The organism is Providencia sp. PROV130 (assembly GCF_028482225.1).
GTDB lineage: Bacteria > Pseudomonadota > Gammaproteobacteria > Enterobacterales > Enterobacteriaceae > Providencia > Providencia rettgeri.
Genome location: NZ_JAMPQC010000020.1, coordinates 115343 through 173013, shown reverse-complemented (window position 1 = coordinate 173013; position 57671 = coordinate 115343). Strand labels below are relative to the sequence as shown.

Below are 57671 nucleotides of genomic sequence, written 5' to 3'. Positions count from 1 at the left end.
CCGATGTCTATCCAGCGTGATGCCCCGTTAACTGAACTCCCTGCTACCAACACCACGACTAGCATGCCAAGAGAAGCCATCAACAATATGAAGTTGTACTTCTCCCAAACCGCCATCGGAATACGCATAACACCTAGCGCTAAAATAAATGCGATAACGATATACACCACATCACGCTTAGCAAAATAAAACGGGTCTTCGGTTAAGCGCTGGCCAACTGGCATGGACGCAGAGGTGACCATAATAAAACCAACCGCGGCTAAACCGAATGCCAACCACACCAATGTACGGTCGTAAAGCGTTGAGCCTGAAATCACGCCATTTTTTTCACCAATGACCCAATTTTTTAAACGCATCGCACCCGGTATCGTCATTAACCTAGCTCCTGGGCTAATTGAGCAAAGACAGTTCCACGCTGCTCAAAACTTTTAAACTGATCCAAACTAGCGCACGCAGGGGATAACAGCACCATGTCCCCTGCTTTTAGTTGAGGCGCAATTTGGCGTAAGCTTTGTTCCATAGTCTCAGTCAAAACTGATTTTTCAGGTGCCATATCCGCTAATTCTTTGCCATCACGGCCAAAGCAATATAAACGGTAGTTATCCGCAGCAATATATTGTTTTAATGGTGAAAAGTCAGCTGACTTGCCATCACCACCTAATAATAAGTAGATGTTGCCGTCCACATGTAACCCATTTAACGCCGCTTCAGTACTTCCAACATTGGTAGCTTTGGAGTCATTAATCCAGCGTACACCGTTGTTGAATAACACTAACTCGAAACGATGCGCTAACCCCGCATAGCCTTTCAATACTTGAAGGCAAGCTGGGCGAGGAATACTCACGGCATCCGCCAGTGCTAACGCGGCTAACGCATTGAGGTAATTGTGTTGGCCAGTTAAGTGCATCTCATTGACATCAAGCAGCTCTTTTCCTTTAGCCACTAACACCCGTTTTTGAGTATCAAAGAAATAATCACCACTATTTAAGCCAAAGCTAATGCATTCTTCCAAAGTATGATTCGCGGGTAAGGTCAGTGCATCTTGTAAGTTAACAATGCAGTTTTTGGCATTGTGATAAATTTTTAATTTCGCTTCACGATACTGCGCTAGACCTAATGGATATCGGTCCATATGATCTTCACTAATATTTAAGACTGTCGCGGCGGTCGCTTCTAAACTTGAAGTGGTTTCTAATTGGAAGCTGGAAAGTTCTAAAACGTATAGACGATGCCCTGCATTGAGTAATGAAAGTGCTGGCGTACCAATATTGCCACCAACACCAACTGAAATACCCGCAGCTTTAGCCATTTCACCAACCAATGACGTGACGGTACTTTTACCATTTGAACCTGTAATGGCGACAATCGGTGCATCGGCTTCACGACAAAACAATTCGATATCACCCACAATTTCGATGCCATTTTCTGCCGCTTCCTGCAACTGAGGTGTTGCCAACGCAATCCCTGGGCTCGCGACAATTAAATCGGCTGCCTGTAACCAGCTATTATTCAAGCTGCCACTATGGCATTCCACACTCGCAGGGAGTTTATCTACTCCCGGAGGCACTGCACGGGTATCCATAACGCGAGGCACAACGCCGCGCGCAAGGAAAAAATGAACGCAAGATAGGCCAGTGATCCCCAGCCCAATAATAACGACGTTCTTACCCTGATAATCGACCATCTTAACGCACCTTCAAGGTTGCCAGCCCAATGAGGACTAACATTAATGAGATAATCCAGAAGCGCACGATAACGCGAGGTTCTGGCCAACCCTTCAATTCATAATGGTGGTGAATTGGTGCCATGCGGAAAATACGTTGCCCGCGCAATTTAAATGAACCGACTTGTAAAATAACGGACAATGTCTCAACCACGAACACACCACCCATAATCACTAATAAAAACTCTTGGCGCAGTAATACAGCGATAGTTCCGAGTGCACCACCAAGTGCCAATGAGCCAACATCCCCCATAAACACTTGAGCCGGATATGTGTTAAACCACAGAAAACCTAACCCTGCCCCCACAATGGCAGTACAGACAATCACTAATTCACCTGCATGTGGTAAAAATGGAATATGTAAGTAACTGGCAAAATTAACATTACCTGTTGCCCATGCCACTAATGCAAAACCTGCAGCGACAAATACCGTTGGCATGATAGCCAAGCCATCCAAACCATCTGTTAGGTTTACTGCGTTACTGGTTCCAACAATCACAAAATAAGTCAGCAAAATATACAGCATGCCCAGTTGTGGCATCACATCTTTGAAAAATGGCACCACTAGCTGCGTTGCTGGGGTGTCTTTACCAATCGCGTACATGGAAAAGGCAACAATTAACGCAATGACGGATTGCCAGAAATATTTCCAACGCGCGATTAAACCACGAGTGTCTTTACGTACCACTTTACGGTAGTCATCAACAAAACCGACAATGCCATACCCTACTAACACGAGCAGTACACACCAAACATAAGGGTTGTCTAAGCGAGCCCATAACAGAGTTGAAACGGTGATTGAGAATAAAATCAATAACCCGCCCATGGTTGGGGTTCCACGCTTACTAAAATGAGACTCAGGCCCTTCGTTACGAACGACTTGGCCTATTTGCATTTTTTGTAAATAGGCAATTAAATGAGGCCCCATCCACAGAGCAATGGCGAGTGCCGTCAGCAAACCGACAATGGCCCTGAACGTCAAATAAGAGAAGACGTTCAGAACAGAAAACTTGTGGACCAACATTTCGGCAAGCCAGACTAACATTCGAAGCACTCCTTCAATGCATTCACAACATCTTCCATCGCGGAACTGCGTGAACCTTTAACTAAAATAGAAACAACGTCCTTCTGCTGCGCTAGCGGAATTAGTCGGGTTAATAAATCTGCTTTCACGGTGAAATGCTCACCACATTCACTAAATTGGCTAATCAACTCACTTAATTGACCAACACTGAATACTTTGTCTAACCCAGCCTGTTTAGCGGCAACACCAACACGCTGATGGCAATCTTCTGCATAATCGCCCAGTTCACCCATATCCCCCACCACTAAGATGCGGTAACCTGGCATTTTTTCGAGAACGTGAATTGCTGCGATCATCGAGCCATCATTTGCGTTATAAGTGTCATCTAAAACCACTTTGTGCTCCGCTAAGCGCACAGGGTATAACCGCCCCGGTACCGACTTCGTTTTCGCTAAGCCATTTTTAATATTATCGAGGCTAGCACCGACTGAAATGGCTAATGCACTCGCCGCTAACACATTAGCGATGTTGTGCATGCCCGGCAGTGGTAACGTGACATCGACACGACCGACTGGCGTGTGCAGCACAAAATCCGTTGTCAGCTGGTTCACTTGAATATCAGAAGGATAGAAATCTGCTTTTGCTTGTGATGTTAGTGAGTAATACCAAACAGTTTGGCGTGGCTGAAACTGCCACTTTTCACTGTAGCTATCAAGGTTAACAATTGCAGTTCCTTCTTCTGGAATACCTTGATAAATTTCACCTTTCGCTTTAGCAACCCCTTCCGGTGAACCAAAACCCGCTAAGTGGGCAGCAAATAAATTGTTAACTAATGCGGCTTCTGGTTTGACGATATTGGTTGTGTAGGCAATTTCATTTGGATGATTAGCGCCCATTTCTATCACCGCGAAATCATCATCATGGGTTAAACGAAATAGCGTCAAAGGCACACCAATATCGTTGTTTAAATTACCTGCAGTATATAAGGTTTTACCGCGCTCAGATAAAATGGATGCAGTCATCTCTTTGACGGATGTTTTGCCTGAAGACCCCGTCAAACCAACCACTCGTGCTCTGCTCTGATGACGAACCCATGCAGCCAGTTGGCCCATTGCAATACGCGTGTCTTTCACGATAATTTGTGGGCAATCCACTTCCAGTTTGCGCTCAACGAGTAACGCCTTAGCGCCCGCCATAACGACTTGCTGCGCAAAATCATGGGCGTCGAAGCGTTCACCTTTTAACGCAATAAATAGGCAATTTTCAGTAATTTTGCGGCTATCCGTACTCACCGCGCTAACCATTGCATTGGTGTCTGGAGCAGATTCAATCTGCCCTTGGGTAATTTGTGCCAGTTGAGCGAGTGTTAAAGGGATCATGCGACTACTCCCAACAAACGAGCCACCGTTAGACGGTCTGAGTAATCTAACTTGCGCTGACCAATAATTTGATAATCTTCGTGACCCTTACCTGCAATCACAATCACATCATCAGGAGATGCCTGCAAAATGGTGTTTGTCACGGCTTCTGGACGACCCGGTATGGCCAAAGCACGGCTGGAATCTAATAAGCCCGCCATAATATCATTAATAATATCGATAGGGTCTTCACTGCGCGGGTTGTCGTCTGTGATCACGATTTTATCTGCATATTCTTCTGCAGCGGCCCCCATTAGTGGACGCTTGCCTTTGTCACGGTCACCACCGCAACCAAATACACACCATAATTGACCTTTGCAATGTAAGCGTGCTGCCGCTAAGGCTTTTTCTAAGGCATCCGGAGTATGTGCATAATCAACGACGACTGTCGGTTTATTCGGTGCACTGAACACTTCCATACGCCCACATACTGGTGATAATGAAGAGGTAGCAGCCAACAGTTTATCCAACGGATAATCCATCATCAGTAAAGTTGCCATTGCCACTAATAAGTTGCTGACATTAAACGCGCCCATCAACGGGCTTTCAAAGCGCCCATTTCCCCATGAGGAATCAAAATGGACAGTTGCGCCTTTATCGTGATATTCAACTTCAGTGGCTTTTAACCATGGGCCTTGCCAATCATTTGGAATGCGGTTTTCCATGGTCACTGCGCACGCCTGAGGCAAACGTTGTAGCCATTTCAAGCCAATAGCATCATCCGCATTGATGATTTGCGATTTTGTATTATGCGTGGAAAACAACAGCCATTTTGCGGCTTCATAGCTTTCCATATCGCCATGATAATCAAGGTGATCACGGCTTAAATTAGTAAATACAGCGGCATCAAACTGTAAGGCAGCAACTCGGCCTTGCACTAAGCCATGGGAAGATACTTCCATCGCTGTTAATGTCGCTTTTTGGTTCAATAATTGAGTCAATTCAAGTTGGATATCTACCGCAGAGCCGGTAGTATTTTCGCTTGGCGACACATGGCCTAATAGACCATTACCCACGGTTCCCATTACAGCGCTAGTCTCCCCTAGCCCTTGAGCCCACTGAGCAATTAATTGTGTCGTCGTTGTTTTACCGTTTGTACCCGTCACACCAACGAGTTTCATATTTGCTGATGGCTGCTGATAAAACTCCCCCGCAAGGGCTGATAAACGATTATTCAGGTCATTTAAATAAATAACAGGGACGCCATGAACGAAACGAATTTCACCTTCAACAGCTTCACCTTCCGCTTCCGCTATCACAGCAGAAACCCCTTGAGCAATTGCTTGAGGAATATAGTGTCGCCCATCTGATTGATGGCCTTTTATTGCAATAAACAGATCGCCCGCGGCAGCCTTTCGACTGTCTAGCGTCATCTCACGCAGTGAGATTGGAGTTGTGCTCACACCAAAGGGTGAGAGTAGATCACAAAGATTACGATCTGCCACTTTTAACCTCTTTTTGACTATTTACAATTTCATTTTGTTCATTTGGTTGCAATGCATCGGGTTCAACGTTCATCAACCGTAGAACCCCTCCCATGATTGAACCAAATATCGGTGCAGATACCGCACCACCGTAGTATTTACCTGCACTGGGCTCATTGATGAGCACCACTAACGCATAGCGTGGGTTACTCGCAGGAGCCACACCCGCGGCGTAAGCTAAATATTTCTCAACGTAACGCCCTTCAGGACCCACTTTTTTCGCAGTCCCTGTTTTAATAGCAATGCGATAGCCTTTAATTGCTGCTCGTGCTCCCCCGCCTCCGGGTAAAGCCACACTTTCCATCATATGAACCACTGTTCGCATGATCGGCTCAGGAAAAACACGAGTTCCTGACACAGGAGGGTCAACCTTCGTGATAGATAATGGCCGATAAATACCAAAACTACCGATAGTTGCATAGGCTCGCGCTAACTGTAACGGTGTTACCATTTGCCCGTAGCCAAAAGAAAAGGTGGCCCTTTCTAAATCAGACCACCGTGTTTTTTTACTTGGAAAGATGCCACTACTTTCCCCGACTAACCCCAGATTAGTCGGCTTGCCAAACCCAAAGCGGCTATACACATCCACCAGCTCAGTGGCAGGCATCGCTAACGCAAGCTTTGAAACACCTACGTTACTCGACTTCTGTAAAATCCCAGTAATTGTTAGTTCAGCATACCGTGCTACGTCTTTGATCTCATGACCGCTAATACGATATGGATAAGTATTAATTACTGAGTTTTCTTTAATAATTTTGTTATGTAGCGCACTCATGACCACCATGGGTTTCACTGTTGAGCCGGGCTCGAAAATATCGGTGATAGCACGGTTACGCATCGCATCCATTGATGTACCCGTTAAATTATTTGGGTTATAGGATGGACTATTTGCCATTGCTAAAATTTCACCGGTATGAACATCCACTAAAATTGCCACGCCCGATTCAGCTTTATTTTCCTGTACACCACGTGTTAATTCGCGGTAAACAATGGATTGAATGCGTTCATCAATACTTAATGTCAGATTATGCGCAGCTTGGCTGTCAATGGAGGAAATCGTTTCAATCACTCGCCCATTACGGTCTTTGCGAACTGTACGTTCACCCGGTGCACCTTTTAACCAACGGTCAAAGCTTTTCTCAACGCCTTCAATGCCTTCGCCATCAATATTTGTTACCCCCAATAAGTGAGCGGTAACTGGGCCTGATGGATAATAACGACGAGACTCTTTACGTAAGTAAATACCGGGTATTTTTAATTTTTTAACGTAATCGCCAATAGATGGGTTAACTTGACGCGCTAAATACACAAAACGGCCTCTTGGATTGGCCGATATTTTGCTGGTAATTTGTTCTAGTGGGATCTCAAGGGCATCCGCTAATGCTTTCCAGTGCTCGTCATTGCTGATCCCCCCTTTTTCAAACACTTCTTTGGGGTCAGCCCAAATCGCATTAACTGGCACACTCACCGCCAGTTGCCGTCCTTCTCGGTCGCTGATCATGCCTCGGGAAGTTGCGACTTCTTGCACTCGTAAAGAGCGCATATCGCCTTCTTTCACCAGTTTCTCTGGTGCGATAATTTGCAGATAAGCCACCCGCGTCAGCAACCCTGCTAACGCCAAGACAATGCATCCGCACAGCAAAATAAAGCGCCAGCGGACAAAGCTGGTACTTTCTTCTTGTTTCTTATTTTTCGCTGTTTTTGGTGCTTTCATTAGGAACCTTTTTATTGCTTAGAAACAATAATTTTTTCTTGTGATGGTTCAACTTGTACCATCTGTAATTTTTCAACCGACAAACGTTCTATCCGGCTATGGCTCGCAAGGGCGTTTTCTTCAAGGATCAAATTGCGCCATTCGATATCCAATAAGTCTTTTTCTTCATACAATTTATCTTTAGCTGCCGTTAACAAACGCGTTTCATGTGCCGTAGTCACGACAAAAACGGCACTGATTATAATTGCAGCCAATAAAATCAAAGGAACGATGCCATAACGAAATAAATCACGCCCAATGACGCGAGCTAGGCTGTGCCTTTCTGGAACCATTATTCCGCCGCCTTTTCAGCAAACCGCAACACGGAACTCCGTGCGCGAGGATTTTCGTCAATTTCGTTTTCCGAAGGTTTCATCTTACCTAGGTCACGTAACTGCGCTGTGCCTAACTCTTTAATCTGCGCTTCAGTCAGTGGAATACCAGCTGGCACTGATGGTCCTTTACTATTTTTGCGAATAAACCGTTTTACTAATCTATCTTCCAAAGAATGGAAGCTGATAACCGATAAGCGCCCTTGTGGTGCTAAAACGCTCATTGCGCCTTCTAACGCTTTTTCAATCTCTTCCAATTCACTATTGATATAAATACGAATCGCTTGGAAGCTACGTGTTGCAGGGTGTTTATGCCGGTCTTTCATCGGACTGACTTTGGCAATCAACTCTGCAAGATGCCGTGTACGTGTTAATGGCTCTTCTTCTGGATTATGGTTACGTTCAACAATCGCTCTCGCAATTCGTTTCGCAAAACGCTCTTCTCCAAAAGTTTTCAATACCCAAGCAATGTCATCCGCTTCTGCGTCCATCAACCATTGCTGTGCGGATTGCCCTTTGGTTGGGTCCATTCGCATATCTAACGGCCCGTCACGCATAAAGGAAAAACCACGCTCTGGGTCATCTAACTGCGGTGAAGAAACCCCTAAGTCCAGTAATACGCCATCAATTTTCCCTGCTAACCCTTCTTCTTCCACATACTCTGCAATCGCAGAAAATGGGCCATGTTTAATCATAAAACGCGGGTCATCGATAGCCTGTGCCGCTTTTATTGCTTCTGGATCACGGTCAATAGCAATTAACCTTCCTTGTGCGCCAAGCTGGCTTAATATCAACCTTGAATGGCCACCACGACCAAAGGTGCCATCGATATAGATACCGTTAGGTTTAATGTTTAAGCCGTTCACGGCTTCATCCAGTAATACTGTTACGTGTTTAAATTGCTGTTGCGTCATTATTAAAGTGACAAATCCTGTAAGCGGGCTGAAAGTGGTTCATTGGTAAGGCGCTCAGCGGCAATATCATCTTCCACTTGCTGATACCAAGTCTGTTCATCCCAAAGTTCAAATTTATTAATCTGGCCAACCAACATGACCTCTTTGGTTAGCCCTGCGTGTTGACGCAATGTACTGGCTAACAAAAGACGCCCCGCGTTGTCCATTTGGCATTCACTTGCATGACCTAATAACAGCCGCTGCACGCGTCGTTCTGCTGGGTTCATCGTCGATAACCGAGAAAGTTTTTCCTCGATAATCTCCCACTCGGGTAAGGTATAAAGCAACAGGCATGGCTGGTGAAGGTCAATGGTACAAACCATTTGCCCTTTCGATTCCTCGTTCAGCATTCCTCGATAACGAGTTGGCACGGTTAGACGCCCTTTGCTGTCGAGATTAACCAGTGTTGCCCCACGAAACATACCCGATTAAACCCCTTTTATTTTCAACCCACCCACTTTACCCCACAATTCACCACATATAAAGTTTACGAATGGTATGAAAACGTTGTCAAGCCAGTAGCATCCGGCTTTAGCTTTATTTACAGAACAATTCAGAAAAAATAAGGAGAGGTAAAATCTAACTTGGAAATAAAATGGGAAATAACAAGTTGATATGATTAACATATTTTATTAAGTATCACCTAAATAAGCGCGAACATAATAGTTTGCTGCAAAATCATACAAATTAATGGAAATTCAACTTATGTCTCATTTTTAATCAGTGTATCTTGTACCGGTTATTTACTTCTGTTGAGTCCTCAAATAATCATTAATTTTTAAATAGGCCCAAAACGTGCCGCTAATAAAATAAAATCATTATATATCAATAGAGTAAATCACTGTTTTAATAAACAGTAATTTACTTCAAAATATTTATCGCACAAATCAGTAATACAACGATAATAAATTTATATTAATTTATTCATCCGATTTAGCTTTCATTTTAAAATCCGCAACAAGCCGATTAAGATAAATCCTAAAGTTAAATATTTACCTAATTTTAGCCTATAAAAAAAAAGCCCCTACAAGATAGGGGCCGTTATATTACTCATTATTGTGACCAACATCACTCATTATCGTGTAAATATTCACTGTTCGATTAAAGTTAAGTCTATTTTATTACTGCTTACGACCTAAACTTCCACGGCGACATAAATCACGACGAATACGTGTAATACCCGGTTCTGGTTTTTGCTTTTCATCAAGGCTGGCAAGTACCAATTCTAAGATGCGTTCAGCGATGTCTCTATGGCGTTGTGCCAGAGAAAGCACTGGGCATTCAAGGAAGTCTAATAATTCATTATCACCAAATGTGGCAATAACCATATGCTCAGGTAAACGACCACTGCGCTTCAATGCGACATCTAGCACGCCTTGTAGTAAGGAGAATGATGTTGTAAATAGTGCGTCTGGCATCTTGTTACCACTATCAAGCCAATGAGCAAAAACCTCTGCGGCTGAATCGCGTTCATAGCTATTTGCATATAGGTAATCAATCTTGCGCGGGTCTTCATGCCAGGCTTTACGGAAACCTTGCTCGCGTAGATAACTGACTGATAACTCAGGTAACGCCCCTAAATACAATACCGATTCAGCTTTAAATTTGCGTAATTCTGCTGAAATCATGAAAGCATCTTCTTGGTCATCACCAACAACACTAATAAAGTGTTCTTTTTCAAGGGCTCTATCCAGTGCGATAATCGGTAAAGAACGATTCGCCCAACGCTGATAGAACGGGTGTTCTGGCGGTAATGCTGTCGAAACAATTATGGCATCAACTTGTCGTTGTAAAAGGTGTTCAACACAACGAATTTCATTGTCGGGTTGGTCTTCGGAGCATGCTATCAACAATTGATAACCACGCTGACGCGCCTGCCTTTCAAGGTAATTTGCTATACGGGTATAGCTCGTATTTTCCAAGTCAGGGATCACTAACCCAATAGAACGGGTACGCCCTGCTCGTAACCCCGCAGCAACTGCATTTGGATGGTAATTGTGCTCTCTGACGACTGCCATCACTTTTTCTACAGTTTTATCGCTGACTCGATACTGCTTGGCCTTGCCGTTGATCACATAACTAGCCGTTGTGCGGGAAACACCCGCTAGACGGGCTATCTCATCCAGTTTCACGTTAACCTCTTTACAATTTTGGGAATAGCCCCGAGTCATTCGGGGCCTTAAACGCGATTATTCTACCTTCGGAAGATAAATTTTTCATCGCATAATTTTATCACCGCGCGAAACACCGACGATCCCTGAGCGTACAACTTCAACAATTTCAGCAACACCACGCACTGATTCGATGAAAGCGTCCAGTTTTTCGCTTGTTCCCGCTAGCTGAACGGTATAAAGCGTTGGGGTGACATCAACAATTTGCCCACGGAAAATATCTGCGCAGCGCTTCACTTCATCACGCCCATATCCAGAGGCTTGTAGCTTCACTAACATGATTTCACGTTCGATATGTGCTGACGCCGTCAGCTCACTGACGCGCAACACATCAACCAGTTTATGCAATTGTTTCTCAATTTGCTCAAGAACCTTTGCATCCCCTTTAGTTTGGATAGTCATACGTGACAAGGTTGGGTCGTCTGTTGGTGCAACGGTCAAACTTTCAATATTATAACCACGCTGAGAGAACAGACCTATGACACGGGACAAAGCACCTGATTCATTTTCTAATAAAACGGATAAAATACGACGCATGATCAGGTCCTCTCTGTTTTGCTCAACCACATTTCATCCATTGCACCACCACGGATCTGCATTGGATAAACGTGCTCAGTTTCATCAATATTGACATCAACGAAGACTAATCGCTGATTTTCATTCACTTCAACAAGGGCTTGTTTTAGTTTTTCTTCTAGCTCATCAGGTGTTGCTATCGAAATACCAACGTGGCCATACGCTTGTGCTAACTTGATGAAATCAGGCAATGATTGCATGTAAGATTGTGAGTGACGGCCTTGATAAATCATATCCTGCCACTGTTTTACCATGCCTAAGAAACCATTATTTAAGTTGAGCACTAAAACCGGTAAGCCATATTGCAGAGCGGTTGAAAGCTCTTGAATGTTCATCTGGATGCTGCCATCCCCTGTCACACAAACAACGGTCGATTTTGGATGCGCTAATTTCACCCCTAGTGCAGCAGGTAAACCAAAGCCCATCGTGCCAAGCCCTCCTGAGTTTATCCAATGGCGAGGTTTATCAAAGGGATAATACAATGCGGCGAACATTTGGTGTTGCCCGACGTCAGACGTGACATACGCTTCACCTTTCGTTAAACGGTAAATCATTTCAATGGCTTGCTGTGGTTTAACTTTTGTTTGATTTGTTTCGTAACGTAAACACTGTTTACTGCGCCATTGCTCAATTTCTTTCCACCACGCAGTGAGTGCTTGGTTGTCTTGTTTGGTTGAAGCTTGGTCTAACTGACCTAACATTTGTTTTAATGTGAGTTTTGCATCACCAACAATTGGGATATCGGCATTGACCGTTTTTGAGATAGACGTTGGGTCAACATCAATTTGAATGACGGTCGCATTTGGGCAATATTTTTCTAAATTGTTCGTTGTCCTATCATCAAAACGAACACCAACGGCAAAAATTACATCCGAGTTATGCATCACCTTGTTGGCTTCATAGGTTCCATGCATCCCAAGCATTCCGACTGATTGCTTGTGCGTTTCAGGGAAAGCCCCTAATCCCATTAAGGTTGATACCACTGGTAATTGCAGTTTTTCGGCCAACTCTATAAGTTCAGCAGAGCAATTCGCGTTAATCGCCCCTCCACCAATATAGAAAACCGGTTTTTTGGCCGAAACCAATTTAGTTAATGCTTTTTTAATTTGGCCTTTGTGTCCTTGCAATGTCGGGTTATAAGACCGCAGGGAAACGTTTTCTGGATAACGGTAAGCAAACTTCAAAGCCGGGTTAACGGTGTCCTTAGGAAAATCAATCACCACAGGCCCTGGACGGCCACTTGCTGCAATATAAAACGCTTTCTTGATGGTTTCAGGAATTTCTTCTGCGCTTTTAATTAAAAAGCTGTGCTTAACTATTGGCCTTGATATTCCTACCATATCGCACTCTTGAAACGCATCGTTACCAATTAGCGAGCTTGCAACCTGCCCTGATAACACCACCATTGGTACGGAGTCCATATAAGCCGTCGCAATACCCGTAATAGCATTTGTTGCACCAGGACCAGATGTCACTAAAACAACCCCAACATCCCCTGTTGAGCGTGCATAACCATCTGCCATATGAACGGCGGCTTGTTCATGGCGAACTAAAATATGTTCTACCCCACCAACCGTATGAAGTGCATCATAAATATCTAATACCGCACCGCCTGGATAACCAAACACGTGCTTTACTCCTTGGTCAATCAACGATTTGACGACCATTTCTGCTCCCGACAACATCTCCATGAGTTTGCCCCCAGACATTATTTGCAAGTGAAGAGGTATGAACTACCTCTTTATTTTTATCATTAAAATTGTGAAATTCGTGCTATTAACATATCGCTCTGGCTGAAACGAAGCAAACACCATTTCAGTGCAAGGATCACGAAACTTTCACATCATCTTGAACATGGGTATTTGATAGATAAATTGACTGCGTATAAAAATAATGGAAGAAAGAATGACTGCTATGAATGAAAAAACAGTGCAACTTTAATTAGTTGGAAACATTCTGATTTTAATATTAAGTGATAATCTGAATAAATAAATATGAATAGAACAAAAACAAGACCTGACCTACCCATAATACAGGTAAGTCAGATAATTAGATGGTAAATTATTCTTTGTACATCGATTCAATTTCTAATTGATAGCGCTCAGAAATAATTTTACGACGCAATTTCAAAGTCGGCGTTAATTCACCTTTTTCCATTGAAAATGTGGTAGGTAACAATATAAAACGCTTAACTTGGTGGAAATTATCGATATTTTTTTGCAGTTCTTTTAAACGACTTTCAAATAAGGCCACAATATTTGAGTCTTTTAAGAGTTCTAAACGATCTCGATATTTCAGATTTATAGAATGGGCATATTCTTCTAAGCTGTCATAACAAGGCACGATCAGCGCTGAAACAAACTTGCGCGCATCCGCAATGACTGCAATGTGTTCAATAAACTTGTCTTGCCCTAATACGCCTTCAATCATCTGTGGTGCAATATATTTTCCGTTAGACGTTTTCATTAAATCTTTTAGCCTATCCGTAATATATAAATTGCCTTGTTCGTCAATTTTTCCTGCATCACCCGTTTTTAGCCAGCCATCTGATGTAAATGTATCCAAGGTTTCAATGGGTCGATTGAAATAGCCTTTCATGACCACTGGCCCTTTTACTTGTATTTCATCGTCTTTACCAATACGCACTGAAACAGAAGATAGTGGTGTACCTATCGAACCTAATGGGTATTTACCCTCTTCCCAGCAAGATACCGTGGCGCAGGTTTCTGACATGCCATAGCCATATTTAATATTTACCCCTGCTGAAAGGAAAAATGCAATCACATCGTCATCAAGACGGGCGCCAGCGGCTGGCATGAAACGAATTCGCCCCCCTAGCCCTTCGCGAATTTTACTGAGAACCAGTTTATCAACCATCGGAAAAATTGCGCGGTTAACTAAAGAGGGTTTATGGCCTTTTGCTAAGGCTTTCACACGGCGCTTGCCAAGGGATATTGCACAGCGAAATAGCGCCCTACGAATAAGAGGCGCTTTTGCCACTTTACTGTGTATTGCTGAATAAACTTTTTCATAAAAACGGGGAACCGCACACATCACGGTCGGTTTTACCTCAGCTAATGCTTCCCGAACTTGATTGGTGTCTGTTAAATAAACGTTTAACGCCCCAACGTGCATAACGTAAAAGCTCCACGCACGTTCAAAAACATGTGAAAGAGGTAAAAAACTTAAAGAAACATCATCAGCGGTTAGTTGTAATCGTTCGTCATGGAGATACAGTTGGGCAGCCATGTTGTAATAATCCAACATAACGCCTTTGGGCTCTCCAGTAGTGCCTGATGTATAAATGATGGTAAATAAATCACCGAGATTATGTGCAGCGATGCGCTCATCAAGTTCTGTTTGGTATGCGGTTTGTGCTTGCGCCATAAATGTGGATAAATGCAGCGTGTCGATTGAAAGATCAGCCAACTCAACATTGTCATTCATCACGATAATCGTCGTTAATTGAGGGCAAAGAGCTGGTAATTGGCATGCAACTTGATATTGCATATCTTCCCCAACAAACAACACTTTAATATTAGCATCATTAATAATATATGCCGCTTGCTCAACACTGCTAGTTGCATAAAGTGGCACTGTGACAGCCCTAATTTGTAACGCGGCAAAGTCAACCAATGACCAATTCATACTGTTATGGGCAAATAACCCAATATTTTCTTGTGTGATAACGTTTAATGCTAAGAGACGACGAGAAATCGCTGATGTGTGATCGCCTACCTCCCCCCAAGTTAATGAGCTTTGTTGCCCGTTATCCCATTGACTGAAAGCTATCCGGCTCGCCGATTCGTGCGCAGTAACCCTGCTACGTAAGCGATTAACCAAGTGGTATGGATATAGATTTTCAGTAATCAAAGTGTATTCCCTATAGGTCATTATCGATATAAGTTACTCGGTACATTCACAAGCACTTAACTATTTTTATTTCTTATTATTTCAGCTTACAAGTGTTAGCTGAATATTCGCAGTGTATCGACTAAAGAGATGTGTGAAAAGCATTTATATGTAAATTTTGTGCAAATGTTATGTCTGCTACAAAACTCATCATAACGCTCACGATAGTGAGTTAATTACCTTGTTGGCGTATCTATTTTGTTATAAGTACGTCTATAGAAATATAGAGGTTGTTAGCTTTAAGGGATAATTTCATTTGTTATTACCCCTTAACAATATGCGTTATTTCTTACTCACAATGTCTGAGCTTGCCAACAACCTCTAGCAATTTTTAAATAGGAGTACTATGCAGCAACAGCCTGTTCAGAGAGTTCCTCAATCAACTGGCTAAATTGAGATTTCATCCATTGATGGCCTTTATCCCTAACCGTTGATTCATGCCAAGTTAAATAGCAAGGCAGTGTATCTCGAAGCCACGGCAACGTTAATGTCCGTAATTTTAGTTGCCCAAAGTAATGACTTACTAGCCATTTTGGCACAATAGCGACGAGATCCGTTTGAGCAACAATACTCAGGACACTATTTAAGTCAGTACCTTGATAGCTAATCGTATGCGATAACTCAGTATTATGATAATAAGGTTTACTAAATGACCCCATGTTATCCATTGACATAATCGCATGACGTTCATTATTTAGTTCAACTTCAGAAATTGAATTACCAATACGTGGGTGATGATTACTCGCCACTAATACCAATTCATCATCGAATAAAACCTGATGTTGAAATTCTGTCTTTTCTAATTGATTATAGCCAAGGAAAAAATCCATTTCTTGGTATTTTAATTGATGAGCAATTTTATTATCCATAAAAGAATGAATGACTATATTAATATTAGGCGAAACTACCTTAAATTTTTCGACAATAATAGCAGCTAGACGAATATCTAACGGTGAACAAATAGATAAATTAAATATTCTATCACTAGTTTGTGGATTGAAACCTGCACTAGGTAATTCATTATGAACTAATTGTAATGCTTGCCTAATAGGCCCGAACAGTTGCTTAGCACGAGATGTCGGCTGAATACCACGCCCATACCGGACAAACAACTCATCATTAAACATTGATTTTAAACGTGATACTGCGTTACTCACCGCAGGTTGAGACATCCCTAGAACTTGCGCTGCTTTTGTCACGTTTTGCATCTGCATAACCACGTCAAAAACCGTTAATAGGTTGAGATCAACATTACGTAAATGAATATCGCTACTGTCTTTTTTAGCTGTTGAAATTGTATCAAAATCAGTCATTTTTTACTCCACTAATATATTTATCATTTTTCATTAACGAAAAGAGTCATTCATCTTAAAAAACCGACGAATATATAAATTCATTAAATATTATTCTTAAAACAACTTATAGATAATAAGTCATTTCGCTTTCCCTGCATTTATTAAAACGACGTTTATATTACTTTACCTATTAATTAAACTTGCAGTATAAATATCATTATAAAACGTAAATATTCATCAACATAATGAATGATAACCACTTATTAGCCTTGCAATCACTCACCGTAAAAATAATAAAGCAATTTTTGCAAGAAATCATAATAAATCGTATGTAGAATCAATAAATATTCTCATTATCAGATTATTTTTTAAATACTCATTTATTAGATAATTAACTTAATTAAAAAGTATTGGCGAAGATGATTCATTCCCTGCATTAGGTCTTACTTCATACCAAAAAAATAAAAATCATATAAAAATCAATAACTTTAAACAAAAAAGCATTTGAATGAGCATAGCGAAAGAATTTTACCCTTATAACAACGTAAAAATCCAGATAAAACAGAAGGGATACACAAAAAAAACAGCAACAACCACCAGCTAAAAGCCATAATTCATGATTGGTAAAAATAGGCTAAAAATCTATGATTGACATTAACTTTAAGATAACGTATCAATAAATACAGTTTGATTAAGATACTCAAGAGAGACAGTTGAAATGACATTTTCTATTCGCCTACTAAGCCTACTACTACTCGCATTAAATTTGCGCGGTATGCTTATGGACGAAAAATAGAAACAAACTGTCCACAAACATTAAAAACCCGCGCAACCCGCGGGTTTTTTTATGCCTGCGGCTTTGGAAGAACATAACTCTAAGCAAAAAACAAAATTCGATATGAGGAACACAATATGAGCAACCAAGTCATTATCTTCGATACCACCTTACGCGACGGTGAGCAGGCATTACAGGCAAGTTTGTCCGTCAAAGAAAAATTACAAATTGCCTTCGCATTAGAGCGTTTAGGGGTTGATATCATTGAAGCGGGTTTCCCAGTCTCTTCACCGGGTGATTTCGAATCTGTGCAAACCATCGCGAGAGAAATAAAAAACAGCCGAATTTGTGCATTAGCACGTTGTATTGAAAATGACATTGATGTTGCAGCTGAGTCATTAAAGGTTGCCGAAGCCTTCCGTATCCATATTTTCTTAGCCACCTCCAATTTGCATATGGAGAAGAAATTAAATAAATCCTTTGATGGCGTAATGGATATGGCAATTAATTCCATCAAGCGCGCAAGACGCTATACCGATGACGTTGAATTCTCCTGTGAAGATGCGGGCCGTACTGATCCTGATAATTTATGTCGTATCGTAGAAACGGCTATTAATGCAGGGGCAACAACAATCAATATCCCAGATACTGTAGGTTACACAACTCCTTACCAGTTTGGCGGAATTATCACTGATTTGTATAACCGTGTACCAAATATCGATAAAGCTGTTATTTCTGTGCATTGCCATGATGATTTAGGGATGTCCGTTGCTAACTCAATCAGTGCTGTACAAGCCGGTGCCCGCCAAGTTGAAGGTACCATCAATGGCTTAGGCGAACGCGCTGGCAACACGGCATTAGAAGAAGTGATTATGGCCATTAAATTGCGCGAACAAATGTTGAATGTGCATACCAATATTAATCACAAAGAAATTTACCGTACCAGCCAATTAGTTAGCCAATTATGTAATACACCAATCCCAGCCAATAAAGCAGTTGTAGGCAGTAACGCATTTGCTCACTCATCAGGTATTCACCAAGACGGTGTGTTGAAAAATCGTGAAACCTACGAAATCATGACGCCAGAGTCTATCGGCTTAAAAGAACAACAATTAAATTTAACCTCACGCTCAGGCCGTGCCGCTGTTAAACACCGTATGGAGGAAATGGGGTATCACGAAGGTAAAGACTTCAAATTGGATGAATTGTATACTGCATTTTTGAATTTAGCTGATAAAAAAGGTCAAGTCTTTGACTATGACTTAGAAGCCTTAGCTTTCTTTACGAAACAACAAGATGAAACTGACCACTTCGTGATGGACTATTTCAGTACACAATCAGGCTCTAGTATTGTTGCAACAGCAACAGTCAAAATGCAGTGTGGAGATGAAGTGAAATCTGAAGCGGCAACCGGTAATGGCCCCGTTGATGCCATCTACCAAGCCATCAGCAACATTACACAATTCCCTATGAAATTAGTCTCGTACCAATTATCTGCTAAGGGCCATGGTGAAAATGCGTTAGGCCAAGTGGATATCGTGGTTGAATGCCATAACCGTAAGTTCCACGGGATGGGGTTAGCGACAGATATCGTCGAATCTTCAGCGAAAGCCATGGTGCATGTGTTAAATAGCATTTGGCGCTCTGAGCAAGTTGAAAAAGAAAAACAAAAAATAAATCAAGAATCACAATCAAACACAAAGGAAGCTGTTTAACAATGTCTAGTTATAAAATTGCCGTATTACCGGGAGATGGCATCGGTCCAGAAGTGATGGCGCAAGCTCACAAGGTTTTAGCCGCTATCAGCAAACGTTTTGCAATAACAATTAACACCACTGAATATGATGTTGGCGGCGCGGCAATCGACAAACACGGTGAACCGTTACCGCAGGCTACAGTAACAGGTTGTGAGGACGCTGATGCGGTATTATTTGGCTCTGTCGGTGGGCCTAAATGGGAACACTTGCCACCCGATAGCCAGCCTGAACGCGGTGCATTATTACCTTTACGTAAGCATTTTAAATTATTCAGTAATTTACGCCCTGCTCGCTTATATCAAGCATTAGAAGCATTTTGCCCATTACGCGCAGACATCGCAGCTCAAGGTTTCGATATTCTTTGTGTCCGTGAATTAACCGGTGGGATTTACTTCGGTCAACCGAAAGGCCGCAAAGGTGAAGGCCAAGAAGAATATGCATTTGATACTGAAGTTTATCACCGCTATGAAATCGAGCGTATCGCACGTATTGCTTTTGAATCGGCTCGCAAACGTAATAACAAAGTCACATCAATCGACAAGGCAAACGTGTTGCAAAGCTCAGTATTATGGCGTGAAGTGGTCAATCAAATCGCTCAAGAATACCCAGATGTTGAAGTCAGCCATATGTATATCGATAACGCAGCAATGCAAATGATCAAAGCCCCATCTCAATTTGATGTGGTGTTATGTTCTAACTTGTTCGGCGATATCATTTCTGATGAATGTGCGATGATCACCGGTTCTATGGGTATGTTACCTTCTGCGAGTTTAAATGAAGCTGGATTTGGTTTGTATGAACCTGCGGGCGGCTCTGCACCAGATATTGCTGGAAAAAATATTGCCAACCCAATTGCACAAATTTTATCTGCTTCCATGCTGTTAAGATTTAGCTTAGACCAAACTGATGCGGCAGATGCCATCGAGCGTGCAGTCAATAAAGCCTTAGAAGAAGGTTATAGAACATCAGACTTAGCAGGTGCAGGTCAATCAATAAGTACCAGTGAAATGGGCGATATTATTGCTCGTTATATTGCAGAAGGGGTTTAACATGGCCAAGACTTTATATCAAAAATTGTATGATGCCCACGTTGTCCGTGAGGTCGAAAATGAAATCCCTTTGATTTATATCGATCGCCATTTGGTACACGAAGTGACATCACCTCAAGCGTTTGACGGTTTGAGAACTAAAAATCGCCCGTTGCATCAACCAAGTAAAACATTTGCTACCATGGATCACAACGTATCGACGCAAACCAAAGATATTAATGCTTGTGGCGATATGGCTCGCATTCAAATGCAAGAGTTAATAAAGAACTGTGAAGAGTTTGGCGTAACTTTGTATGATTTGAATCACCCATACCAAGGTATTGTCCATGTGATGGGGCCTGAGCAAGGTATTACTTTGCCGGGGATGACTATTGTATGTGGAGACTCCCACACCGCAACACACGGTGCATTTGGCTCATTGGCCTTTGGTATCGGCACGTCAGAAGTTGAGCACGTGATGGCGACTCAAACACTGAAACAAGCACGCGCTAAAACAATGAAAATTGAAGTCGTCGGCAAAGCACCAGCTGGCATTACCGCAAAAGATATCGTTTTAGCGATTATCGGTACAACTGGCAGCGCAGGCGGTACTGGCTATATTGTTGAGTTTTGCGGTGAGGCCATCGAAAACTTGAGCATGGAAGGCCGTATGACGGTATGCAACATGGCTATTGAATTAGGTGCGAAAGCGGGGATTATCGCCCCCGATGAAACCACCTTTGCCTATATGAAAGGTCGCCAATTTGCACCTAAAGGCCAACAATGGGACGACGCGGTTGCGTATTGGAAAACATTAAAAACTGATGATGATGCACAATTTGATAAAATCATTACTATTCAAGCAAGTAGCATCGCACCACAAGTCACATGGGGAACTAACCCGGGACAAGTAATTGCCATCAACCAACCGATACCTGCCCCAGAGTCATTTGCGGACCCTGTTGAACGAGCTTCTGCTGAGAAAGCATTAGCTTACATGGGGTTAGAGTCCGGTATTAAATTATCTGATGTAAAAATTGATAAAGTATTTATTGGTTCATGCACTAATTCGCGTATTGAAGATTTACGTGCAGCAGCTGCAATTGCCAAAGGTAAAAAAGTGGCTAATGGCGTGCAAGCCATTGTTGTTCCGGGATCAGGCCCAGTTAAAGCCCAAGCGGAACAAGAAGGTTTAGATAAAATTTTCATTGAAGCGGGCTTTGAATGGCGTTTGCCAGGATGCTCTATGTGCTTAGCGATGAATAACGACCGTTTAAACCCTGGCGAACGCTGTGCATCAACCAGTAACCGTAACTTTGAAGGTCGCCAAGGTCGTGCAGGCCGTACTCACTTAGTTAGCCCAGCAATGGCAGCCGCAGCTGCGATTAATGGCCATTTTGCTGATGTACGTGATATTCAAATCTAAGGAGAAAATGATGGAAAAGTTTATTACACACGTCGGGATTGTCGCTCCTTTAGATGCAGCCAATGTAGATACTGATGCCATTATCCCTAAACAATTTTTGCAAAAAGTGACTCGCACTGGTTTTGGCCAACACTTGTTTAATGACTGGCGTTTTTTAGATGAGAACGGGCAACAACCGAACCCTGATTTCGTCTTAAATAAGCCAGTTTTCAAAGGGGCAAGTATTTTATTAGCCCGTGAAAACTTTGGTTGCGGTTCATCCCGTGAGCACGCACCTTGGGCATTAACTGACTTTGGTATTCAAGTGGTTATCGCCCCAAGTTTTGCTGATATTTTTTATGGTAACTCGTTCAACAACCAATTATTACCAATTAAATTAAGTGAAACCGAAGTAGATGAGCTGTTTAACTATGTTAATGGCCATGAAGGTTGCCAGTTTACGGTAGACTTAGAAGCTCAAACCGTGACTGCGGGTGATAAAACCTATCATTTTGAAATTGATAGCTTCCGTCGCCACTGCATGATGAATGGCTTGGATAGTATTGGTTTGACGTTGCAGCATGTCGACCAGATCACCGATTTTGAAAGCAAGATTCCATCCTTTATGCAGTAAATCCTTTTCTACGCCTACTTTAGTGGGCGTAGTTCCTCTTTTAGCTCTAATTATCCAACTAAACCGCCTACTTCGCACCAAAAATGCGGAATTCATCCATCATTAAAAATTTACAATCCAAAATCACTTCCCCGTTAATATCTTCCTGTATAATTAACCTAAATATTTTGCCCATCACAAAATTTACTTTTACTTTTACTTTTACTTTTACTTTTACTTTTACTTTTACTTTTACTTTTACTTAACGATTTTTTCTAAATAGTTCGCGTTATAGCAAGGCGGCAAGTGAGGATACGCCTAGGAGCATACATAAGTATGTGACTAGGGTAGCTGAACGAAGCCAACACAGCTATAACGAGAAATATGACGAAAAAAAAGCCGGTAAAAACCGGCTCGGTGAGAAACACCATTACTCTAAATGGGGGAGTTGGTCGGCAACTGCAAACCAAACGAGCTACTTACTGCCTTCTATTATCGTGAGAATTTAGGAAATTAAAATTGATGTATTTTTTGCCGGAGTTCCTCTTTTATGTCTAATTCGCGATTACAAACCCAATTCATTCGTCTCTGGCAACACTTTCAGGGCCAAGACAGTGAAACTACGCTGCAAGATATCGCAGACACGCTGTTTTGCTCTCGTCGTCATGTCCGTACGCTACTCAATAATATGCAGTCACAAGGTTGGCTTAGTTGGCAAGCAGAGTCTGGTCGAGGAAAACGTTCCACCCTTATTTTTCATGTTAATGGCTTAGAGCTACAGCAGGCACAGGCTGAACAATTACTCAAAGAAGAAAGTATTGAAAAACTTGTCGCACTGGTTGGTGACAAAGAAACCATTCGCCAAATGGTATTATCTGAGCTGGAGCGCAGCTATCGACAAGGTAAAAATTTATTACGGATTATTTATTATCGAGATTTCCCGACACTGCTTCCTGGCGCACCAATGCGCCGCTCAGAAATTCACTTGATGAGCCAAATATTTAATGGCCTTACCCATATAAATGAGGAAAAAGGGGAAGTGGAAGATGGCCTTGCCCACCATTGGCAATCCACCAGCGATACCCAATGGCGTTTTTATTTACGCCCCGCTATTTATTTCCATCATGGGCGAGAAATGGTTACCGACGATATTATTTATTCCCTTTTACGCTTAAAAACCTGTTGGCCGCTATTCTCACATATTCAATCCGTTAGCTCACCGCAACCTTATGTCATTGATATCACGTTAAGTGAGCCTGATAAACAACTACCTTGGTTATTAGGTAGCCACCATGCCGCCATTTTACCGAAAGAGTGGGAGAACCTCGAAAACTTTAGCCGTTGTCCAATCGGTACTGGCCCTTATCAAGTAGAAAAAAACTTGCCACAAAAGCTGACCATTACGGCTTTCGACCGCTATTTTGGCTATCGTGCGCTACTCGATGAAGTGACCATTTGGGTGGTTCCTGAACTCTCTGAGCAAATGGTCTGTACAACATTAAAAATGGATGGTGATAAGCACCATAATGGCTCGCTCGAAAGTCGTATGGAAGAAGGCTGTTATTTCCTGTTAATGGATCAGCGTTCACCAATAGCTCAGCGTGAAGATGTTCGTAAGTGGTTATGTAGCTTTTTAACCCCTGTCAACCTGCTTGCACATTGCGAACCTTTTTATCAGCGCCATTGGGCGCCAGCTTATGGCCTGTTACTCCATTGGCATCACAGTAAAATGCTAACCTTGTTCCCCAAACCTGAAGATTTAACGGAGCTTACTGTCACTTTTTATCGCAACCACCATGAGTTCTACGCAATTAGCCAAATTATGAAACGGGTTTTACAGATGCAAGGGGTGGAACTTAAGATCAATATCATTGATTACGATGATTGGTTTAATGGCAATGGAGAAAGTGATATTTGGCTAGCAACCGCTAACTTTTTTAAACCTCTCGAGTTTTCCATCTTTGCGACCTTGTACGAAATGCCATTGCTACGACAATGCCTTAATAGCACTCTCGGCAATGAACTCAATCTATGGCGTAATAACCAATTAGATGTCGAAGCTTGGTGTGAAAGCTTAGTTGACTCGCAAATTTTTCACCCTGTTTTTCATCATTGGCTTGAATTGCAAGGCCAAAAAACCATGCGCGGCGTACGAATGAATACCTTTGGCTGGTTTGATTTTAAATCTGCGTGGTTTAAACCGTCTGAGGATAACCTAGAAAAATATTGATAGTTATAAACAGATGAAATGAATAATAAGGATGTTATTCACTTTTTCTGTGGATATCCATGTGAACAACCTCATGGTAATCAGGGTATATCCCCAAGCCGTTTTTTTATCAAAAAAAAGCACAATTGAATAATCACTGATAAATCAAACAAGTAAATAACAAAATAGCCTTTTATCCACTGACTACTTTTTTAACTAAAATGCTTAGGACTTTAACTGAGCAAAGATCAAACAACGTTGTATTTATCCACAAGATATGTGCTTAACTTACTCATATTTTGTGATTTGCGTCATAAAAACCGTTTCGTCAAGGCTGTAAATACACACAGTAATCTCTGTTTTTCACAGTTATCCAGAAATCCTGTGGATAACCTAGTGCATGATCCTGTGATTATCTTGGGATGAACTTGAATAACCTCTGTAATAATTTATAATTTGGATAAATAAATAATATTATATTCCTATATATCAGATAGTTAAAAATACCAAAGAAAAAGTGTTATACTTCTTGAGTTATATGTATTTCCACTGGCTATTTTTTATACATTACTATTCAAACCATGATGCCATTTATTGCACCACAACCACCTGATAACGAAGCGACCTTAATGAGCCGAGCGCAAGCTCTTGCTGGCTACACGCTTGGTGAGCTCGCCCAACACGCTGCTATCCCTATTCCTCCTGATCTCAAGCGCGATAAAGGCTGGGTTGGCATGCTATTGGAATATTATTTGGGCGCGAGTGCGGGAAGTAAGGCAGAGCAAGATTTCGCCCATATTGGAATTGAATTAAAAACCATTCCGATTGACCGTTATGGTGTTCCACTTGAAACCACTTTTGTTTCTGTTGCACCATTAACGGGAAACAGTGGTTTAACATGGGAAAATAGCCATGTTCGCCGCAAGCTGTCCCGTATTTTATGGTTCCCTATTGAAGGGGAAAGGCAAATCCCGCTCTCACAACGTAGAGTCGCAAACCCATTAATTTGGAGCCCGTCTCCGTTTGAAGAACAGTTGCTACGGCAAGATTGGGAAGAGTTAATGGATCTCATTGTGTTAGGCAAAGTTGAAAGTATTACTGCACGTCATGGGCAGGTATTACAAATTCGCCCTAAAGCCGCGAACAATAAAGCATTAACGGAAGCGGTTGGTGAGTTTGGTCAGCCTATTATGACGCTACCACGTGGTTTTTATCTCAAAAAAGACTTTACCGCGCCCTTATTAGCGCGGCATTTTAGTTTAAGTTAGTCGCTAACCATCGCCTGTACCAAAGCAGACGATAAATTATTATCACTGTTTAATTCGTTAATTAGAAGGTACTAAGATGTTTGAGTGGATACTGGATCCCAATGCCTGGATGGCACTCGCGACACTAACCATATTAGAAATTGTCCTAGGCATTGATAATATTATTTTCCTCAGTATTGTGGTGAGCAAACTTCCGAATCACCAACAAAATAGTGCCAGACGGACTGGGCTTATTGCAGCAATGGTGATGCGTCTTGCATTATTGGCTTCTATTGCGTGGTTATCACGCCTTACCACCCCACTTTTTACTGTCGCTGATCATGTGGTATCCGCTCGCGACCTCATATTATGTGCAGGTGGGATCTTCCTTATATGGAAAGCAAGCCAAGAAATTTTTGATACGATTGAGGGAGAAGGTGAAAGTAACCTAGCAAATAAAAAAGTCAGTTCATTTTGGGGCGCTATCGTTCAAATTGCTTTATTAGACATTATCTTCAGTTTAGATTCCGTGATCACGGCTGTGGGGCTATCAGACCACTTATTTATCATGATGGCTGCGGTCGTCATCGCTGTGCTCATTATGATGCTTGCGGCCAAACCCATTGGCGACTTTGTTGAGCGCTACCCTTCTGTAAAAATCTTAGCCTTATCATTTTTGATTCTTGTTGGTTTCACCTTACTACTTGAAAGTGTTCAAGTTCATGTATCAAAAGGCTATATCTACTTTGCGATGTTCTTTTCCATGGCAGTACAAGTTCTCAATATCTTGCGCAGTAAGAAATGGAAAACGAGAAACCAAACTGATTAAGATGGCAATCTAACCGCTTGTTTAGCTGCTAAAATAGCCCCTTCTACCGCTTTTTTCGCTTGCGGGCTATTTTTCCAACAACTTGAGCCTGTTAATGCGGCCCCAGAAATTAAAATTTCATCGTAGGAAGCTTCGCTCAATTGTGCGAGTGAACTAAACCCCATTTGTTCTAAACGGCTAATCACTGTGGGCCCGACACCTTTAACTGCCAATAAAATCTGTTTTTCTGATTCAGAAAATGCCATTTTACTCTTCTCATTGTTAATGAATTGATATTTATTAAGCTAATATTTTGCATTTTACCTATTTAATACTTTAAAATTGCAACTATAACAATGCCAGTTTTAATAATTATTAACTGACCTATCTTATCACCCAATCTATACCTGCTCTGTGTTAGGAATTCACCATGTATAACGCACCACTGACCAACACACATCAACACACGATGAAATTACCTGATAGCCGCCAATTTTGCTGGTTTGAATCAGGCCCTAAAACAGGTTTCCCTGTTGTTTTTTGTACAGGAGCAGGGATGAGTGGTTCATTAGGATTTGGTTTGGATTTACTCGAACAACTGAACATTCGTTTGATTGTTCCTGAACGTGCGGGCCTTGGTGAATCCACTTTTCACCCTGAAAAATCATTGAAAAGCTTTGCTATGGATGTGCAAACACTGCTAAATGAACAATCCATTACCCAATTTTCTGTCGTTGGTTTTTCTCAAGGTGCTGTTTTTGCCATGGCTATCGCCCACTATTGCCAGCCTATTTCACTGTCTATTGTGTCTGGACAAGACCAATTTGAATACCCTGCAACTCGCGCAATACTCCGCACTGATGTCGTGAACATGCAAGAGCAAGCCCTTAACACCCCTGAAGCCCTGTCAGATTGGCTATTGAAGAATGTCACTGGTGAGTGGTTGCTGGCATTTATTCTTAATTGCAGCGCAGATATTGACCAACAACTTTATAATGAAGAACAATTCCTTGATGCCTATACTGCGTGTATTCGACGCGCTTTTGCCCAAGGTAATCAAGGTTATGTACAGGATTTAATCCTCTCTTTACAGCCTTGGGGATTCACCCCTGAAGATATTCAATGCCCGACATCCTTATGGTATGGCGAATTGGATATGAGCACCGTGCACTCACCCGATTTTGGTAAAATTTTGTCCGGTCGCTTACTAAACTGCAACCACCATTTACATCCGCAAGAAGGCGGCTCTTTACTTTGGACTCAAGCAGACAATATCTTAGTTGATATTCAAAAATACGCCGCATAAACAAAAACCGCGATGAGTTATTCATCGCGGCTATTATTTGCATCCTAAATTCATATAAATGAATTAACGATACACAATCCCGCCATCAGTCAAAATAGATTGGCCAGTAATATAGTCAGAGTCATCGCTCGCTAAAAATGCAACCAAACCTGCCACATCATCTGGCGTTTGTGCTCGACCTAATGCGATGCCTTCCACATATTTTTTATAGGTCTCACCTTTTGGCGTGCCTGTGATTTCAGAAAAACGTTCGTCGATTTCTACCCACATATCTGTTCCAACAATACCAGGACAATAAGCATTCACCGTTATACCTGAACTGGCGTATTCTTTTGCCGCGGCTTGCGTTAATGCGCGTACGGCAAATTTTGTGGCGGAGTAAACGCCTAACATTGCAAAACCATCATGTCCTGCAATAGAGGATGCATTAATGATTTTTCCTTTGTGTTTACGTTCTTGGAATTTTTCACTAGCAGCTTGAATGCCCCACAAGGTTCCATCTACGTTGATTTTGAAGATTAAATCCATATCTTCTTGGCGAACATCAGCGATTGGCTTAACTTGTGCAATCCCCGCGTTGTTAATCATCACATCGAAACCACCCAACTCAGCTTCCGCATGAGCCACCGCAGCAAAAACTTGGTCACGTTGACTGATATCTGCGGCAAATGTTGTTACTTTACGGCCTAACGCTTCAATTTCTTTGGCAACATCTTGGAGCTTGTCTTTTTTCAAATCCACCAGTGCGATATCAGCGCCTTCTTTCGCTAAACGCAATGCGATACCACGACCAATACCTTGAGCGGCACCAGTAACTAAAATAACTTTATTATTTAACGCCATACTTTTCTCCTACTGAATAATAGCCAAATTGACTAGTTCACCTTTAATATTAAGTTAGCAACAATAACAATAAGTTACAAAGTAATAATTTTAGCCTAATATTTATTATTTATAAAAAATATTTCACTATTTACAAGGTTAATATGTTTTTTTTACCGTAGAAAAATACATATAGACGTAAATTATAAGATTATTGTTAATAAAAATCATTCTCAATTCAATAAACAAAAAATGCGATTTGTTGATTTTTAGTATAATTGATAAACACTTATATAAAGTATGGATATAAAAAAGCCACCAATCGGTGGCTTATTGATGCAATTAAAAATAACTTATTTTTTAGCAGCTTGAATATACAGCATCTCTAATGCGATAGATGCTGCGGCTAATGCCGTGATTTCAGATTGGTCATAAGCCGGAGCGACTTCCACTAAATCCATACCCACGATATTTAATGATTGTATTCCACGCAATAATTTCAATGCACGATCTGACGTTAAACCACCAATAACAGGGGTTCCTGTACCCGGTGCAAATGCAGGGTCAAGGCAGTCAATATCGAAAGTCAGGTAAACAGGTAGGTCACCGACAATCTCTTTGATCTGCGCAACCATATCATCCACGCTACGATCATTCACCTGACCTGCATCTAATACAGTAAAACCATTGTCGCTATCATGTTCAGTACGAATACCAATTTGCACTGAATGATTTGGGTCGATTAACCCTTCTTTTGGCGCATGGTAGAACATGGTTCCGTGGTCAAACTTGCTACCGTTACCATAAGTATCGGTATGTGCATCAAAATGAACTAAAGCCATTTTACCAAAATGTTTTGCATGAGCACGCAGCAATGGCAGTGTGACGAAGTGGTCACCGCCAAAGGTTAAGCAACGTTTACCTGATTCAAGCAATTTTTCAGTATGTGCTTGCAGCTTGTCACTCATGTCTTGTGCATCACCGAAAGCAAACACCACATCACCACAATCGACGACATTTAAACGTTCGGTTAGCTTGAAATTCCAAGGCCAACGATGGCTTTCCCATGCAAGGTTAGTAGACACTTGGCGAATAGCGGCTGGCCCATGACGACTGCCTGCACGGCCTGAGGTTGCCATATCAAATGGTACACCCGTGATCACCCATTCCGCATCTGAGCTATATGGTTGAAAATTCAATGGAAAACGTAAAAAACCAAATGCGTTAGAAACCAGTGAATTATCAACTTGATTGCCTAAAGTACTATTAATCATTTTTGTTCCTCAAAATAGGCTTGCCCGTTAGCAAGCCCTTTTAATATTTGGCTCGAATCGTTCTACTTAATTAACTTCGTACAGTATAAATAATAAACAAATCATGTTATTTGCACAAAGTTATTATCTGTTCAGTATCTTAATACGTTATGACTCATATAGTGCGCTAAATAGTTCGTGCTGTCGCTAGGCGGCAAAATACGCCAAGCCCTAAGAGCATACATAAGTATGTGACTAGGGTTGGCAAATGCAGCCAACAACGCGACGGTGCGAAATATAACGCGCATTGAGCATTTATTCGTCTTCTAAATAAGTATACCCATACAAACCATTCTCGAACTCTTCCACAAAGTCTTTTTGTAGCTGCTCACTTAAACCAGTGCCTTTTACTTGCTCTGTGAAGCTTTCTAGTAGGACTTCCGGTACTAATTTGACATATTGCAGCATATCGGCCACAGAATCGCCCTCTTCACTTTGCAGGTAACGCAAGTTGCCTTGGCTATCAACCCAGACATCTATTGCGGCAGTATCACCAAATAAGTTATGCATGTTACCTAAAATTTCTTGGTACGCGCCAATCATAAAGAAACCTATCATTGGCGGCTTTTCAGGGTCATATGCAGGCATTGGCATTGTGGTTTCAACGCCATCGCCATCAACATAATGGTCAATAATACCGTCAGAGTCACAGGTGATATCTAACAGTACCGCACGACGGTCTAATGGTTTATCTAACCCTTCAATCGGTAACACTGGGAACACTTGGTCGATTCCCCAAGAGTCTGGCAGCGATTGGAATAATGAAAAATTCACATAGAACTTATCAGCCATACGCTCTTGCAGTTCGTCGATTATTGGACGATGAGCACGATTGCTTGGATCTAAATCCTGTTGAATGCGACGGCAAATATTTAGGTATAACTCTTCTGCCCATGCTCGTTGCGTTAAATCTAGTACGCCGTGTGCATATTGAGTATGCGCTTCTTGTAAGTCGAACTGGCTATCATGCAGCCATTCACGTAATGAACGGCTATTACCTTGATGCTGCATTGACTCCCACGTTTCCCATAAGGAAATCAATGAACGTGGTGCATCTTCATGAGGCGGTGTTGTTTTAGTAAATTCGTTACGCTCAACCCCGATCACATTGGACACTAATACCGTATGATGCGCTGTTAATGCTCGGCCCGATTCGGTAATTACTGTTGGGTGTGGCAAATCAAATTCTTCACACGCATCCCCAATTGCCCAAATCACGTTGTTAGCGTATTCATTTAAACCATAGTTGACTGAGCAATCGGATTGAGAACGAGTACCTTCATAGTCAACACCAAGGCCACCGCCCACATCAAAGCACTGAATGTTAACGCCAAGGCGATGTAGTTCCACATAGAAACGCGCTGATTCACGGACACCCGTAGCGATATCGCGAATATTGGCCATCTGAGAGCCTAAATGGAAATGAAGCAACTGTAAGCTGTCTAAGCGATTAGCATTGCGTAAAATTTCCACTAATTGCAGTACTTGAGTTGCAGCCAAACCAAATTTAGATTTTTCACCGCCACTTGCCTGCCATTTACCGGAGCCTTGAGAAGCCAAACGAGCACGAACCCCGAGGCGTGGCGTGACATTTAAGCTTTCCGCTTCTGCCAATACCATCTCAATTTCAGACATTTTTTCGATAACAAGGTAAACCTTGTGACCCAATTTTTCCCCAATTAACGCTAATCGGATGTATTCACGGTCTTTATACCCATTACAGACGATAACCGTTTGTGTTTTACCTGCGTTTGCTAAAACAGCCATTAATTCAGCTTTTGAACCCGCTTCAAGGCCGAGCGGCTCGCCAGAATTAACCAGCGATTCAATGACTCGGCGTTGCTGGTTAACTTTTATGGGATAAACCAGAAAGTAATCGCCTTTATAGCCATAAGACTCACGTGCACGTCTAAATGCTGCGTTTATTGAACGTAAACGGTGCTGTAAGATTTGCGGGAAACAAAACAATGCAGGTAAGCGTAAATGCTCCTGCTCTTCTTTAACCTGATTAACGAGGTCAGCTAAATCAACAAAGGTGTCAGGGTTCTCAGGGTTTGGGCAAACACAGACATTTCCGCGCTCATTCACCTGATAGTAACCACCACCCCAATACGCGATGTTGTACGTCTGACGCATTTTGCGAGCGATATTATCATTCATAATAAACTCCTTTTATGGAGGGGTGAGTGACGCGTTCTCCTTCCTGATGCATGTCAGTGAGGACATAACACTGCAAGGCAGTTATGTCGGGGAAACGGCAATACTCAGATTTTAATAAAAAGTGCTTAGAACTTCTAAACAGTGACAATATACGACCTTAAGCTGACAGATTAATGACTCAGCCTCGAAGGTGTATTAAAGATGTGACGGTAACTTCGTGATGAAGTAAAGAATGACAGGAAAGTAAATGCCAAAGTCACGCGGCGATCCGCATATGACGGTTGGATACTGTTATTCAGTAGATTATGGATCATTACCCATTAACCCCCAATATAACTGTTTACCCCTTTAAAATTTCAATGTGGTAGCACTATTTTGGCAGTTTGACCTGTTGATTTAAGCTATATCACCTTATTTTTTTATTGAAATTCAAAAGTTTATAAACATTCCTGATAGATAGCAGAAGTTTTATATCATTCTGCTGGTATATAACGGGAAACAACAACCATCCGTTACGGTCGCAGTTTATACATCTATTGCGCTCAAAAAGCAAAACCAAAATGACTAAATTGCGATAAAACTTTACCCATTGCTGTTTTATGGCTCTATTCCTTTTTTGTATAAATACAGGTAGAAATTTTTACCGTATGGGACTAAAATAGCCGTCTAGATGTTAAAACATCCAATTATAAATTTGCGAATTCTTAAGGTATTAATCTCATGGCTACACATCTCTTTACTTCTGAGTCTGTATCAGAAGGGCATCCAGATAAAATTGCTGATCAAATCTCTGACGCAGTACTTGATGCTATTCTGGAACAAGACCCGAAAGCTCGCGTTGCCTGCGAAACCTACGTCAAAACAGGTATGGTAATGGTCGGGGGAGAAATCACCACCAGTGCTTGGGTTGATATTGAAGAAATCACGCGCAAAACTGTTCGCGAAATTGGCTACACCAGTTCCGAAATGGGCTTCGATGCCAATTCATGTGCTGTTTTAAGTGCAATTGGTAAACAATCGCCTGATATCAACCAAGGTGTTGACCGTGTTGACCCATCAGAACAAGGCGCGGGTGACCAAGGCCTAATGTTTGGTTATGCAACCAACGAAACTGATGTATTAATGCCTGCTCCTATTACTTATGCACACCGCTTAGTTCAACGCCAAGCTGATGTTCGTAAAAATGGCACGTTGCCATGGTTACGCCCAGATGCGAAAAGCCAGGTAACATTCCAATACGACAATAACAAAATTGTGGGTATTGATGCCGTTGTTTTATCTACTCAGCATTCTGAAGATATTCAACAAAAAGATCTGCATGAAGCGGTGATGGAAGAGATCATCAAGCCAGTTCTACCAGCAGAATGGTTATCAAAAGATACCAAGTACTTTATTAACCCAACAGGCCGCTTTGTTATCGGTGGGCCGATGGGTGACTGTGGCTTAACAGGCCGTAAAATCATTGTAGATACCTACGGCGGTATGGCTCGCCATGGTGGTGGGGCATTCTCTGGTAAAGACCCGTCAAAAGTTGACCGTTCAGCAGCTTATGCAGCTCGTTACGTAGCAAAAAATATTGTCGCTGCGGGCCTTGCAGACCGTTGTGAAATCCAAGTTTCTTACGCTATCGGCGTGGCAGAACCAACATCGATTATGGTAGAAACCTTTGGAACAAGTAAAGTTGATGAGTCATTATTAATCCAATTAGTTCGTGAATTCTTTGACTTACGTCCTTACGGCTTAATCAAGATGCTCGACTTATTACACCCAATTTACCAACAAACTGCTTCATACGGCCACTTTGGTCGTTCTCAGTTCCCTTGGGAAAAAACTGACAAAGCTGAAGCATTGCGTGCCGCCGCAGGCTTGTAATCACTTCGGTAAATAAACCATATACAAAAAAACCCATCTAATGATGGGTTTTTTATTGCGCTGAATTAACGGTTAATTTTTTTGCGTAAACTGGAAAATAGCCATTCCTGCAACCATCGCTAATGTAAATATTATCCCTTGTGTTAATCCCATTCCTGTCAACAATAATGCAGGCCCTGGGCAGATCCCTGCTAACCCCCATCCCACACCAAATAACACACTTCCGGTGACTAGTTTTTTATCTATCGTTTGATTGGTCGGAATTTGCAATGGGCAATTTAGTACACTAACAGAGCGTTTTTTAACCCCTAAGAAAGCAATACCACTGATTACCATTCCAACTGCCATCGTAATTAATAAAGAGGGATCCCACGTTCCAGTAATATCTAAAAACGCTAAAATCTTTGCTGGATTTCCCATTCCGGCAATGACCAACCCTAAACCAAACAGTATCCCTGAAATTAATGCGATAAGAATAGGCATGGGTTTATCTCCCTATCCCATAATGGTTAGCTAATGCGACTGTCACAAAAGCCACAATCATAAAGACCAATACCGCAACAATTGAACGACGAGATAACCTTGCCATGCCACAAATCCCATGGCCGCTAGTACAGCCACTTCCAAGCCGTGAGCCAAAACCAACAAACAGCCCAGCTAAAACTAAAATAGGTGTACTGGTTGCAATGCTAACTTCTGGTGTATACGCCAACCAAGTAAATAGCGCTGGGGCGCTCATCAGACCAATAATAAAAGCGACTTTCCACGCCGTATCTCCCTTCGTTGGTTTTAGCAACCCACCTAGAATACCGCTAATACCCGCAATACGGCCGTTAAAAACTAATAAAATTGCAGCGGCTAAACCTATCAATACACCGCCAACTGAGGCAGATAGTGGCGTAAAATTAGCCCAATCGATTGTCATTTCATTTCTCCTTCACAGGGCAGTAAAGCTGGTATAACGTATTGAGCAACGTATATAATTTCTCATCTGCAATCGCATAGTAAATACGCTTTCCTTCTCGACGCGTCATCACTAAGCCTTCATTACGCAATACCGTTAATTGCTGAGAGAGCGTCGGTTGTAATATTCCTAACTGCTCTTCTAACTCACTCACGCAGGCTTCACCCTGTGTTAATTGGCATAATAAAATTAAACGATCTGGATTCCCTAATGTTTTCAATAACGAAGCCGTTTCTGACGCGGCCTGCTTCATCGCTAATAATTGCTGTTCAGGTGTATTATTGTGCATATGTTCTTGCTGATTTATATTATACAAGAATACAATATATATTTTGATATAATAAATGTCAATTATTGCTTGTTTATGTCCATTGCCTTCACGTATCCTTTACTCCATGAAAACAATCCGTGTTCCACTTTTTTTACAACAACAAGTTATGCGCATATTGCGAGAAAAGCTCGCACTTGCAGAGCACAAACTCGAACAGTCATTTCCAGAACCAACAGTTAACTACAAGCAACGGGGAACAACTGCGGGTAGTGCTTACTTAAAAGAATGGGAAATTCGCCTCAACCCCAGTTTACTCATCGAAAATACAGAACAATTTATTGATGAGGTTGTGCCTCATGAATTAGCGCATTTGTTGGTTTTTCGAGTATTTGGCCGCAAAGGTATCGCACCGCATGGCAAAGAATGGAAATGGATGATGCAACACGTACTGGAAGTCACGGCTAAACGCACACACAACTTTGCAGTTACGACAGTAAAAAGTAAAACATTTCGCTACCGTTGTGCTTGTGAAATGACCCATGAATTAACTATACGCCGTCATAACAAAGTGCTACGTGGTGAAAACCAATATTTATGTCGAAAATGTGGGGAAGTGTTAAAACAAGAAGAGGTTTTTGTCGCTGCGGCAGAAAATTAACCTTTCTGCCGCATCAAGTTTGAGGTGTGCGCTTAAGCAAACTCCGTCATCACTAATTTTGCGATTTCAAAGTAAATAATTAAGCCAGTTCCATCAATGAAAGTTGCAATGAACGGTGCAGAAACAACTGCTGGGTCCACTTTTAATTTCTTCAGTACCATTGGGATAATGGAAGAAACAACCGCGCTCCACATTGTAATCGCAACGATGGTTAAGCTAACCACAATAGTCACTTCGTGGCCAACACCTAAAATCCATGCACGGATTAATGCCGCACCACCGATAGTCACCGCAACTAAAAATGAGGTAGAGACCTCTTTCTTTAGTACTGTACCGAGATTACGTAAACTCACCTCGCCCAGTGCCATTGCACGGACTAATGTTGATGTAATTTGTGTTCCACTATTACCGCCTGTACCAATCAACAGCGGAATGAAAAACGCTAACGAAATTGCGGCTTCGAGTTGTTCTTCAAATGCTTTTAATACAGTTCCTGTATACGCTTCGGCCACAAATAGCATCAACAACCAAACGACACGTTTACGCCATAAAGTTACAGGGCTTGTCGTTAAGTAGGGCTCATCTAATGGAGTGGTAGCGCCTTGTAACTGCGCATCAAGTGTATTCTCATCTTCAATCAGTTCGGCGATATCTTGCGGACGCAAAACACCCATCAATTTGCCAAATTGCACCACAGGTATCATATCTAAACCACTATGATTAATCAGGTCATAAACATCATGACGTGATTGTTCTGGGGCGACAGAAAAATAATTGTGTCTCATGATATCAGACACTAATAAATTTTCAGGTGAGGCTAATAATGATTTAACTGAAAGAATACCATTTAAATAATTGTCGTTATCGACAACAAATAAATAGGTTGGGATTTGCTCGCCATCAAGGTGCTCAATAAGATTTTGTTTCACGCAAGCTATTGAGTCTGCGACAGAGACTGGCAAATATGATTGGCTCATATAAGCGCTAACTGTTGCATCATCAACTTTTGGTGACGGTGTATTATTGTCTTTGAGGCGCGCGCCTTTCATTGCGGATTGAGCAATAGCAACTGCTCCCGCTTTGTTCTGGGTAGTGAATGTCATTTTTTTAGTCCCTATTACTGTTGGTTACTCAAACAGTACTCACATAGGGGCGAAACCAGATGAGAGAATGCGAAAGCTATCTCTTCGTCTCGGTTTTAGCACTATACAACGTATCCTGATTTAGCAGGAAGTTACATGGGGATATACCTTCGGTCGATATATCCTGTCCTAATCTTGGGCGTCTCTCGACGTCGTCAGATCAGTAACCTATGTTTGTATAGGAGCCTCGCCTAACGAGATACTGCACTTTGGATGCGGCGCGAATTATACCCATTGATGAATTAATTGCCACCCTATATCTACGTTTTTTTACGCATGAGAAACTTATTGTTTAGGTTTCGTTTAAGTTTATATTAAATATATCTTCACAAAGTAACAAAATGTAACTAATAATAAAATTAAATATTCAAATTAAAATAAATATATTTAGTTACTTATCAATAACCAACCCTTAGATAAATCTAAATAATATTTGTAATATTATTTAGTAAATCTTATCGATAATTAATCAAAACTTACCTGCCCATTTACCTTACAATACAAAAAAACAATATAAAGGAGTAAGCCTAATTAAATATAACTGAAACGCTTTATTAGAGTATACGCAATCACTAATATCAATGAATCATTGGTTTTTTATATTAAAAAAAATCAAATAAGCAAATGATGAGATAAGAAAATACACTTATGTCATTATTTAATTCGAAATTATCATTGAAAACTATTCTTTTAAATTGTTAATATTTAATTTCAGATATCAATACAGTATTAAATATCACAAGAATTATCTTAGAATATTTTTTATTTTATTTAACAGTGAAAGTTTTATTATGGATAAAGTAATTGTTGGAATGTTAACAAACTTAACATTTCGCGTAAATGATGAAATCAAAATTGCTGCCATTTCTGCTTTAGGGGATTTCAAAGCAACGATTGAATATAATGATGCCATCATAAGAATCATAGACTTATGTCAAGACCCAAACAAAGAGGTTGCTGTGTCAGCAATTAATACACTCAGTAAATTATCTATTTATTTTTTACGTAGTTCACTACCGGAACATTAATTACACTCTCATTTCGAGTATTGTAAATAATTACTATGATTTATTTTATAATACTGTCCCATTAATAATCTAATGAGACAGTTTGCACACATGAAATAACTTTACGCGATTTCAGTGTCGCCCTGTAATTGGCAACTACACGCTAAAACATAACCTTCCGCTATTTCTGCTTCGGTTAATGTCATTGTGCTTGTGGTTGTATAATTTCCTGACAACACTTTTGTTTTACAACTGCCACAAACACCCGCTCGGCAAGCCGCAATAACAGGTTGTTTATTTTGTTCTAGTGCAGATAATAAAGACGTCCCCACTGGGACTTTAAAATTGACTAATCGTTGACGAATTTTTAACGTAAGAATATCTTCACTATCAACAATTTCTGGTTCGGTAGAAAAACGCTCCATAAAGAAATGTTCAGCAGGAACACCTAAATTTGCAGCAAATTGCTGTGCATTTTTCATATAAGGTACAGGCCCACACGTCATCACAATTCGTGAATTAATATCGGGTACTAACGCTTTCAATTTCTCTTCGGTTAAACGCCCTTGAGCAATATCGCCATTATCTGGTGTTTCCGCCATGACACACAATTGCAACCGTTCTGGATATAACCGGACGAGCTTTTGCCACTCCTCAGCAAAAATAACTTGCTTATCATCGCGAACATTGAATAGCACTTTTACATGGGAATTTGGGCGATTCACCATCAGCCAACGTGTCATTGACATAATCGGTGTCACTCCACACCCAGCAGCTAGCATCAAATACTGCGAGTTTTTTAGATTGGCACAGGTGAATTCCCCTTGTGCTTCAGAAAGCCAAAGGTAGTCACCTTCTTTAACTGAACGCGTTAGCCAATTTGACCCTTCACCATCGTCTAACCGCCTGACAGTAATGGAAATAAAACGACTTTGTCCCGGTGATGATGAAAGAGTGTAAGCACGCATGACATCATCACTATTTTTAATACTGACCAAAGCATATTGACCGGGTGAATACGTATAAAAATCATGATTGATAAGGTTAATTGTCCAGACATCTGATGTTTCTTGAATAATAGAATGAACTTGCATTCTATTTGGACATAAACTGCTTGGCATGGTCATTGCGCTACTCCTTTAAAGGGGGCCGCAACCCCCGTCTTTCACATCGTTTTTAAGCTTTTTCTATCGGTTTATTGATCATGCAGGTAAAATTTCTGCCAGATCTTGCTCAACTGTCGTAATACTCCGCATGCCAAATTTCTCATTTAGCACATTCAATAAGTTTTCAGTTAAGAAACCAGGCGCTGTTGGGCCGGTATAAATATTTTTCACACCCAACGCTAATAATGTTAAGAGGATAACAATCGCTTTTTGCTCAAACCAAGACAGAATCAGACTCAATGGTAAATCATTAATACCACAACCAAGTTTCTCTGATAGATTCACTGCAAGCATAATGGCAGAGTATGCATCGTTACATTGGCCCACATCCAATAAGCGTGGTAGTCCTTCTAACGTACCAAAATCTAATTTATTAAAACGATATTTACCACAAGCGAGTGTCAGGATTAAGCAATCTTCGGGTACACTACGCGCAAAGTCCGTGTAGTAGCTACGCTCACCGCGGCTACCATCACATCCACCAACGAGGAATACGTGACGTAATTTTTTCTGTGAAACTAAATCAATCACCGCATCTGCCGCACCGAGTAGTGTTTGACGACCGAAGCCAACCGTAATTTTGTGCTCGATTTCGGTATACGGGAAACCGGCAAGCGACTGAGCTTGAGCAATCATTGCAGAAAAATCATCGCCCACTAAATGTTTTGCACCTGGCCAACCTACAATACTACGTGTCCAGATACGGTCTTTATAATCACCAACATCAGGGTCAATAATGCAGTTAGAAGTCATTAAGATAGAACCTGGGAATTTAGCAAATTCCACCTGCTGGTTTTGCCAACCGCTACCATAGTTACCGACTAAATGCGCATATTTTTTCAGCTCTGGATAACCATGTGCTGGCAGCATTTCACCGTGGGTATAAACATTGATACCCGTACCTTCAGTTTGTTCTAACAACATTTTTAAGTCTTTCAGGTCATGACCTGAAATTAAAATACATTTCCCTGCGACTGGACGAACGTTAACTTCCGTTGGGGTTGGGTGACCAAATTCGCTCGTTTCACCTGCATCCAAAATTTCCATGATCTTGAAATTCATCAGACCAATTGCCATGGCATTATCAAGCAGCTCATTCATATCTGATGGCAATGTTCCAAGCCAAGCCATAATTTCATGATATTGGCCATAAACTTCATTATCATACTGACCTAAAACATGGGCGTGTTCCATGTAGGCTGCCGCCCCTTTTAAGCCATATAGGCATAACATACGTAACCCATGAATATCTTCACCGACTTCTGCTTTATCAATATCTAATGAAAATTGAGCCGCTTGTGCCTGTAAGGTTGGAATGTCAGTTCCATTTAATTGCAAATTAATTAATGGATGATTGAAAGCCACTACACTATTTACGGATTGGCAATGCTTGATTAATTTATCACGCAAGTAAATAGCTTCACGGGCATAACCGATAATACGTTCTGAATCAAAGTTGACGTTAGTTAAGGTTGAGAAGAATGCGCGCGGAGCAAAACTATCAATATCATGGTCAATAATACCCAGCGAGCGAGCAGTGACTGCGCTTGCAGATAAGCTTTGCAATACAGCAACTAATAAATCTTGTAGGTCAGATGTTTCTGCTGTTTTACCGCACATACCCTGCGCGTATGCACAGCCATTTCCAGCTGGAGTTCTAATTGTTTGTTCACATTGCACACAGTACATGTTATTCGCCTCTTAAAGTTGCATTTCAAATACAACATTAAGACTACGCTCTTTATTAGAATAAAAAAGTGGAATTATTCATTATCTAATGGTTTATTGATCTATATTAATATTCATTGCAAATGAGAACTATTCACGGTAATGAAAGTATGCTATTCGTGCTGCTGGTTTTTATTTCTCAGTTTCCTTGCTTAAATACACTATTTTGCATTTTATTTTTTTCCTGATAACGTTCTTACGGTAACTCTTGTTATACTTACCTATAACTGATTGTTATTCCATCGTATAAAGAGAATCCAATAAAGATGAGCCAGGTAAATTCAGCAAGTAAATCTATGATAAAAAGCCGGTTACGGATTTTTAAACGGTTAAAAGAATCAGATAAAACACCTGTAAAAATCTTACTACTCGCGGCACTCATTGGTGCTGCAGTCGGTCTTATCGGTTCTCTATTTGAAATAGGAACAACTTGGATTAGCAACTATCGCGTTCAATCAGTGAGTGAATGGGTTGCTCCAAAATGGTTGATGGTTGTTGGGATGTTTTTTATCTCGGCACTTCTTGCCATGTTAGGCTATTACCTAGTTAAACGGTTCTCTCCTGAATCGGGTGGGTCTGGGATCCCAGAAATTGAAGGGGCATTACAGGATTTGCGCCCCGTAAGGTGGTGGAGAGTCATCCCAGTTAAGTTTATTGGTGGATTAGGGACATTAGGTTCAGGCATGGTGTTAGGGCGCGAAGGGCCAACTGTGCAGCTTGGTGCGAACCTTAGCCAAATGTTTTATGATTTATTTCGTTTAAAAGATAATGAGTCGCGCCATACCTTGCTTGCCTCTGGTGCTGCTGCTGGTTTATCTACAGCATTTAATGCCCCTTTAGCTGGCATTTTATTTATTATTGAAGAAATGCGCCCGCAATTTAAATACAGTTTAATTTCAATTAAAGCGGTATTTATCGGTGTTGTTACCTCCACCATTGTCTATCGGTTAATTAATGGGGAAGCTATTATATTAAATATCGGTCAATTCTCTTCTGCACCGATGAATACTTTATGGCTTTATTTAATTTTAGGATTAATGTTTGGTGTTATCGGTATCTGTTTTAATGGTTTTTTATTGTACCTACAAAGTAAATTTTTAGCATTTTACCAAAATAAAATTTCTCGCTTTGTATTGATGGGCGGGCTAATTGGTGGTGCCTGTGGTGCAATTGGTGTTTATCTACCTGAAATTGTTGGTGGCGGCTATTCGGTGATCCACCAGATGGTTGCTGGCCAATTTACCATCACTTTATTATTCATATTTTTTGCTTTACGGTTTTTAACTTCGACGATTAGCTTTAGCTCTGGTGCTCCTGGGGGTATCTTCTCCCCTTTACTCGCACTAGGAACCTTATTTGGTGGCGTTTTTGGCTACGCTGCCCTCGAAATATTTCCTAATTACCAAATTGAAGTGGGAACTTTCGCTATTGCAGGTATGGGAGCATTATTTGCCGCAACCGTCAGAGCGCCATTAACTGGGATAGTCTTAGTTTTAGAAATGACAAATAACTACCAGTTAATCTTACCGATGATTATTACCTGTATTGGCGCCACAATGATAGCCCAATTTTTAGGTGGTAAACCGCTATATTCTGTCTTGCTCGAAAAGACTTTAGCCCGAAGCGAAAAAGAAACCGCTAATTCCGCCGCTAGCAAACCTTAACGATTAGAAATAAAGAAGAGTTGCCACCCTCGGCAACTCTTTTACTAAGGTAACCTATACTAACCTCTTACTTACTTTTTCCGCGCAATGAGTGTTGCAAAGTTTAATTTAATACGATTACCTTGTGAATCAGTGCGGTGTAAGTGCCCAGGGTTTTCGTTATATTTTAAAATATCCCAATCTTTATAATACCCTTCAAGCTCCCCTGGTTTTAAGAAACATTTAAATGGCACTAAATCCAGTGGCGCATCTGGTGTTTCAACGGCACACACAATAACGTTAACGCCCCCTGACAGGGTATGTTCTTGCATATTGGTAATAACATTGGCAATTTTCTCTCGCTGCAAAAACATCAATACGACAGTAGAAATAATGAGTTCGTAATCCTCTTGTATCTGGTGACTATTAATGTCATAAACAGCCGTATGAATATTTTCCACCCCAGCTTGTTTTTTAACAAAGTCAATCGCTTGGATATGTTGAGGGTTGATATCTACCGAGGTCACGTCATAACCTTGTAAGGCAAGATAAAAGCTATTGCGGCCCCTTCCCGAACCTAAATCTAATGTTTTACATGGCTTACTAAGGTGGTTCTCACACAGGTAACGCACTTCTGAATGTGGAGTCGTTAACCCGTGTTCTTTATAAAATTTCAGTTCTGGTTTGCATAAAAAAGCCAGTTGGCATTCCATGTCATCACTACAAGCAGAAATACGATGCCAAACTTGAGGTTCGATAATAGGCGGCTGGTTATGAATATCAAAAGTAAAATGTTGTTCACTGCCATCCTCATTAAAAATGATAAAATCTAAAGAACCTTTTAGCATTTTCAACTGTGCATATGTATCTTCTTTTGTATTATGACGCTCTTGAAACATTAACGGTAAAGACGCTTTATTCCAAACCGGCATGGTTTTGTAACACACGAGATTATTCATATCATCACCAATAAGTTGTATTTTAAATACATCTTATACCGTTCATTTGCTATCTGCAAAACATTCATGGATAAATTATCGAGGACTTGATTCATATCAACCCCCTATAGATAAAGAGGGCTGATACGCGTTATAGGCAAAGTTAGTAACCTAACTGTTTTGCACTTAACCCTAAGAATTCAAAAGGTTTTGTAACCACATAATTATTAGTCGCATCCCCTGAATAAATATGGCTCTGCTCTTCACCAAGGTCCAACTTTTTCACTTGTCCAGTTTCTGCTGAAAAGTCAATTTTAGCCAAATCAGTCCAAAAAATGTTTGGCGTTAATGCTGATTCGAAAAAGTAGAGCTGACGTTTATGGTCAACTAATGTCCGCCAGCGTGTTGACGATATTTCAGGTGAATTTTCGGACGTTAATCCGTAAGGAACAGACACATTACGTACGACACTGAAAACACTGGCTACTGCTTTATTAGGCGTTGTTTTTTGAGGAATTGCATTAATATAAAACTGTGCACGAGCAAATCTATCTGCGGAACGGTTTGTCCCCGGTAACATGACAGTACCGCCAATTCCTTGCCAATATTCCTGCATTGCTAATTGCTTTTCATAAGTAGGCGAGTTAGTCATAACTTGATACTTACGACTATGATGAATGACCTGCTTACCATCAATATATTCGATAATTGCGCTATCGCCACTCGCATCTGATAATGATAAATGTAAAGTGGCTAACCTATCCTGTCCTGGAACATTATCCGTTGCCACTACCAGTGGATTTTTTTCTAACGCTGCAACTGCCTCTTCCACTGTCGCATAATTATCTAGCACATATTGCGCCCATAACGATATCGACAACGCAGGTTGTTTATTATCTACTTGAGGGTATTTTGATTCAGCAAGCCATAATAAATTGGCAACTAGACCTTCTTCGTTCACTCCGTCAGTCGTTGAAATATCATAACCCGAAGCGATCACACTACCGTATTTTGATTTCCATTTTAAAGAGTTAGGCCCTGCAATGCCATCACGCTCCATGCCTCGAGGAAAGATCCATAGATTAGTGCCTATATCATATTTCCAATCCATTGTTCTTCCGGTCATTATCTGTTCATTTTCACCTAAATAAACAACCCGAGTACAAGCTTGACTTACTGCAATTGGCATTGATATCGCAGCAGCGGCGGCAAGTGCGATGATACTTTTCTTAATAAATTGCATGCCATCTCCAAAATAGTTAAAAATAAATTTATATAATAAGCATACTACATAAATACGAACTATTTATGCTCAAATAATAATGCATTAAAAAAAGTGCGATTAACGCTATGAAATGTAATACTTAATGACACAAAATGGTACCAATATTAACCAGTACCATTTTGCTAAAAAGAATTAATTATTTACTGATGAAAATAAAGAACGTAACAATGCCGCTTTTTTCGGATTATCTGGAATAGATAATATTTCATCATAAAAACTAATAGAAATACGGCACGCTAGTGCAGGTGATTTCTTCCCTGCTTCTAAATTCCCAAGAATTGCAGTATCTTCACCATACTTTGCAGAAAGCCCGCTAGCAAGTTGGGTTAATTCCTCAGAATATTCTGTCGGGGACATTAACGCCTGTTTTACGCCAGCTTCACTTGAAATTAAAAGTTCATTGGTTGCTTGAATTTGTTTCAACAAAACAGCTTGGCTTTTTTGTGGTGGAATAATTTCTGCTGTTTCTCTCAAGTGTGGAAATAGTGAATAAAAACACGTTTTTCCCGTTGGATCTTCTTCCAATAAGATTTTTAGGTAATCATTAACTCTGCTAGTAAAATTAATCACGGAGTCATCAGAGGCATATTCCATACGCTCTAGTACTAACTTCATGACATTCCCGACTACTTGGTCAAACAGTTGACGGCGTAAATCTTCATTAGTTGGGTCGTATTGTGTAATTAGATGCTCAAAACTTTGATAGGTTTCAGGGCTTATTTTCTTAACCGTCGCGATAATCGGTAATTCTTTTTCAACTTGAGCAAGTGCCTCTGAATGAATTGCACTATTATTTTCTGTAGATAACACATTGTTATCTTTACTTAACCAATAAAAACCGAATGCAAATGCAATAAAAATAATGCTAACAATTAATGCGGTTTTACGTGAGTTATTTGTATTCAAAGTTACCCTGCCTTTTCTTGTAAAACGGTTCCCCACAAACACTTTCAAGCTACTTATATACTGTAGAACCAATTGCATATAATGCCATGGCATCTAAAACCGATAATATTCACGTATCTAAAGTGTTAATGCCACGAATTGAACGATAAAAAGTAATAATGCTTATTTTAGCTTGTATTAAAGTCGTCTAGCTATAGGAATAAGGGAAATTGCGAGGTTCAGACGGGGGAATTTGCCACAAAGAAACAATTTATAATACGCTGGATATAAAAAAACCTCCAGCACTCGAAAGCCTGAAGGTTTTTTATGATAAAAATCTTATTTAACTTGAACACCTTCAACTGAAATCAACAGTTGTGCTTCTTGAGATTTAGGACCCAAATCAGATTTGATGTTAAATTCTTTTAACTTAATATTACCTTCTGCTTCAAAACCTGCACGGTATCCACCCCAAGGATCTTTACCTTCGCCCATTAATTTAGCATCTAATGTAATCGGCTTAGTGACGCCATTTAAAGTGAAATCGCCTGTGATTTTGTAAGCTTCACCATCTTTCTTCACTTCTGTTGAAACGAATTTCGCTTCAGGGAATTTGGCTGCGTTTAAGAAATCACCACTGCGTAAATGTTTATCACGCTCTGCATGGTTAGTATCAATGCTGCCTGTCTTAATAGTGACTTCGACTTTATCTTTTGACGGATCTTTTGCATCATAAGTAAAAGATCCATCAAAGTCTTTAAAACTACCATATACCCAGCTATAACCTAAATGCTGAATACGAAATTCAATAAACGCATGTTGGCCTTGCTTATCAAATTGGTAAGTTTCTGCTAATGCTGAACCTGCCGTTAAAAAAAGTGCACCAGTAGCCAGACCAAGAACCGTTTTCTTCAACATAATTATCTCCACGTTACTTATCGGGGTTAAAACCCAACATTCTTTTTAATGTAATATCACGATCAAAAAAGTGATGTTTAAAAGCTGCAAAAGCATGCAACACTGATAATAGAACCACTGCCCAAGCTAAATATAAATGAACCTCACCTGCGGTATCTGCTTGTGTCGCAGCACCAGTAAACAGAGCAGGAACATCAAACCAACCAAACACACTAATAGGCTGTCCATCCGCGGTTGAGATTAAATAACCACTGATCAAAATACTGAATAAAATAATATAAATCAGAATTTGAACAATAATAGAGCTAGCTTTCGTTAATTTACTGTAGCTTGCTAATGGCTTCGGCGGCGGTGAAATAAATCGCCAAATCACACGAAATGCCATAACAATAAATAATAATATTCCTATACTTTTATGTATCTCAGGAGCTTGATGATACCAACTATCATAATAGCCTAGTGTCACCATCCATAAACCTAAAGCGAACATTCCATATACGACAATTGCGACTAGCCAATGTACGAGCAAAGAGATATGCCCATAGCGGCTTGCATTATTTTTCCATTGCATGATAAAAACCATTTAGAGAAGAAGGTAATATTTTATTAACTAAGCCGTAATAATCATAAGGTGAAATTAATTTTATTCCTATCCCAAAGTTAAACAAATATTTTGTTGAAGACATTCAAATACGATCAACATAATGAAAAATAGATTACCATTTGATTTTGTCTAGTTTTAATTATGAAAGTTGAATAAAGATTCTTCCACTTTTGTAAATGGTCGTAACTAAATACTTAGTTCATTTATTTATTAATTTCAATTAAATCTAACTTATTCCTAATAAATATAAGCTATTTCGATAAAATAACATTTGTAGGTCTGCCTTTTTCCCCATACATTGGTATTCTTCCTTTTAACATTGCGCGAACTGACTGATAGGTTAAATACTATGTATAAACTTTGGATAGCAAATAAAAACTACTCTTCATGGTCATTGCGCCCATGGGTTTTACTAAAGGTATTACAGATCCCGTTTGAAGAAAATTTGTGTTTATTTGAAAACGGTAAAAGCAGTCATGAAAAATTCAGTCGTTTTTCCCCTACCGGTTTAGTTCCTTGTTTAATCGATGAAAACCAAACAATATGGGATTCATTAGCCATTTGCGAATATATTGCAGAAGACTTCCCGCAAGTCTGGCCAAAAGATCGCAAAGCCAGAGCATGGGCTCGAAGTGCCAGCGCAGAAATGCACTCAGGTTTTAGTGCGTTACGACAGCAATGTCCGATGGATGGAGCTCATAATGCGCCACTTAATAATATTCCAATTGAATTACAAACTGACTTAAACCGCTTGCAGAAACTATGGCAGGATGGGTTGAACCAATTTGGTGGCCCTTGGCTTGCGGGCAGTGAATTTACGGCTGTAGATGCCTTCTTTGCACCCGTAGCCTTCCGAATCCGTAGCTATCATTTACCTGTAAACCCAGCGGCTAAACAATGGGTTGACCGAGTTTTAGTTTTGCCTGCAATGAAAGAATGGCATGACGCAGGTTTACAAGAACCGAATATTGAGCATTTATAATAGGCTAATAGGGAGGCATTATGTGCCTCCGATTTTATTTGATTAGTAAAAAATCACCTGCTCGAACATCAAAATTAATATTTAACCAATTTGTCGGCTATTCAAGCTACAGTCGATTATTTAACAGACAAATAACAACTATAATTTCTCATCCCACGGGTCTGCCGTCATAACATCGCCAAGTGGTGTGTGTAATGTAACCTTTTCATTTTTAAACCATTCTGCTAATGAAAACCCACCCTTAGGCGTTTCAACATGGATATCGATTGGGCAATAGGGTGTATTCGCCTTAATAGCAAACTCAGCAAAATCTTCTTTTTCTTGAGGGTTCGGACAGCGAATGACCACATCAAGGTCGCAGTCAGACAACATACTTTGGATATCTGTCGCTAAAGTGTAAGCACAGCTGCCTGTGACTCCCCATTGCCAAGGCCATTTAGTCTGAGAAATGATCCATAAAACCTGCACAGGTGGTAAAGCAATAAACATTGAACGTTGTAGTTCCACCGAATTTGCCACCAAGGATTCCACATTCATAATATGCGTGATTGTCGATTTTTCAATTTGTGTCGTGATGCGTTGGTGTGGCTTAATTCCTCGAATTGCGACAGTCAGTTTATTCTCATCCGCTTTATTTCGATATACCGTCAACGGTAATTTACTGTTCCATTGTGAGCCAACCCATTCAGGAAGTGACTCTACCGCGACATCATTATTGCTGCGGACCCAAACAAAATCATGAGGATTGATTATTTGCATTTTATTACCTTTCTGATTGCTACGACTGCTCTTCCCTATTATGCCTTTTTTGTCACATAAAAACAGAATATCGATACCACCAACTTCACGAATACCATTTAATGGTAACTTGTCATAAATACTGAGTTATCGCCTTGAAATTTCATGACGTATAATATTTAATTACGTTATTAATTAATGAGTTAAGTTTCTATTTACGAGCATCGAATTATGAGAACGTTTCCTGCTATTCATGATGGGATTATTTTTACCAGCTGTATGTTTTTTAGTGCCGCAACTGCTTTCGTGATTTTAGATGCGCAAGCAGCGATGTGGGCGACATTCTCAACACTGTATTCATTTAATTTATTCAATGCAGCAAAAGAATATAAAAACTATGCTTACACCGCTTGTTGTTTATTGATGATTTTAGTGGCTATTTTTATCGGTGATACCTTGCGGCTTGGTACGGCGTATTATATTTATCTGGCCATTTTTTCGTTCATTTATTACCAATTGTATGGCACAGATCCTGCAATGGATTTAACGATGAAGTTTATGATTATCATGTCGACAATTGGCACCATTTTACCTGATATATCAAGAAGTTTGGCATTAGGTTTTATTATTGGCAGTGGAGTAACGCTAATCACGTATTATCTCCTTAGTCATAAAATGACACGCCATAGCGTTATTACGAGTGCTTTAGTTGAACAAAATTTGTTTACGTTGAGAAAAAATATTATTCCCCGTTCGATGATTTATGCTTTAGGGCTATTACTCGCACTTGCCATTCCACGCAGTATAGATCTAGGGCACTTTTATTGGACATTATTGACCTTTGTTTTTGTATTGCATCCAAAATCACAAAGCATCGTTAAAATTACTTTGCAGAGAGTCTTAGGCAGCCTTATTTCTGTTTTATTGCTGTATTTTTTATTCAACCTACCACTTATGCCATACATCGGTTTAATTGCAGTTGTGGTATTCGCCTTTTTAATGCCAATGAGTTTTCATCATGGATATACGTTTATGACATTTGTCGTGACAAGCTTAATTTTATCCATTCTTGAGCTCGTTATATATTGGCGTCACCCAACCTATGAATTATTGTTTGACCGCGTTCTTGAAACCGCCTTAGGAGGAACCATCGCCATCATGACGAGTATTATTTTAAAGTTATTTAGAGAAACAAAATAAAATTAAGCATATTCCCCAATAAGAACGTCTGTTCTATACTCAAAAAAGAACACATTGGGAAAAGAAGTCTTAGTCCTAAAGCCTAGCCCTATCAGTATCATTATTCTTGAGTGTGACATTCAAGCAAAGAGGAACTGAAGATGAAAATATCGATTATTGGCGCAACAGGTTTTGTTGGCAGAGCATTAGTTGCTGAAGCGCTACTTCGGCATCACCAAGTAACAGCGATTTCTCGTCATAGTAATCAACTATCTCAACACGCTCACTTAATCACCGCGGCTGGAGATATCACCGATATTCCATGGTTAACCTCTCGGCTAAAGGGGCAGGATGTTGTCATCAGTGCATTTAATGGCGGTTGGCAGAACCCTAATTTGTATCAAGATACTGTCGCGGGTAACCTCGCAATTTTACATGCCGTACAAAAATCCATGGTCAAACGGTTCATTGTGGTGGGTGGTGCAGGAAGCCTAAAAACCACTGCAGGTATTGATTTAATTGATTCCCCTGATTTTCCAGCTGAAATAAAGCCTGGCGCCCAAGCAATGAGAGAATTTAAAAACCAATTACAATCCATTGATTCATTAGATTGGACCTACGTTTCGCCTGCCGCCATGCTTGAAGAAGGAGAAAGAACAGAAACCTTCCGTCTTGGCGGGGACCAATTATTAATGAATGGTAATACCCCTGCTAAAATCTCTGTTGAAGACTTTGCAGTTGCTGTTCTTGATGAAGTGAATAATTCACAATTTATTCGCCAACAATTTACCGTAGCCTATTAAGTTTAAGCATAAAAAAGCCGGTAAATACTTTACCGGCAAAGATAGATAACAGAACTTAATTCACTCATATATCACTATTTTTGACTTATTTTTCACGATGTTTCGCTGCATAGATCTCACTATTCACCCAGTTATGGTCTTTTTCCCATGTAAATAACCACTTACGTGTTGGCCCCGCCATCACATTAAGGTAATAGTTATCATAACCAGCCACTGTTGCCATTGGGTGATACCCTTTTGGCACCATAACAACATCTTTGTTATATACCGCCATGCACTCATCTAACTCGCGGTCATCAGTGTAAACACGCTGCATACAAAAACCTTGAGATGGATTCAAACGGTGGTAATAGGTTTCTTCCAAATAGGTTTCATTGGGTTCATTATCGGTGTCATGTTTATGGCTTGGATAAGAGCTGGTGCAGCCTTCATCTGTAAAGACCTCCACAACTAATAAGCTGTCAGCGGCTTTATCATCAGGTAAAATATTATGCACATAGCGCTTGTTGTAACCATGGCCACGCTGTTCGGCTCCAATATCATCTGGACCAATTAAACGTGTTGGATAGGTGCCCTTTCCTTTAGCACTGCAAACAGCCAATTCAAGGTCAGTATCTGCGATGACCTCAGCAAACTCTTGGGCTGTCACATACACAGCATAGGGTTTTTTACGTTCGAAAGGATCCATTCGGTCGCCAATGTTTTCAAACGTTTGATTAGTTGTTTTAATCGTCGCTTTACCTGCTACTAAGACTAAGCACATTTCATTTTCAGAAGCAGGTAAGGAAATAGACTCACCTTGTTTTAATTCGTAAACATCAAAGTGAACATAACCCCAGTTAGCGATTTGTGGAGTGATATGCTGAGTACGCTTATGTGCATCTGGAGCATGGTATTTCGACAATAATTTTGACATAACTTTCCTCTGACACTTTTTAGATTCTAGATAGGCAATTCTTTTTAGTCACTAACCGTTTCATCAATCAAATAGTTCAGTTTGTGGCTAGAGTAGATAAACAAAGCCAACAACGCCACAGACTGAAACAGAATGCATAATCGTCTAAATAGTTCAGTTTGTGGCTAGGCGGCTAGCGCACCAATCCCTAGGAGCATACACAAGTATGTGACTAGGGGGGGTAAGCGAAGCCAACAACGCCACAGACTGAAATATGACGACGATTTAGATTAAACCCGCATCCTTAGCAAACTTAGACAAATTGTTGTAACCCAATGTGGCATAAGTCAATGGATGCGCAATCGCAGGGTCTTGCTCTGCTTCAACTACCAGCCAACCATTTTCGTATTGGCTATTTTTCAATACTTTAAACACTTCAGGGTAGTTAACGCAACCATCACCCGGTACAGTAAACACACCGGCTAATACGGCATCTAAGAAGCTGGTTTTACGGTTTTTAACATCTTTTAGGACATCTGCACGGACATCTTTGCAATGTACGTGATTGATACGTTTTGCCCAACGCTTAGCCACTTCAACCGGGTCTGCACCTGCAAAGGTTAAGTGGCCAGTATCTAGCAATAAACCAACTTCATCGCCAGTGTACTTCATTAGGTTATCAACATCTTCTGCTGACTCAATCACGGTTCCCATATGGTGGTGATAGGCAATCTTTACACCTTGAGATAATGTATATTTTGCGAATTCGGTCAGTTTCTTACCGTATTCTTCCCATTTATCGGCTGGGAACAATGGACGCATATGAACAGGTTTGTTTTGGTCGCCATGAATACAGTTGGTCACTTCTGCAAACACCATCACTTTAGCACCTAAGTCACGCAGTAACGCTAAGTGTTCTTGTGCCGCTTCAATTTCTTCTTCCACGCTGCGAGTTAATAATTCTCCCGAATACCAGCCTGAAACCAGTTGTAAGTCATGCTGTTTTAAAATCGGTCCTAAAACTTCCGCTTTGCGTGGAAATTTATTGCCTAATTCGAAACCAGCGAAACCTGCTTGACGACCTTCAGTTAAACATGTTTCTAGAGATGTTTCTGCCCCTAAAGTGGGTAAATCATCATTCGTCCATGTCAAAGGGTTGATACCAAGTTGGATTGCCATGATGAAGCTCCTGTGTAGGTAAAAGTAATATTATTTACGCTGACGCCATAGGGCTATCAGGTTTAAGTAATTAGCTTTGATTTTCTGAACTAGCTCATCGTCATTGATTTCGCCTTTCATCCACTCCAACGAAGGCTTACCAAATAAGGTACGACCAACAGCAAATCCTTTGACGATGGGTTTCCCAGCTGCGGCATTAAAACCTGCTTGTAACTCAGCTTGTGGCGCATCAAGCCCTAATAGCACGACACCGCGGCAGTATGGGTCACGCTCTTGGATCAGCGCATCGACTTCATCCCAATTTTCTGCTTGTAGTGGTGGTAATTTCCACCAATCAGGCTTGATACCTAAGTTATAGAAACGTTTGATTGCGCGTAAATACAGCTCATCATTGCGTTCCATATCCGCGGGTAATATCACTTCAAGCAATAATTCATGGCCTGATTGGCAACAAGCGCTGTACACTTCCTGAACAGTTTTTTCTTGTTCTAAACGCAGAGGATGGTTGTCTTCTGGATGGAAAAATACCAAACATTTCACAATATGCTCTTTTGGCCAACTGATCAGCTGAGAACCGATATTGCCATGTTCTAAGCACAATGGTCTTGATGCCGGTAGCTCAATTGGACGGCCTATCCACCAACCACGACCAGTCACGTCATTCAATACGTCTTGGCCAAAGGTACTGTCGCAAAGTAGCCCAGCTTTACCTTGTAAATTTGCTTCTTCAGCCACTTCACTGCTAGCACGGAAAATCAACTTCTTCAAATAAGGAATACAGGAAATATCAGCACCAGCATTACGAGCCATATCAACGAATTGGATGCGATGGTCGAATGCCATGACACAGAGCTCATTCCACTGTGTGCTACGTGAAGTCACTCGATGCAGATGGTTGAGTATAGGATCGAGATCTGGACGTGGTACTGCCGCAGCACGTTCAAGGTAATTATCTAACTCGATTTTTGTTGGCATTGCAGGCGCACAGCCATGGCGAGAAACCACTAAAGCCCCACAAGCGTTCGCATAAGCACAGGCTTTTTCCCAACCATCACCGTTTAAATAACCGCGTAGTAGACCAGACATAAATGCATCACCAGCACCTAATACGTTAAGTACTTCAACTCTGACACCATGAACAGTGATCCCTTCATCTAATGTTTCTGGGATCGCACCGCTAAATACGGAGCAGCCAAGAGAACCGCGTTTACACACCAGTTCCGCATCCGTCAATTGGCGAATGTTCTTGAGTGCTTGTACCGTATCCGTTGTCCCGCCTGCAATATGAAATTCTTCTTCTGTCCCGACAATCAAATCGAACATCGATAACACATCTTGCAGTTGTTGCGTGACACTATCGGAAGCAATAAAGCGCGTTTCCCCGTCACCGAGAGACGTTAACCCCCATAAGACTGGGCGATAATCGATATCAATGGCTGTTTTGACGTTATTACGTTTAGCATATTCCAACGCTTTCAATACGGCCGCGCGAGTTTTCGGATTCGATAAATGCGTTCCTGTAATTGCCAAGCAGCGTGCGGATGCAATATATTCTTCGGTAAAATCATTTGGCGTAATCGCCATATCTGCACAGTTATCACGATAGAAAATTAATGGGAAAGTATCCTGATCTTTGATCCCTAAGATAACTAATGCCGTTAATCTGTCTTTGTCTGTAATAAGATGGCTGGTATCACAGCCTACACGCTGTAATTCCTCACGTAAAAAACGCCCCATGTGCTCATCCCCCACGCGGGCAAGCATTGACGATTTTAATCCTTGTATTGCAGTGCCGAATGCCACGTTTCCTGAAGAGCCGCCTAAATATTTGGCAAACGAGCTCACATCTTCTAAACGAGAACCTATCTGTTGTCCGTACAGGTCAACGGCAATACGGCCCATACAGATAACATCTAACTTCTTCTGCTTATCCATTAATTACCCCTTAACTACAACAGAATTAATTGATTTCTTTAACGTTAACCCAACGTTGTTCATCATATGAACGTGCTATCGCGTCTAATATTCGTGATACTTTCCAGCCCTCTTCAAAATCAGGCCACATTGGCTGCCCTGTTGCAACGCCATCAATTAAATCACGCACTTCAACTGTTTTTTGGTCATTAAAGCCAATACCATGACCTGCACCATTACAAAATGGCGCATAATCCGGGTGCTCTGGCCCCACAAAAATGGTTTTAAAACCTTGACGGTTGCTAGGTTCATCATGACGATAGAGCTTTAGCTCTGCCATTCTTTCTTGAGTGAAAGACAGTGTCCCTTTGGTGCCAGTCACCACATAGGTTAGCCCCATTTTACGGCCAGCGGCGATTCGTGAAGTTTCTATAACGCCCATTGCGCCACCAGCAAAACGCACCATGGCATGCGCCTGATCTTCATTTTCAACCGTAACCATGACGGCTGAACCCACTTTTTCTGGACGCTGTTTAATGACAATTTCCATATCACCACAAACGGTTTCAATATCCCCTACTAGGAATTGCGCCATATTAATAATATGTGCAGATAAATCCCCCAAGGCACCTAGGCCAGCTTTTTCTTTAAAACAATGCCAGTGAATCGGCGCGCTAGGGTCAGCCATATAATCTTCATTATGGGTACCATAAAAATGGATAACTTCTCCAATTTCGCCATTTGCAATGATTTCTTTGGCTAGCTGAGAGGTAGGGTTTTTCATATAGTTAAAACCCACTAACGTTAAAACACCCGCCTTTTTAGCCGCTTCGACCATTTCTTTGGCATCTTCAGAATTGAGCGCTAATGGTTTTTCGCAATAAACATGTTTACCGTGCTTAATTGCCTCCATTGCCATTTCTTTGTGCAGGAAATTAGGCGAACAGATATCCACCACGTCAATATTTGGATCTGCAACTAATTTTCGCCAGTCATCGGTTGCACGATTAAATCCCATTTCCTGAGCTCGGGTCTGTGCTAACTCAGGGGTAATTTCTGCAATCATTTCACGAACCAATTTCCCCTGTAATGGAAAAACGGTTGCTGCTTGTGCATAAGCAATGGCATGAGCTCGTCCTATATAGCCAGTACCTATCATCCCGATACGGATCTCTTTCATCTGTTCTACCTCTCGCTCATTTTATGTAACACAATGGCTGGCCTAATACTTGTTCCAGATTTTTATTTCAATAATCATGTTATACGGAACATTCGTTTCATTTTCAATATTATTGGAAATATTAATTTCATTATGTGATCCAACGTGAATTTTTAATGTAATCAATTAATATATAAGAAAATAAATATTAAATTTACGGAAGGGAAAAACAATAGAAGCGTCATAACGTGGAATGAAATGAAATAGAATAACTAAAGATGAAATTTATTGGGTATGGGATCAGGTAAAGATCCCATACTCTCTTCAGAACTCAAAACTAGCGATGAAGAATGCTTAAAAATTCTTCTTTACTTGATGTCAAAGACAATGCATTGGCAATAAACTCATCACTGAAAATCAGTGCGATTTCCCTAAGTACATCAATGTGTTCTCTTGATTTTGCAATCACACCTATTGCGATAAACATCACATTGGTCCGGTCCCATATCACACCGTCAGGGAATTGAAAAATTTCAACACCAGTATGCAAGATAATATCATTAGCAGACTTAGGTAGATGTGGCAACGTGATGCCATTCCCCAAAAATGTTGATATTTGCTGTTCCCTTTCCGTTAAGAAATGCACACAATCCCTATCAACATAACCTTTATTTTTAAATTCCGTACCCACCATTTTGAGTACTTCAGCTTTATTTCTTGCCTGACAACCTAAATGCAAATTACTTGTGGTTAGTTGTTCTATCATATCCAACCCTCGATTAAGTTAATTAGGTATATTCACACCACCAATAAGTAATAATTACATTGATGAGAGCTCTTCTTCTAATTGCTCTAATGATTTGTTTGATGTTTCTGGTAATAACTTCACCACAAAAACGATAGCTAAGTAGTTTATTACCGCAAAAATTAAGAATACTGGACCTAAACCAAGTTCTGCTTGTAATACAGGGAATAAATAACTCACAATCGCATTCATAATCCACATAAAGAAGACTGAGATCCCCATAGATAACCCGCGGATTTTAAGTGGAAATAGCTCTGCAAGTACTACCCAAGTTAAAAAGCCCATTGTTCCTTGCATAACCCCAACAAACACCGCGCCAAGTAACCAAATTAATGTTGCTTTAACATCCCCGGTTAAGAAGTAGTCTGTTGCTGCAATTAATAAGTGTAACGATGCCATTAAAGCAAAACCACCAACAATCAGCGTCTTACGTTTAAATCGGTCAACAAGGAATAGAACCCCTATCACCATACCACCGACAGAAAATACACCATTTAATACGTTGAAAACTAAAGAAGTTTGCTCAGAAAAACCCGCTGTTTTGAGAATTTCTGTACCATAATACATAATAACGTTAACCCCGGTCGTTTGCTGTAATGCCGCCCACACCATCCCAATTAATACCAATTTAAAAATCCAAGGCGTATTAAAAATTAACGCTAAATTTTGTTTATTGGCATTCGGGTGACGTTTAGCTTCCGCAGCTTCAACATCTAATAAGGTCACGATATCTTCATATTCTTGAATGGCGCGTTTTTCAGGGCGAATTTGCTTCAAGATTTTCAGCGCTTCTTCACGACGGTTTTTACTCATTAGCCAGCGTGGGCTTTCAGGCGCTTTCCACATACCAAA

The 57671-nt window shown here is 40.8% G+C and carries 52 protein-coding genes and 1 riboswitch (2 of these 53 running past the window's edge); of the genes, 16 read left to right on the top strand and 36 right to left on the bottom strand.

Annotation, left to right across the window (positions count from 1 at the left end; all coding sequences use genetic code 11):
* The 14 genes from ftsW to leuO form a co-directional block, all read right to left on the bottom strand.
* Positions 1–374, bottom strand: the beginning of a protein-coding gene (ftsW, locus tag PSF28_RS14740) for a cell division protein FtsW (protein ID WP_109912942.1). Its footprint begins 820 nt before the window's first position; 374 of the gene's 1194 nt are visible here — the first part of the coding sequence; the start codon lies at positions 372–374; the stop codon falls past the left edge of the window.
* A complete protein-coding gene (murD, locus tag PSF28_RS14735; protein WP_272685256.1) occupies positions 374–1684 on the bottom strand; it encodes a UDP-N-acetylmuramoyl-L-alanine--D-glutamate ligase in 1311 nt (436 codons plus the stop codon). The genes ftsW and murD overlap by 1 nt, the downstream gene beginning before the upstream one ends.
* 1 nt (position 1685) lies before the next feature.
* Positions 1686–2768, bottom strand: coding sequence for a phospho-N-acetylmuramoyl-pentapeptide-transferase (gene mraY / locus PSF28_RS14730; protein WP_004262035.1), 1083 nt, complete (start codon positions 2766–2768; stop codon positions 1686–1688).
* Positions 2762–4126: a UDP-N-acetylmuramoyl-tripeptide--D-alanyl-D-alanine ligase gene (murF, locus tag PSF28_RS14725; protein WP_210837403.1), complete on the bottom strand. Its 1365-nt coding sequence runs from the start codon at positions 4124–4126 to the stop codon at positions 2762–2764. The genes mraY and murF overlap by 7 nt, the downstream gene beginning before the upstream one ends.
* On the bottom strand, positions 4123–5610 hold the full coding sequence (gene murE / locus PSF28_RS14720; protein ID WP_210837405.1) for a UDP-N-acetylmuramoyl-L-alanyl-D-glutamate--2,6-diaminopimelate ligase: 1488 nt from the start codon (positions 5608–5610) through the stop codon (positions 4123–4125). The genes murF and murE overlap by 4 nt, the downstream gene beginning before the upstream one ends.
* Complete coding sequence (gene ftsI / locus PSF28_RS14715; protein WP_210837407.1) at positions 5597–7363, bottom strand: peptidoglycan glycosyltransferase FtsI; 1767 nt, start codon at positions 7361–7363, stop codon at positions 5597–5599. The genes murE and ftsI overlap by 14 nt, the downstream gene beginning before the upstream one ends.
* 11 nt (positions 7364–7374) lie before the next feature.
* Positions 7375–7695 (bottom strand): cell division protein FtsL, encoded by a 321-nt coding sequence (gene ftsL, locus PSF28_RS14710; RefSeq protein WP_004913196.1) that lies wholly within the window; start codon positions 7693–7695, stop codon positions 7375–7377.
* A complete protein-coding gene (rsmH, locus tag PSF28_RS14705; protein WP_210837409.1) occupies positions 7695–8648 on the bottom strand; it encodes a 16S rRNA (cytosine(1402)-N(4))-methyltransferase RsmH in 954 nt (317 codons plus the stop codon). The genes ftsL and rsmH overlap by 1 nt, the downstream gene beginning before the upstream one ends.
* Before the next feature lie 2 nt (positions 8649–8650).
* Positions 8651–9109, bottom strand: coding sequence for a division/cell wall cluster transcriptional repressor MraZ (gene mraZ, locus PSF28_RS14700; protein WP_004262043.1), 459 nt, complete (start codon positions 9107–9109; stop codon positions 8651–8653).
* 699 nt (positions 9110–9808) lie between these two features.
* Positions 9809–10819 carry a catabolite repressor/activator gene (gene cra, locus PSF28_RS14695; protein ID WP_004913203.1) on the bottom strand — a complete coding sequence of 337 codons (1011 nt, stop codon included), beginning with the start codon at positions 10817–10819 and terminating at the stop codon, positions 9809–9811.
* Between the two features lie 84 nt (positions 10820–10903).
* Positions 10904–11395, bottom strand: a complete 492-nt coding sequence (ilvN, locus tag PSF28_RS14690; protein ID WP_004262045.1) for an acetolactate synthase small subunit — start codon at positions 11393–11395, stop codon at positions 10904–10906.
* A 2-nt stretch (positions 11396–11397) separates the two neighbouring features.
* The gene (gene ilvI, locus PSF28_RS14685; protein WP_210837411.1) at positions 11398–13125 is read right to left on the bottom strand and encodes an acetolactate synthase 3 large subunit; all 1728 of its coding nucleotides are present in this window, start codon (positions 13123–13125) and stop codon (positions 11398–11400) included.
* Positions 13126–13495: 370 nt separating this feature from the next.
* A complete protein-coding gene (locus tag PSF28_RS14680; protein WP_272685255.1) occupies positions 13496–15328 on the bottom strand; it encodes an AMP-dependent synthetase/ligase in 1833 nt (610 codons plus the stop codon).
* Between the two features lie 362 nt (positions 15329–15690).
* Positions 15691–16659, bottom strand: coding sequence for a transcriptional regulator LeuO (gene leuO, locus PSF28_RS14675; protein WP_210837415.1), 969 nt, complete (start codon positions 16657–16659; stop codon positions 15691–15693).
* Between the two features lie 894 nt (positions 16660–17553).
* Here leuO and leuA point away from each other — a divergent pair.
* From leuA to PSF28_RS14635, 8 genes are all read left to right on the top strand, one after another.
* Positions 17554–19131 (top strand): 2-isopropylmalate synthase, encoded by a 1578-nt coding sequence (gene leuA, locus PSF28_RS14670; RefSeq protein ID WP_004262054.1) that lies wholly within the window; start codon positions 17554–17556, stop codon positions 19129–19131.
* A 2-nt stretch (positions 19132–19133) separates the two neighbouring features.
* Positions 19134–20222, top strand: coding sequence for a 3-isopropylmalate dehydrogenase (gene leuB / locus PSF28_RS14665; RefSeq protein ID WP_272665807.1), 1089 nt, complete (start codon positions 19134–19136; stop codon positions 20220–20222).
* Position 20223: 1 nt separating this feature from the next.
* Positions 20224–21627 carry a 3-isopropylmalate dehydratase large subunit gene (gene leuC, locus PSF28_RS14660; RefSeq protein WP_210838717.1) on the top strand — a complete coding sequence of 468 codons (1404 nt, stop codon included), beginning with the start codon at positions 20224–20226 and terminating at the stop codon, positions 21625–21627.
* Between the two features lie 7 nt (positions 21628–21634).
* The gene (gene leuD, locus PSF28_RS14655) at positions 21635–22240 is read left to right on the top strand and encodes a 3-isopropylmalate dehydratase small subunit (RefSeq protein WP_117162798.1); all 606 of its coding nucleotides are present in this window, start codon (positions 21635–21637) and stop codon (positions 22238–22240) included.
* A gap of 317 nt (positions 22241–22557) precedes the next feature.
* Positions 22558–22728 (top strand): hypothetical protein, encoded by a 171-nt coding sequence (locus PSF28_RS14650; protein WP_210838719.1) that lies wholly within the window; start codon positions 22558–22560, stop codon positions 22726–22728.
* 41 nt (positions 22729–22769) lie between these two features.
* On the top strand, positions 22770–24449 hold the full coding sequence (gene sgrR, locus PSF28_RS14645; protein WP_210838721.1) for an HTH-type transcriptional regulator SgrR: 1680 nt from the start codon (positions 22770–22772) through the stop codon (positions 24447–24449).
* A gap of 563 nt (positions 24450–25012) precedes the next feature.
* The gene (mutH, locus tag PSF28_RS14640; protein WP_210838742.1) at positions 25013–25696 is read left to right on the top strand and encodes a DNA mismatch repair endonuclease MutH; all 684 of its coding nucleotides are present in this window, start codon (positions 25013–25015) and stop codon (positions 25694–25696) included.
* Between the two features lie 76 nt (positions 25697–25772).
* Positions 25773–26504 (top strand): TerC family protein, encoded by a 732-nt coding sequence (locus tag PSF28_RS14635; RefSeq protein ID WP_210838723.1) that lies wholly within the window; start codon positions 25773–25775, stop codon positions 26502–26504.
* Here the strand turns inward: PSF28_RS14635 and PSF28_RS14630 are convergent.
* A complete protein-coding gene (locus tag PSF28_RS14630) occupies positions 26501–26749 on the bottom strand; it encodes a helix-hairpin-helix domain-containing protein (RefSeq protein WP_210838725.1) in 249 nt (82 codons plus the stop codon). The genes PSF28_RS14635 and PSF28_RS14630 overlap by 4 nt on opposite strands.
* A 164-nt stretch (positions 26750–26913) precedes the next feature.
* Here PSF28_RS14630 and PSF28_RS14625 point away from each other — a divergent pair, with 164 nt between their 5' ends.
* The gene (locus tag PSF28_RS14625; RefSeq protein WP_210838727.1) at positions 26914–27789 is read left to right on the top strand and encodes an alpha/beta fold hydrolase; all 876 of its coding nucleotides are present in this window, start codon (positions 26914–26916) and stop codon (positions 27787–27789) included.
* A gap of 63 nt (positions 27790–27852) precedes the next feature.
* On the opposite strand, the gene PSF28_RS14620 is transcribed toward PSF28_RS14625, so the two are convergent.
* The 3 genes from PSF28_RS14620 to speA form a co-directional block, all read right to left on the bottom strand.
* Positions 27853–28632, bottom strand: a complete 780-nt coding sequence (locus PSF28_RS14620) for an acetoin reductase (RefSeq protein ID WP_210838729.1) — start codon at positions 28630–28632, stop codon at positions 27853–27855.
* Between the two features lie 332 nt (positions 28633–28964).
* Positions 28965–29885, bottom strand: a complete 921-nt coding sequence (gene speB / locus PSF28_RS14615; protein WP_109912701.1) for an agmatinase — start codon at positions 29883–29885, stop codon at positions 28965–28967.
* Between the two features lie 294 nt (positions 29886–30179).
* Positions 30180–32084 (bottom strand): biosynthetic arginine decarboxylase, encoded by a 1905-nt coding sequence (gene speA, locus PSF28_RS14610; RefSeq protein WP_210838732.1) that lies wholly within the window; start codon positions 32082–32084, stop codon positions 30180–30182.
* Between the two features lie 720 nt (positions 32085–32804).
* On the opposite strand from speA, the gene metK reads away from it, so the two are divergent.
* On the top strand, positions 32805–33956 hold the full coding sequence (metK, locus tag PSF28_RS14605) for a methionine adenosyltransferase (RefSeq protein ID WP_210838734.1): 1152 nt from the start codon (positions 32805–32807) through the stop codon (positions 33954–33956).
* Positions 33957–34028: 72 nt separating this feature from the next.
* Here the strand turns inward: metK and PSF28_RS14600 are convergent, their stop codons facing one another.
* Genes PSF28_RS14600 through PSF28_RS14590 form a run of 3 tightly spaced genes read right to left on the bottom strand, consistent with a single transcriptional unit; the run spans position 34029 to position 35209 of the window.
* Positions 34029–34439 (bottom strand): DUF6691 family protein, encoded by a 411-nt coding sequence (locus tag PSF28_RS14600; protein WP_004262080.1) that lies wholly within the window; start codon positions 34437–34439, stop codon positions 34029–34031.
* A gap of 4 nt (positions 34440–34443) precedes the next feature.
* Positions 34444–34881 (bottom strand): YeeE/YedE family protein, encoded by a 438-nt coding sequence (locus PSF28_RS14595; RefSeq protein ID WP_210838736.1) that lies wholly within the window; start codon positions 34879–34881, stop codon positions 34444–34446.
* Between the two features lies 1 nt (position 34882).
* Complete coding sequence (locus tag PSF28_RS14590; protein WP_210838738.1) at positions 34883–35209, bottom strand: ArsR/SmtB family transcription factor; 327 nt, start codon at positions 35207–35209, stop codon at positions 34883–34885.
* Between the two features lie 106 nt (positions 35210–35315).
* Between PSF28_RS14590 and PSF28_RS14585 the strand changes: the two genes are divergently transcribed.
* Positions 35316–35849 (top strand): SprT family zinc-dependent metalloprotease, encoded by a 534-nt coding sequence (locus PSF28_RS14585; protein WP_210838744.1) that lies wholly within the window; start codon positions 35316–35318, stop codon positions 35847–35849.
* A gap of 32 nt (positions 35850–35881) precedes the next feature.
* Here PSF28_RS14585 and PSF28_RS14580 read toward each other — a convergent pair whose 3' ends face one another.
* The gene (locus PSF28_RS14580) at positions 35882–36952 is read right to left on the bottom strand and encodes a magnesium transporter (protein ID WP_210838740.1); all 1071 of its coding nucleotides are present in this window, start codon (positions 36950–36952) and stop codon (positions 35882–35884) included.
* Between the two features lie 73 nt (positions 36953–37025).
* Positions 37026–37197, bottom strand: a riboswitch (M-box (ykoK) riboswitch).
* A 585-nt stretch (positions 37198–37782) separates the two neighbouring features.
* On the opposite strand from PSF28_RS14580, the gene PSF28_RS14575 reads away from it, so the two are divergent.
* Positions 37783–38019, top strand: a complete 237-nt coding sequence (locus tag PSF28_RS14575; protein WP_004913253.1) for a HEAT repeat domain-containing protein — start codon at positions 37783–37785, stop codon at positions 38017–38019.
* A gap of 101 nt (positions 38020–38120) precedes the next feature.
* Here PSF28_RS14575 and hcr read toward each other — a convergent pair whose 3' ends face one another.
* Positions 38121–39125, bottom strand: coding sequence for an NADH oxidoreductase (gene hcr / locus PSF28_RS14570; RefSeq protein WP_272685254.1), 1005 nt, complete (start codon positions 39123–39125; stop codon positions 38121–38123).
* Between the two features lie 75 nt (positions 39126–39200).
* The gene (hcp, locus tag PSF28_RS14565) at positions 39201–40853 is read right to left on the bottom strand and encodes a hydroxylamine reductase (protein WP_115166864.1); all 1653 of its coding nucleotides are present in this window, start codon (positions 40851–40853) and stop codon (positions 39201–39203) included.
* Between the two features lie 305 nt (positions 40854–41158).
* Between hcp and clcA the strand changes: the two genes are divergently transcribed.
* Positions 41159–42556, top strand: a complete 1398-nt coding sequence (clcA, locus tag PSF28_RS14560; protein ID WP_004913264.1) for a H(+)/Cl(-) exchange transporter ClcA — start codon at positions 41159–41161, stop codon at positions 42554–42556.
* Positions 42557–42627: 71 nt separating this feature from the next.
* On the opposite strand, the gene tehB is transcribed toward clcA, so the two are convergent.
* The 5 genes from tehB to PSF28_RS14535 all read right to left on the bottom strand — a co-directional run bounded on the left by tehB (position 42628) and on the right by PSF28_RS14535 (position 47132).
* Positions 42628–43494, bottom strand: coding sequence for an SAM-dependent methyltransferase TehB (gene tehB, locus PSF28_RS14555; RefSeq protein WP_210840140.1), 867 nt, complete (start codon positions 43492–43494; stop codon positions 42628–42630).
* 142 nt (positions 43495–43636) lie between these two features.
* Complete coding sequence (locus tag PSF28_RS14550) at positions 43637–44716, bottom strand: linear amide C-N hydrolase (RefSeq protein ID WP_210840139.1); 1080 nt, start codon at positions 44714–44716, stop codon at positions 43637–43639.
* 174 nt (positions 44717–44890) lie between these two features.
* Positions 44891–45664 (bottom strand): hypothetical protein, encoded by a 774-nt coding sequence (locus tag PSF28_RS14545; protein ID WP_004913275.1) that lies wholly within the window; start codon positions 45662–45664, stop codon positions 44891–44893.
* A gap of 318 nt (positions 45665–45982) precedes the next feature.
* Positions 45983–46561 carry a YceI family protein gene (locus tag PSF28_RS14540; protein ID WP_042851639.1) on the bottom strand — a complete coding sequence of 193 codons (579 nt, stop codon included), beginning with the start codon at positions 46559–46561 and terminating at the stop codon, positions 45983–45985.
* 13 nt (positions 46562–46574) lie between these two features.
* Positions 46575–47132: a cytochrome b gene (locus tag PSF28_RS14535; protein WP_004913280.1), complete on the bottom strand. Its 558-nt coding sequence runs from the start codon at positions 47130–47132 to the stop codon at positions 46575–46577.
* Between the two features lie 382 nt (positions 47133–47514).
* Between PSF28_RS14535 and PSF28_RS14530 the strand changes: the two genes are divergently transcribed.
* Positions 47515–48147: a glutathione S-transferase family protein gene (locus PSF28_RS14530; protein WP_210838895.1), complete on the top strand. Its 633-nt coding sequence runs from the start codon at positions 47515–47517 to the stop codon at positions 48145–48147.
* A gap of 138 nt (positions 48148–48285) precedes the next feature.
* Here the strand turns inward: PSF28_RS14530 and PSF28_RS14525 are convergent, their stop codons facing one another.
* Entirely contained in the window at positions 48286–48906 is a 621-nt protein-coding gene (locus tag PSF28_RS14525; RefSeq protein WP_210838897.1) for a malonate decarboxylase holo-ACP synthase, read from the bottom strand.
* A 210-nt stretch (positions 48907–49116) separates the two neighbouring features.
* On the opposite strand from PSF28_RS14525, the gene PSF28_RS14520 reads away from it, so the two are divergent.
* Together PSF28_RS14520 and PSF28_RS14515 are read left to right on the top strand one after the other, a co-directional pair.
* Positions 49117–50085 carry an FUSC family protein gene (locus tag PSF28_RS14520; RefSeq protein ID WP_004913289.1) on the top strand — a complete coding sequence of 323 codons (969 nt, stop codon included), beginning with the start codon at positions 49117–49119 and terminating at the stop codon, positions 50083–50085.
* Positions 50086–50225: 140 nt separating this feature from the next.
* The gene (locus tag PSF28_RS14515) at positions 50226–50867 is read left to right on the top strand and encodes an NAD(P)-dependent oxidoreductase (protein WP_272685253.1); all 642 of its coding nucleotides are present in this window, start codon (positions 50226–50228) and stop codon (positions 50865–50867) included.
* Positions 50868–50952: 85 nt separating this feature from the next.
* Here the strand turns inward: PSF28_RS14515 and iolB are convergent, their stop codons facing one another.
* The 6 genes from iolB to PSF28_RS14485 form a co-directional block, all read right to left on the bottom strand.
* A complete protein-coding gene (gene iolB / locus PSF28_RS14510) occupies positions 50953–51783 on the bottom strand; it encodes a 5-deoxy-glucuronate isomerase (protein ID WP_004913292.1) in 831 nt (276 codons plus the stop codon).
* A gap of 264 nt (positions 51784–52047) precedes the next feature.
* Entirely contained in the window at positions 52048–52941 is an 894-nt protein-coding gene (gene iolE, locus PSF28_RS14505; protein ID WP_210838903.1) for a myo-inosose-2 dehydratase, read from the bottom strand.
* Between the two features lie 30 nt (positions 52942–52971).
* The gene (locus tag PSF28_RS14500; RefSeq protein WP_210838905.1) at positions 52972–54876 is read right to left on the bottom strand and encodes a bifunctional 5-dehydro-2-deoxygluconokinase/5-dehydro-2-deoxyphosphogluconate aldolase; all 1905 of its coding nucleotides are present in this window, start codon (positions 54874–54876) and stop codon (positions 52972–52974) included.
* A 25-nt stretch (positions 54877–54901) separates the two neighbouring features.
* Positions 54902–56035: a Gfo/Idh/MocA family protein gene (locus tag PSF28_RS14495; RefSeq protein ID WP_272685252.1), complete on the bottom strand. Its 1134-nt coding sequence runs from the start codon at positions 56033–56035 to the stop codon at positions 54902–54904.
* A gap of 316 nt (positions 56036–56351) precedes the next feature.
* Entirely contained in the window at positions 56352–56780 is a 429-nt protein-coding gene (locus PSF28_RS14490; protein WP_004262128.1) for a PTS sugar transporter subunit IIA, read from the bottom strand.
* 54 nt (positions 56781–56834) lie between these two features.
* Positions 56835–57671, bottom strand: partial view of a sugar porter family MFS transporter gene (locus tag PSF28_RS14485; protein ID WP_004913304.1) — the 3' portion only. The gene runs 570 nt beyond the window's last position; 837 of the gene's 1407 nt are visible here — the last part of the coding sequence; its start codon lies off the right edge, out of view; the stop codon is at positions 56835–56837.

What these genes read in the sequence shown, in the direction of transcription:
- PSF28_RS14525 (WP_210838897.1), bottom strand. Translation starts at nt 48,906, where the DNA reads ATGCAAATAATCAATCCTCATGATTTTGTTTGGGTCCGCAGCAATAAT.
- clcA (WP_004913264.1), top strand. Translation starts at nt 41,159, where the DNA reads ATGAGCCAGGTAAATTCAGCAAGTAAATCTATGATAAAAAGCCGGTTA.
- PSF28_RS14620 (WP_210838729.1), bottom strand. Translation starts at nt 28,632, where the DNA reads ATGGCGTTAAATAATAAAGTTATTTTAGTTACTGGTGCCGCTCAAGGT.
- PSF28_RS14625 (WP_210838727.1), top strand. Translation starts at nt 26,914, where the DNA reads ATGTATAACGCACCACTGACCAACACACATCAACACACGATGAAATTA.
- PSF28_RS14585 (WP_210838744.1), top strand. Translation starts at nt 35,316, where the DNA reads ATGAAAACAATCCGTGTTCCACTTTTTTTACAACAACAAGTTATGCGC.
- murD (WP_272685256.1), bottom strand. Translation starts at nt 1,684, where the DNA reads ATGGTCGATTATCAGGGTAAGAACGTCGTTATTATTGGGCTGGGGATC.
- PSF28_RS14590 (WP_210838738.1), bottom strand. Translation starts at nt 35,209, where the DNA reads ATGCACAATAATACACCTGAACAGCAATTATTAGCGATGAAGCAGGCC.
- ftsI (WP_210837407.1), bottom strand. Translation starts at nt 7,363, where the DNA reads ATGAAAGCACCAAAAACAGCGAAAAATAAGAAACAAGAAGAAAGTACC.
- mutH (WP_210838742.1), top strand. Translation starts at nt 25,013, where the DNA reads ATGCCATTTATTGCACCACAACCACCTGATAACGAAGCGACCTTAATG.
- hcr (WP_272685254.1), bottom strand. Translation starts at nt 39,125, where the DNA reads ATGACCATGCCAAGCAGTTTATGTCCAAATAGAATGCAAGTTCATTCT.
- PSF28_RS14490 (WP_004262128.1), bottom strand. Translation starts at nt 56,780, where the DNA reads ATGATAGAACAACTAACCACAAGTAATTTGCATTTAGGTTGTCAGGCA.
- hcp (WP_115166864.1), bottom strand. Translation starts at nt 40,853, where the DNA reads ATGTACTGTGTGCAATGTGAACAAACAATTAGAACTCCAGCTGGAAAT.
- iolE (WP_210838903.1), bottom strand. Translation starts at nt 52,941, where the DNA reads ATGGCAATCCAACTTGGTATCAACCCTTTGACATGGACGAATGATGAT.
- speA (WP_210838732.1), bottom strand. Translation starts at nt 32,084, where the DNA reads ATGAATGATAATATCGCTCGCAAAATGCGTCAGACGTACAACATCGCG.
- mraY (WP_004262035.1), bottom strand. Translation starts at nt 2,768, where the DNA reads ATGTTAGTCTGGCTTGCCGAAATGTTGGTCCACAAGTTTTCTGTTCTG.
- PSF28_RS14515 (WP_272685253.1), top strand. Translation starts at nt 50,226, where the DNA reads ATGAAAATATCGATTATTGGCGCAACAGGTTTTGTTGGCAGAGCATTA.
- PSF28_RS14495 (WP_272685252.1), bottom strand. Translation starts at nt 56,035, where the DNA reads ATGAAAGAGATCCGTATCGGGATGATAGGTACTGGCTATATAGGACGA.
- tehB (WP_210840140.1), bottom strand. Translation starts at nt 43,494, where the DNA reads ATGAATAATCTCGTGTGTTACAAAACCATGCCGGTTTGGAATAAAGCG.
- leuD (WP_117162798.1), top strand. Translation starts at nt 21,635, where the DNA reads ATGATGGAAAAGTTTATTACACACGTCGGGATTGTCGCTCCTTTAGAT.
- sgrR (WP_210838721.1), top strand. Translation starts at nt 22,770, where the DNA reads ATGTCTAATTCGCGATTACAAACCCAATTCATTCGTCTCTGGCAACAC.
- PSF28_RS14600 (WP_004262080.1), bottom strand. Translation starts at nt 34,439, where the DNA reads ATGCCTATTCTTATCGCATTAATTTCAGGGATACTGTTTGGTTTAGGG.
- iolB (WP_004913292.1), bottom strand. Translation starts at nt 51,783, where the DNA reads ATGTCAAAATTATTGTCGAAATACCATGCTCCAGATGCACATAAGCGT.
- mraZ (WP_004262043.1), bottom strand. Translation starts at nt 9,109, where the DNA reads ATGTTTCGTGGGGCAACACTGGTTAATCTCGACAGCAAAGGGCGTCTA.
- PSF28_RS14635 (WP_210838723.1), top strand. Translation starts at nt 25,773, where the DNA reads ATGTTTGAGTGGATACTGGATCCCAATGCCTGGATGGCACTCGCGACA.
- speB (WP_109912701.1), bottom strand. Translation starts at nt 29,885, where the DNA reads ATGATTAATAGTACTTTAGGCAATCAAGTTGATAATTCACTGGTTTCT.
- PSF28_RS14530 (WP_210838895.1), top strand. Translation starts at nt 47,515, where the DNA reads ATGTATAAACTTTGGATAGCAAATAAAAACTACTCTTCATGGTCATTG.
- PSF28_RS14575 (WP_004913253.1), top strand. Translation starts at nt 37,783, where the DNA reads ATGGATAAAGTAATTGTTGGAATGTTAACAAACTTAACATTTCGCGTA.
- PSF28_RS14630 (WP_210838725.1), bottom strand. Translation starts at nt 26,749, where the DNA reads ATGGCATTTTCTGAATCAGAAAAACAGATTTTATTGGCAGTTAAAGGT.
- leuB (WP_272665807.1), top strand. Translation starts at nt 19,134, where the DNA reads ATGTCTAGTTATAAAATTGCCGTATTACCGGGAGATGGCATCGGTCCA.
- ftsL (WP_004913196.1), bottom strand. Translation starts at nt 7,695, where the DNA reads ATGGTTCCAGAAAGGCACAGCCTAGCTCGCGTCATTGGGCGTGATTTA.
- leuO (WP_210837415.1), bottom strand. Translation starts at nt 16,659, where the DNA reads ATGACTGATTTTGATACAATTTCAACAGCTAAAAAAGACAGTAGCGAT.
- PSF28_RS14580 (WP_210838740.1), bottom strand. Translation starts at nt 36,952, where the DNA reads ATGACATTCACTACCCAGAACAAAGCGGGAGCAGTTGCTATTGCTCAA.
- PSF28_RS14520 (WP_004913289.1), top strand. Translation starts at nt 49,117, where the DNA reads ATGAGAACGTTTCCTGCTATTCATGATGGGATTATTTTTACCAGCTGT.
- PSF28_RS14550 (WP_210840139.1), bottom strand. Translation starts at nt 44,716, where the DNA reads ATGCAATTTATTAAGAAAAGTATCATCGCACTTGCCGCCGCTGCTGCG.
- leuA (WP_004262054.1), top strand. Translation starts at nt 17,554, where the DNA reads ATGAGCAACCAAGTCATTATCTTCGATACCACCTTACGCGACGGTGAG.
- PSF28_RS14500 (WP_210838905.1), bottom strand. Translation starts at nt 54,876, where the DNA reads ATGGATAAGCAGAAGAAGTTAGATGTTATCTGTATGGGCCGTATTGCC.
- PSF28_RS14540 (WP_042851639.1), bottom strand. Translation starts at nt 46,561, where the DNA reads ATGTTGAAGAAAACGGTTCTTGGTCTGGCTACTGGTGCACTTTTTTTA.
- PSF28_RS14680 (WP_272685255.1), bottom strand. Translation starts at nt 15,328, where the DNA reads ATGACCTATAGGGAATACACTTTGATTACTGAAAATCTATATCCATAC.
- ilvN (WP_004262045.1), bottom strand. Translation starts at nt 11,395, where the DNA reads ATGCGTCGTATTTTATCCGTTTTATTAGAAAATGAATCAGGTGCTTTG.
- metK (WP_210838734.1), top strand. Translation starts at nt 32,805, where the DNA reads ATGGCTACACATCTCTTTACTTCTGAGTCTGTATCAGAAGGGCATCCA.
- PSF28_RS14595 (WP_210838736.1), bottom strand. Translation starts at nt 34,881, where the DNA reads ATGACAATCGATTGGGCTAATTTTACGCCACTATCTGCCTCAGTTGGC.
- PSF28_RS14535 (WP_004913280.1), bottom strand. Translation starts at nt 47,132, where the DNA reads ATGCAATGGAAAAATAATGCAAGCCGCTATGGGCATATCTCTTTGCTC.
- murF (WP_210837403.1), bottom strand. Translation starts at nt 4,126, where the DNA reads ATGATCCCTTTAACACTCGCTCAACTGGCACAAATTACCCAAGGGCAG.
- leuC (WP_210838717.1), top strand. Translation starts at nt 20,224, where the DNA reads ATGGCCAAGACTTTATATCAAAAATTGTATGATGCCCACGTTGTCCGT.
- ilvI (WP_210837411.1), bottom strand. Translation starts at nt 13,125, where the DNA reads ATGGAGATGTTGTCGGGAGCAGAAATGGTCGTCAAATCGTTGATTGAC.
- rsmH (WP_210837409.1), bottom strand. Translation starts at nt 8,648, where the DNA reads ATGACGCAACAGCAATTTAAACACGTAACAGTATTACTGGATGAAGCC.